The sequence below is a fragment of the Speluncibacter jeojiensis genome (genome assembly GCF_029589495.1).
Classification (GTDB): Bacteria; Actinomycetota; Actinomycetes; order Mycobacteriales; family Mycobacteriaceae; genus Speluncibacter; species Speluncibacter jeojiensis.
Genome location: NZ_JAAIVF010000002.1, coordinates 283,635 through 339,766, shown reverse-complemented (window position 1 = coordinate 339,766; position 56,132 = coordinate 283,635). Strand labels below are relative to the sequence as shown.

53 protein-coding genes and 1 tRNA gene (2 of these 54 cut by a window edge) are annotated in these 56,132 nt (G+C 70.6%); 26 read left to right on the top strand and 28 right to left on the bottom strand.

Annotation, left to right across the window (positions count from 1 at the left end):
- On the bottom strand, positions 1–164 hold the start of the coding sequence (locus G4X40_RS08815; protein ID WP_277831796.1) for an NAD(P)H-dependent amine dehydrogenase family protein. 901 nt of this gene lie to the left of the window's left edge; the window shows 164 of its 1,065 coding nt (coding positions 1–164); its start codon is at positions 162–164; its stop codon lies beyond the left edge, outside the window.
- Positions 165–330: 166 nt separating this feature from the next.
- On the opposite strand from G4X40_RS08815, the gene G4X40_RS08810 reads away from it, so the two are divergent.
- A complete protein-coding gene (locus G4X40_RS08810) occupies positions 331–1,344 on the top strand; it encodes a GAF domain-containing protein (protein ID WP_277831795.1) in 1,014 nt (337 codons plus the stop codon).
- A 25-nt stretch (positions 1,345–1,369) separates the two neighbouring features.
- Here G4X40_RS08810 and G4X40_RS08805 read toward each other — a convergent pair whose 3' ends face one another.
- The 3 genes from G4X40_RS08805 to G4X40_RS08795 all read right to left on the bottom strand — a co-directional run bounded on the left by G4X40_RS08805 (position 1,370) and on the right by G4X40_RS08795 (position 5,278).
- The gene (locus G4X40_RS08805) at positions 1,370–2,686 is read right to left on the bottom strand and encodes a class I SAM-dependent methyltransferase (RefSeq protein ID WP_277831794.1); all 1,317 of its coding nucleotides are present in this window, start codon (positions 2,684–2,686) and stop codon (positions 1,370–1,372) included.
- 93 nt (positions 2,687–2,779) lie between these two features.
- Positions 2,780–4,342 carry a glycosyl hydrolase family 79 C-terminal domain-containing protein gene (locus tag G4X40_RS08800; RefSeq protein WP_277831792.1) on the bottom strand — a complete coding sequence of 521 codons (1,563 nt, stop codon included), beginning with the start codon at positions 4,340–4,342 and terminating at the stop codon, positions 2,780–2,782.
- Between the two features lie 174 nt (positions 4,343–4,516).
- Entirely contained in the window at positions 4,517–5,278 is a 762-nt protein-coding gene (locus tag G4X40_RS08795) for an MBL fold metallo-hydrolase (RefSeq protein WP_277831790.1), read from the bottom strand.
- A gap of 84 nt (positions 5,279–5,362) precedes the next feature.
- Between G4X40_RS08795 and G4X40_RS08790 the strand changes: the two genes are divergently transcribed.
- The 3 genes from G4X40_RS08790 to G4X40_RS08780 all read left to right on the top strand — a co-directional run bounded on the left by G4X40_RS08790 (position 5,363) and on the right by G4X40_RS08780 (position 6,903).
- Complete coding sequence (locus tag G4X40_RS08790) at positions 5,363–5,719, top strand: ArsR/SmtB family transcription factor (protein ID WP_277831789.1); 357 nt, start codon at positions 5,363–5,365, stop codon at positions 5,717–5,719.
- 3 nt (positions 5,720–5,722) lie between these two features.
- Positions 5,723–6,208: an SRPBCC family protein gene (locus G4X40_RS08785; RefSeq protein ID WP_277831784.1), complete on the top strand. Its 486-nt coding sequence runs from the start codon at positions 5,723–5,725 to the stop codon at positions 6,206–6,208.
- A gap of 71 nt (positions 6,209–6,279) precedes the next feature.
- Positions 6,280–6,903 carry an IMPACT family protein gene (locus G4X40_RS08780; RefSeq protein ID WP_277831782.1) on the top strand — a complete coding sequence of 208 codons (624 nt, stop codon included), beginning with the start codon at positions 6,280–6,282 and terminating at the stop codon, positions 6,901–6,903.
- Positions 6,904–6,963: 60 nt separating this feature from the next.
- Here the strand turns inward: G4X40_RS08780 and G4X40_RS08775 are convergent, their stop codons facing one another.
- From G4X40_RS08775 to G4X40_RS08765, 3 genes are all read right to left on the bottom strand, one after another.
- A complete protein-coding gene (locus tag G4X40_RS08775; RefSeq protein WP_277831780.1) occupies positions 6,964–7,425 on the bottom strand; it encodes a MarR family winged helix-turn-helix transcriptional regulator in 462 nt (153 codons plus the stop codon).
- A 100-nt stretch (positions 7,426–7,525) separates the two neighbouring features.
- A complete protein-coding gene (locus G4X40_RS08770) occupies positions 7,526–7,687 on the bottom strand; it encodes a hypothetical protein (RefSeq protein ID WP_277831777.1) in 162 nt (53 codons plus the stop codon).
- A gap of 420 nt (positions 7,688–8,107) precedes the next feature.
- Positions 8,108–8,178, bottom strand: a tRNA-Gly gene (locus G4X40_RS08765).
- 295 nt (positions 8,179–8,473) lie between these two features.
- On the opposite strand from G4X40_RS08765, the gene dcd reads away from it, so the two are divergent.
- Positions 8,474–9,052, top strand: coding sequence for a dCTP deaminase (gene dcd, locus G4X40_RS08760; RefSeq protein ID WP_277831776.1), 579 nt, complete (start codon positions 8,474–8,476; stop codon positions 9,050–9,052).
- A gap of 12 nt (positions 9,053–9,064) precedes the next feature.
- Here the strand turns inward: dcd and G4X40_RS08755 are convergent, their stop codons facing one another.
- Positions 9,065–9,601 (bottom strand): YdcF family protein, encoded by a 537-nt coding sequence (locus G4X40_RS08755; RefSeq protein WP_277831775.1) that lies wholly within the window; start codon positions 9,599–9,601, stop codon positions 9,065–9,067.
- Positions 9,602–9,755: 154 nt separating this feature from the next.
- On the opposite strand from G4X40_RS08755, the gene G4X40_RS08750 reads away from it, so the two are divergent.
- The 3 genes from G4X40_RS08750 (at position 9,756) to G4X40_RS08740 (ending at position 13,705) form a co-directional block, all read left to right on the top strand.
- Positions 9,756–11,060 (top strand): hypothetical protein, encoded by a 1,305-nt coding sequence (locus tag G4X40_RS08750; RefSeq protein ID WP_277831773.1) that lies wholly within the window; start codon positions 9,756–9,758, stop codon positions 11,058–11,060.
- A 157-nt stretch (positions 11,061–11,217) separates the two neighbouring features.
- Positions 11,218–12,360 carry a hypothetical protein gene (locus G4X40_RS08745; RefSeq protein WP_277831771.1) on the top strand — a complete coding sequence of 381 codons (1,143 nt, stop codon included), beginning with the start codon at positions 11,218–11,220 and terminating at the stop codon, positions 12,358–12,360.
- A gap of 184 nt (positions 12,361–12,544) precedes the next feature.
- Positions 12,545–13,705, top strand: a complete 1,161-nt coding sequence (locus tag G4X40_RS08740) for a L,D-transpeptidase (RefSeq protein WP_277831769.1) — start codon at positions 12,545–12,547, stop codon at positions 13,703–13,705.
- Between the two features lie 37 nt (positions 13,706–13,742).
- Here G4X40_RS08740 and G4X40_RS08735 read toward each other — a convergent pair whose 3' ends face one another.
- A complete protein-coding gene (locus G4X40_RS08735; RefSeq protein ID WP_277831767.1) occupies positions 13,743–15,029 on the bottom strand; it encodes a pyridoxal phosphate-dependent aminotransferase in 1,287 nt (428 codons plus the stop codon).
- A gap of 257 nt (positions 15,030–15,286) precedes the next feature.
- Here G4X40_RS08735 and G4X40_RS08730 point away from each other — a divergent pair, with 257 nt between their 5' ends.
- Positions 15,287–16,528, top strand: coding sequence for an alkane 1-monooxygenase (locus G4X40_RS08730; protein ID WP_277831765.1), 1,242 nt, complete (start codon positions 15,287–15,289; stop codon positions 16,526–16,528).
- On the opposite strand, the gene G4X40_RS08725 is transcribed toward G4X40_RS08730, so the two are convergent.
- The 4 genes from G4X40_RS08725 to G4X40_RS08710 form a co-directional block, all read right to left on the bottom strand.
- Complete coding sequence (locus G4X40_RS08725) at positions 16,458–17,240, bottom strand: enoyl-CoA hydratase (RefSeq protein ID WP_277831763.1); 783 nt, start codon at positions 17,238–17,240, stop codon at positions 16,458–16,460. The genes G4X40_RS08730 and G4X40_RS08725 overlap by 71 nt on opposite strands.
- Positions 17,237–18,847 (bottom strand): AMP-binding protein, encoded by a 1,611-nt coding sequence (locus G4X40_RS08720; protein ID WP_277831760.1) that lies wholly within the window; start codon positions 18,845–18,847, stop codon positions 17,237–17,239. The genes G4X40_RS08725 and G4X40_RS08720 overlap by 4 nt, the downstream gene beginning before the upstream one ends.
- Before the next feature lie 89 nt (positions 18,848–18,936).
- Complete coding sequence (locus tag G4X40_RS08715) at positions 18,937–20,286, bottom strand: PepSY-associated TM helix domain-containing protein (protein WP_277831758.1); 1,350 nt, start codon at positions 20,284–20,286, stop codon at positions 18,937–18,939.
- Positions 20,287–20,570: 284 nt separating this feature from the next.
- Entirely contained in the window at positions 20,571–21,341 is a 771-nt protein-coding gene (locus tag G4X40_RS08710) for a zf-HC2 domain-containing protein (protein WP_277831757.1), read from the bottom strand.
- A 138-nt stretch (positions 21,342–21,479) separates the two neighbouring features.
- On the opposite strand from G4X40_RS08710, the gene G4X40_RS08705 reads away from it, so the two are divergent.
- From G4X40_RS08705 to G4X40_RS08690, 4 genes are all read left to right on the top strand, one after another.
- Positions 21,480–22,040 carry a sigma-70 family RNA polymerase sigma factor gene (locus G4X40_RS08705; protein ID WP_277831755.1) on the top strand — a complete coding sequence of 187 codons (561 nt, stop codon included), beginning with the start codon at positions 21,480–21,482 and terminating at the stop codon, positions 22,038–22,040.
- A 72-nt stretch (positions 22,041–22,112) separates the two neighbouring features.
- Entirely contained in the window at positions 22,113–22,397 is a 285-nt protein-coding gene (locus G4X40_RS08700; RefSeq protein WP_277831753.1) for a DUF1490 family protein, read from the top strand.
- Positions 22,381–24,561, top strand: a complete 2,181-nt coding sequence (locus G4X40_RS08695; protein WP_277831752.1) for a heavy metal translocating P-type ATPase — start codon at positions 22,381–22,383, stop codon at positions 24,559–24,561. The genes G4X40_RS08700 and G4X40_RS08695 overlap by 17 nt, the downstream gene beginning before the upstream one ends.
- Positions 24,562–24,712: 151 nt before the next feature.
- Positions 24,713–25,969, top strand: coding sequence for a YibE/F family protein (locus tag G4X40_RS08690; RefSeq protein WP_277831751.1), 1,257 nt, complete (start codon positions 24,713–24,715; stop codon positions 25,967–25,969).
- A 42-nt stretch (positions 25,970–26,011) separates the two neighbouring features.
- Here the strand turns inward: G4X40_RS08690 and rpsR are convergent, their stop codons facing one another.
- From rpsR to rpmB, 4 genes are read right to left on the bottom strand one after another with little or no spacing between them, the layout of a single operon-like run.
- Positions 26,012–26,248, bottom strand: a complete 237-nt coding sequence (gene rpsR / locus G4X40_RS08685; RefSeq protein WP_277831749.1) for a 30S ribosomal protein S18 — start codon at positions 26,246–26,248, stop codon at positions 26,012–26,014.
- 15 nt (positions 26,249–26,263) lie between these two features.
- The gene (gene rpsN, locus G4X40_RS08680; protein WP_277831747.1) at positions 26,264–26,569 is read right to left on the bottom strand and encodes a 30S ribosomal protein S14; all 306 of its coding nucleotides are present in this window, start codon (positions 26,567–26,569) and stop codon (positions 26,264–26,266) included.
- A gap of 2 nt (positions 26,570–26,571) precedes the next feature.
- Positions 26,572–26,736, bottom strand: coding sequence for a 50S ribosomal protein L33 (gene rpmG, locus G4X40_RS08675; protein WP_277831745.1), 165 nt, complete (start codon positions 26,734–26,736; stop codon positions 26,572–26,574).
- Positions 26,736–26,972 (bottom strand): 50S ribosomal protein L28, encoded by a 237-nt coding sequence (gene rpmB, locus G4X40_RS08670; protein ID WP_277831742.1) that lies wholly within the window; start codon positions 26,970–26,972, stop codon positions 26,736–26,738. The genes rpmG and rpmB overlap by 1 nt, the downstream gene beginning before the upstream one ends.
- Positions 26,973–27,066: 94 nt before the next feature.
- On the opposite strand from rpmB, the gene mrf reads away from it, so the two are divergent.
- Genes mrf through G4X40_RS08655 form a run of 3 tightly spaced genes read left to right on the top strand, consistent with a single transcriptional unit; the run spans position 27,067 to position 29,646 of the window.
- A complete protein-coding gene (gene mrf / locus G4X40_RS08665) occupies positions 27,067–28,302 on the top strand; it encodes a ribosome hibernation factor-recruiting GTPase MRF (RefSeq protein ID WP_408642155.1) in 1,236 nt (411 codons plus the stop codon).
- A gap of 37 nt (positions 28,303–28,339) precedes the next feature.
- The gene (gene rpmF, locus G4X40_RS08660; RefSeq protein WP_277831738.1) at positions 28,340–28,513 is read left to right on the top strand and encodes a 50S ribosomal protein L32; all 174 of its coding nucleotides are present in this window, start codon (positions 28,340–28,342) and stop codon (positions 28,511–28,513) included.
- Positions 28,510–29,646 (top strand): GTP-binding protein, encoded by a 1,137-nt coding sequence (locus G4X40_RS08655; RefSeq protein ID WP_277831736.1) that lies wholly within the window; start codon positions 28,510–28,512, stop codon positions 29,644–29,646. The genes rpmF and G4X40_RS08655 overlap by 4 nt, the downstream gene beginning before the upstream one ends.
- Before the next feature lie 16 nt (positions 29,647–29,662).
- On the opposite strand, the gene G4X40_RS08650 is transcribed toward G4X40_RS08655, so the two are convergent.
- Genes G4X40_RS08650 through G4X40_RS08640 form a run of 3 tightly spaced genes read right to left on the bottom strand, consistent with a single transcriptional unit; the run spans position 29,663 to position 31,499 of the window.
- Complete coding sequence (locus G4X40_RS08650; protein ID WP_277831734.1) at positions 29,663–30,409, bottom strand: hemerythrin domain-containing protein; 747 nt, start codon at positions 30,407–30,409, stop codon at positions 29,663–29,665.
- A complete protein-coding gene (locus G4X40_RS08645) occupies positions 30,406–31,020 on the bottom strand; it encodes a COG4315 family predicted lipoprotein (protein ID WP_277831732.1) in 615 nt (204 codons plus the stop codon). Before G4X40_RS08645 ends, G4X40_RS08650 begins: the two co-directional genes overlap by 4 nt.
- Positions 31,011–31,499, bottom strand: coding sequence for a MarR family winged helix-turn-helix transcriptional regulator (locus G4X40_RS08640; RefSeq protein WP_277831731.1), 489 nt, complete (start codon positions 31,497–31,499; stop codon positions 31,011–31,013). Before G4X40_RS08640 ends, G4X40_RS08645 begins: the two co-directional genes overlap by 10 nt.
- Before the next feature lie 116 nt (positions 31,500–31,615).
- Here G4X40_RS08640 and G4X40_RS08635 point away from each other — a divergent pair, with 116 nt between their 5' ends.
- Entirely contained in the window at positions 31,616–32,626 is a 1,011-nt protein-coding gene (locus tag G4X40_RS08635; RefSeq protein WP_277831729.1) for a cytochrome c oxidase assembly protein, read from the top strand.
- A 97-nt stretch (positions 32,627–32,723) separates the two neighbouring features.
- Positions 32,724–33,752: a sulfate ABC transporter substrate-binding protein gene (locus tag G4X40_RS08630; RefSeq protein WP_277831727.1), complete on the top strand. Its 1,029-nt coding sequence runs from the start codon at positions 32,724–32,726 to the stop codon at positions 33,750–33,752.
- 90 nt (positions 33,753–33,842) lie between these two features.
- On the opposite strand, the gene G4X40_RS08625 is transcribed toward G4X40_RS08630, so the two are convergent.
- Positions 33,843–34,814 (bottom strand): hypothetical protein, encoded by a 972-nt coding sequence (locus G4X40_RS08625; protein ID WP_277831724.1) that lies wholly within the window; start codon positions 34,812–34,814, stop codon positions 33,843–33,845.
- A 243-nt stretch (positions 34,815–35,057) separates the two neighbouring features.
- Entirely contained in the window at positions 35,058–36,014 is a 957-nt protein-coding gene (locus tag G4X40_RS08620; protein ID WP_277831722.1) for a helix-turn-helix transcriptional regulator, read from the bottom strand.
- 96 nt (positions 36,015–36,110) lie between these two features.
- Between G4X40_RS08620 and G4X40_RS08615 the strand changes: the two genes are divergently transcribed.
- Both G4X40_RS08615 and G4X40_RS08610 read left to right on the top strand, forming a co-directional pair.
- Entirely contained in the window at positions 36,111–36,620 is a 510-nt protein-coding gene (locus G4X40_RS08615) for a DinB family protein (protein WP_277831720.1), read from the top strand.
- A 50-nt stretch (positions 36,621–36,670) separates the two neighbouring features.
- Positions 36,671–37,057 (top strand): MmcQ/YjbR family DNA-binding protein, encoded by a 387-nt coding sequence (locus G4X40_RS08610; protein ID WP_277831718.1) that lies wholly within the window; start codon positions 36,671–36,673, stop codon positions 37,055–37,057.
- Between the two features lie 105 nt (positions 37,058–37,162).
- On the opposite strand, the gene G4X40_RS08605 is transcribed toward G4X40_RS08610, so the two are convergent.
- From G4X40_RS08605 to G4X40_RS08595, 3 genes are all read right to left on the bottom strand, one after another.
- Positions 37,163–37,294, bottom strand: coding sequence for a hypothetical protein (locus G4X40_RS08605; RefSeq protein WP_277831716.1), 132 nt, complete (start codon positions 37,292–37,294; stop codon positions 37,163–37,165).
- 257 nt (positions 37,295–37,551) lie between these two features.
- Positions 37,552–37,674, bottom strand: a complete 123-nt coding sequence (locus G4X40_RS08600) for a hypothetical protein (RefSeq protein WP_277831714.1) — start codon at positions 37,672–37,674, stop codon at positions 37,552–37,554.
- Between the two features lie 595 nt (positions 37,675–38,269).
- The gene (locus G4X40_RS08595; RefSeq protein ID WP_277831712.1) at positions 38,270–41,293 is read right to left on the bottom strand and encodes a (Fe-S)-binding protein; all 3,024 of its coding nucleotides are present in this window, start codon (positions 41,291–41,293) and stop codon (positions 38,270–38,272) included.
- 521 nt (positions 41,294–41,814) lie between these two features.
- Here G4X40_RS08595 and G4X40_RS08590 point away from each other — a divergent pair.
- From G4X40_RS08590 to G4X40_RS08580, 3 genes are all read left to right on the top strand, one after another.
- A complete protein-coding gene (locus tag G4X40_RS08590; RefSeq protein WP_277831710.1) occupies positions 41,815–42,468 on the top strand; it encodes a hypothetical protein in 654 nt (217 codons plus the stop codon).
- Positions 42,469–42,843: 375 nt separating this feature from the next.
- Positions 42,844–43,542, top strand: a complete 699-nt coding sequence (locus G4X40_RS08585) for a hypothetical protein (RefSeq protein ID WP_277831708.1) — start codon at positions 42,844–42,846, stop codon at positions 43,540–43,542.
- A gap of 218 nt (positions 43,543–43,760) precedes the next feature.
- Entirely contained in the window at positions 43,761–44,228 is a 468-nt protein-coding gene (locus G4X40_RS08580) for a hypothetical protein (protein ID WP_277831707.1), read from the top strand.
- Between the two features lie 77 nt (positions 44,229–44,305).
- Here the strand turns inward: G4X40_RS08580 and G4X40_RS08575 are convergent, their stop codons facing one another.
- The 3 genes from G4X40_RS08575 to G4X40_RS08565 all read right to left on the bottom strand — a co-directional run bounded on the left by G4X40_RS08575 (position 44,306) and on the right by G4X40_RS08565 (position 50,377).
- The gene (locus tag G4X40_RS08575) at positions 44,306–45,646 is read right to left on the bottom strand and encodes a S1 family peptidase (RefSeq protein WP_277831705.1); all 1,341 of its coding nucleotides are present in this window, start codon (positions 45,644–45,646) and stop codon (positions 44,306–44,308) included.
- A gap of 186 nt (positions 45,647–45,832) precedes the next feature.
- Positions 45,833–48,373 carry a LuxR C-terminal-related transcriptional regulator gene (locus tag G4X40_RS08570; protein ID WP_277831703.1) on the bottom strand — a complete coding sequence of 847 codons (2,541 nt, stop codon included), beginning with the start codon at positions 48,371–48,373 and terminating at the stop codon, positions 45,833–45,835.
- A 9-nt stretch (positions 48,374–48,382) separates the two neighbouring features.
- The gene (locus G4X40_RS08565; RefSeq protein WP_277831702.1) at positions 48,383–50,377 is read right to left on the bottom strand and encodes an Hsp70 family protein; all 1,995 of its coding nucleotides are present in this window, start codon (positions 50,375–50,377) and stop codon (positions 48,383–48,385) included.
- A gap of 280 nt (positions 50,378–50,657) precedes the next feature.
- Here G4X40_RS08565 and G4X40_RS08560 point away from each other — a divergent pair, with 280 nt between their 5' ends.
- The 3 genes from G4X40_RS08560 to G4X40_RS08550 form a co-directional block, all read left to right on the top strand.
- The gene (locus tag G4X40_RS08560) at positions 50,658–53,768 is read left to right on the top strand and encodes an IniB N-terminal domain-containing protein (protein WP_277831700.1); all 3,111 of its coding nucleotides are present in this window, start codon (positions 50,658–50,660) and stop codon (positions 53,766–53,768) included.
- Between the two features lie 147 nt (positions 53,769–53,915).
- Positions 53,916–55,769, top strand: a complete 1,854-nt coding sequence (locus G4X40_RS08555; RefSeq protein WP_277831699.1) for a dynamin family protein — start codon at positions 53,916–53,918, stop codon at positions 55,767–55,769.
- A protein-coding gene (locus G4X40_RS08550; protein WP_277831697.1) for a dynamin family protein crosses the window boundary here: on the top strand, positions 55,766–56,132 show its start. Its footprint extends 1,103 nt past the window's final position; only the first 367 of its 1,470 coding nucleotides appear in the window; the start codon lies at positions 55,766–55,768; its stop codon lies off the right edge, out of view. The genes G4X40_RS08555 and G4X40_RS08550 overlap by 4 nt, the downstream gene beginning before the upstream one ends.

Below are 56,132 nucleotides of genomic sequence, written 5' to 3'. Positions count from 1 at the left end.
CGCGGGAAGACGGCCAGGTCGGCGGCGTCGACGCCGACCTTGTCCGCGCCGTGCGCGTAGACGCCTACCAACTCCATGTCGTCGCGGCCGAGGATGGCGTGCAGCGAACGGCGGCCGATGTTGCCGGTGGTCCACTGGATGACGCGGAGCGGTCGGTCGGTCATGTGACTCCCGGTGAGCGTGCGGCCTGCGGATTTTCCACATCGAACCACGGGGCAATCGCAAGACAAGAACGTGTTCTCGTGCGCGTTCCGTTGGGCGAACGTGGGTGAATCGCTGCTCACGGGTTCCGTTATTCTTTCCGGGTCGCCGGAGGCCAGGGAGGACGCGTTGCCAGGGTCGAAGTGGTTGCTGGTCGAGACGCTGGGCGGCGAGCCGTCGATCGTCGGCTGGGGCAACGCTCCACAGGAGTTCGAATCGCTCACGGCGTTCCGGCGCACGGTCGGGTCGACCCCGATGGTGATCGCGGCGCGCGTCATCGTCGAGATGCTCAGCGACGAGAATCCCCGCGAGATCGACAGCATCGATAACGGGCACCGGGTGATCGCACGCCCGCTGCCGGGTACCGACGGGCAGGTCCAGGGCCTGCAGCTGTGGATCGGGCTGCCCGACGAGCCGGTGCCGCCGCGGCCGCCGGCGGGGGCGTGGGTCTTCGACGTCACTGCGGGGACCGCCTCCGGATCCGACGACCTGTTCGACCTCTACGGGACGGCGCCCGAACGGCGTCGCGGCGAGACCGCGCTGGCGGGGGCATTCACTCGGCTGCTCGTGAACTCCGACCACGGCGAGGCGCTGGCGAAGATCGTCGCGGCCGGCCCGGGCGCCGAGCATCAGGCGGTGTGGACGGTCTCCCGCGACGACGGACAGCGCCGGGCGGCACACTTCTCGTGCCGCATCTTCGAGGAGGAGACCGAGGCCGGCGGCCACGAGCACCACCTGCTGCGCGGCATCACCCACGACATCGGGCCTGCGGAGGACGTTCCGCCCGAGCCGGTCCCCGTCGTCCTCGAATGCCGGGTGCTGGAGGCCACCGCCGGACCCGGTGAATTCCGCGCGGTGCTCAATCCCCGCACGCTGCGGATGATCCGGTGGATCGACGACCCGATGCCCGGGGTCGCCTGGGAGAACAACGACGGCGAGCCCGAGGCGGCGATCCATCCCGACGACCTGCCGACGGCCCGCCGCATGCTCCGGTCGCTGATCCAGGTGCACGGCGACAGCACCGGTTCGGTCCGGGTGCGACGGCTGGACGGCGGCTGGCAGCCGCTGGCGGTGCGGCTGGGCCTGATGCCGTTGACCACGCACACGATGGCGACGCTGGTGACCATGCGGGCGCTGGACTGAGCTGCTCGGGACCCGGCGGTGACTCCTAGCGTCGCCACCACTGGCCGAGCGGCAGCCCGGTGCTGCCGTCGTCGTGCGGCCTGACCGCCAGCACTTGGTGCAACTGGACGTGATTGCGGTCGAAGCCGAGCCGGCCACCGGCGAGCATGAGGCTCCACACCCGCGCGGTACCCTCGCCGACCTCGTCGACCGCGGCATCCCAGTTGCCGGCGAGATTCTCGGCCCAGTCGCGCAGCGTCATCGCGTAGTGCGGGCGCAGGTTCTCCTCGTGCAGCACCTCGAGGCCGGCGTTCTGCACCTCGGTGATGATCCGGCCCGAGCCGGTCAGTTCGCCGTCGGGGAACAGGTAGCGGTCCATCAGAGCCTGCCCGCGGCGGCGGGCGTTGTTGACCGGGCGCGTCACACAGTGGTTGAGCATGCGCCCGCCCGGGCGCAGCTTGTCGTGGAAGAACCCGAAATAGGTGGGGTACTGGCCGATTCCGATGTGCTCGGTCATGCCCATCGAGGAGATCGCGTCGAATCCGGATTCGGGGACGTCGCGGTAGTCGGAGAACCGGACCTGCGCCAGATCGCCGAGCCCCTCGTCCTCGATGGCGCGCTGCGCCCACGTGGCCTGCTCGGCGGCCAGCGTCACCCCCAGCACCCGGACGCCGCGGCGGGCCGCATAGCGGACCATGGTGCCCCAGCCGCACCCGATGTCGAGCAGGCGGTCGCCGGGCTGCAGGCCCAGTTTGTCGAACACCAGCCGGTGCTTCTCTTCCTGCGCCTCCTCGAGCGAGGCGTCGGCGGTGGGGTAGACCGCGCACGTGTACGTCATCGACGGGCCCAGCATCAGCCGGTAGAAGTCGCCGGACACGTCGTAGTGGTGGTGGATCGCGTTGGCGTCGCGCAGTTTCGAGTGGCGCAGTCCCGCCGCGATGCGGCGCCACGTAGGCCGTGCCTCCTGCGGCGGCGGCGCGACCGGGCGCAGCACGCCGGGGCCCAGCGAGCGGACCACGCCGGCCAGCACACCGATCGGCGGACGGCGGAAGTTGCGCTTCTCGATCATCGCCTTGAGCAGCGGATACGGATCTCCCGGGCGCACCCCCGTGGCCTCGATGTCACCGGAGATGTAGGCGCGGGCCAGGCCGAGCTCGCCGGGCGCGGTCGCCAGGTAGCTGACGGCGCGTGGGGTCCCCAGGTGCAGGCCCACCGGGGCATCGGCCGGACCGGTGGCGCTGCCGTCGTAGGCGGTGAAGCGCACCGGCAGGTGCCCGTCGGAGAAGGCCTCGATGACCTGCGCCAACGTCAGCTTGGTGCCGGCGCCGGCGTTGTTCGCCGTGCGTGGCGCGTTGAGGGTCATCGCGGTGGGCCCCTTCGGTCGTTCGGCTTGACAACAAAAAACTAGCCGAAGGGTGTGACAGGGGCGACACCGGCGGAGTGCAGCGCGCCGGGCTCAGTGGGTCGAGAGCAGGACCGCGCTGGGTGCGCCGACGTTCAGCCGGTAGTGCCCGTCCGTGGCGGTGGCCTGCTCGGACGACCGCGGCGTGAACGATCCGTCCGCGCCGACCGTGGCGCCGGCGAACTCGGTGCCGGTGGTCGCCTCGGGCGCGGCCGCCGTCAGTCGTTCGACCGACGCGGACCTGCCGTTGCCGCCGACGATCTCGACGTCGACAGTGCCGTGGAACGCGCGGTCCTTGTCGTCGACCGCGACCTTCACCGTGCCGTCGGGCATCCGCACCGCGAAGGCCGTGACGTTCGCCTTGCCGGACTGCACCGTGACCGGCAGGATCGCGCCCCCGGCCAGTCGGCTGACCAGCAGTGCGCCGTAGTAGTTGGGGTTCGCCTGCAGAGCGCCGGTGCGCTGGGCGGCGGTGTCGGGGAAGCAGATCAGCGAGTAACTCCCGCAGTCGTCGATCTGGGTGTGCAGATCGGCGCCGGCAATGCCCTCCCGGGCCGCGGTCAGCAGGTAGTCGACGGTCCACAGCGCTCCGCCGAATGAGTTGGTGACGCCGGGAAGCCCCTCGGCGGCAATCGAATTGGTTTCCGACAGCCGCGGCTGCATGCCGGCCCGGTCGGCCGTCGCGACGAGGGAGCGGATGAAGGTGGTCTGCTTGTCGGCGGTCGCCCGCGACAGCAGCCCGCTGATCGTCGGCATACCGCCGACGAGATCGGCGCTGCCCGAGGACGATCCGACCCGCTGCGCGAGCCGTTCGGTGTTGACGTAGGGGTAGTAGTGCTGGTTGAGGAATCCGCCCTTCGATCCGAACGCGGCGGTGTAGGCGTCGAGCCAGGGGGTGACGGCGTTCTGCAGCACGGAGTCGATCTGCGGATTGCCGACCGCGCCGCCGGCGGTGTCGGGACCGGCGACCGGAACGGTCGGGTCCGCCGCGTGGATCGCCTGCCGGTAGGCGCGGGCGTCGGAGACGTAGGCCTGCGGGGTGTAGGGGCGGGGCAGGCCGGTCTTCGGGTCGTTCGACACCAGGTAGACGTTGGGTTCGTTGCCGATCTGGATCGAACGCAGCGAGTTGCCGATGCGCTGCTGGGCGGCGGCGACCTGATTGGCAGCGGATGCGGGATCGAAGTGCTTGAGGTTCACGCCCAGGTCGATGCTCCACCCGGTGGACTTGGCGAGGTCGCCGACGCGGGTGAGGTCGTCGGGGGTGATGATCTGCCCCTTGGCCCACGCCGGTGCGGGCTTGGCGGGGTCGGGCATCCAGGCGCTGTTGTCGACCTGGTTCGCGCTGAATCGCAGGTTGCCGTCACCCAGGTTGTGCAGCAGCGCCGAGACGTTGCCCTTGGACGGATCGGTCCACGGGCTGTGCAGCTGGTTGGCCTCGAACGACAGGCCGAGGAAGTTGCGGGGGATGACCCGGCCGGGTGCATTCGCGTCGACTCTGACGGTGACGGTGTCCGGCGCGTCGGCCGCGGCCGAGGTGGTCGCCAGAGCCATCGAGACCGGCAGTGCCGCACACAGTCCCAGGATGGTCGTGCGACAGATTCGCGTCGAACGCTTCACGTGATGCCTCCTCGATGACGACGAACTCGTTCAGCAACTTACTCGCGCCAAACGTTGTCCGACGTGCGCAATGCCGGAGAACGGGCGCGTGTCGGTTCATCCCGGACCACTGGTTGTTCCGCGGCGCTGTCGCTGATCTGGGGACTGGGGTGGGGAGGTCGGCGCGCAGACCGCTCAGTGTCCATGCCTGTGGTCGCGCGTCTGCGTCTGTGCCTTCTCCACGGCGTCGGCGATCGGCAGGAACGCGGTGGGGCCGTGGCCGGGCACGATGGTGCCGGCGTCGAGCACCGCCAGGTTCTCGAGCGCCCCGAGGGTGTCGCCGTGGCCGTGGTCGAACACCTCCGGAAGCAGTTGCGGCCCTCGGATTTTCGACAGCGGATGCGCGGTGATCAGCGCGTCGCCGGTGACGAGGACACCGTGCTGGGGCAGGTGGAAGGCGCTGTGCCCGGACGTGTGCCCGTGTGTCGGCACCGGGACCGGTGCCCCCGGCACGTCGAGTGGGACCCCGTCGGTGAACGCGACCGCGTCGTCGACGGACACCGACTTCGTCGCGCCCACTCGGGCGATGCGCAGCAGCCAGGGCAGCACCCCGCGACGGTGCAGCATCGGCAGGAAATCCTTGGGCGTGGCCTGCTCGAGGTAGTCGCGGCGGGCGTGCGCGACCTCGACCGGATCGGTCAGCACCGGGATGCCGAAGCGGCGGTGGAAGTCGACGAGCGCGCCCATGTGGTCGACGTGCGCATGGGTGAGCAACATCGCGCGCACGTCCTCGGGGCGCCGGCCGAGCGAACGGATGGCGTTCTCGACGGCCGCGACGTCGCCGGGGTAGCCGCCGTCGATCAGCGTCAGGTCGCCGCCGTCGCGCAGGATCACCACGTTCACGTCGGTTCCGGACGCGCGGAACACGTTGGGCGCCACTTCCTCGACGGTCGTCATGGAAGCCATTGTGCGGTACCGCTGCGCGGGATTCACCACATCGGGTCTTGACAACGCACAACCAATTGGTTGTACATTTAGGGCGTGTACGGAGACGATGAGGACCGGGCGGACGCCCTGTTCCATGCGCTCGCCGACCGGACCCGGCGCGACATCATGCGGCGGGTTCTGGCCGGGGAGCGCTCGGTCTCCACGCTCGCGGCGAAGTACGACATGAGCTTCGCCGCGGTGCAGAAGCACGTTGCCGTGCTGGAGAAGGCAGGTCTGCTCACCAAACGTCGCAGTGGGCGCGAGCAGTTGGCCAGCGGGGACGTGGCAGCGGTGCGGTCGGTGGCGTCCATGCTCACCGAACTCGAACAGGTCTGGCGTGGCCGCATCGCACGCATCGACGAACTCATCGCAACCGACCCGAGCCGATCGGGATCGAACCAGGAGGACTGAACCATGCCTGTGACCGACGTTCAGCACGACCTCGACAATCTGACCCTGACCATCACCGCCGACTTCGCCGCTCCGGTGGAACGCATCTGGCAGATCTACGCCGACCCGCGCCAACTCGAGAAGATCTGGGGCCCGCCGATGGTCCCGGCGACCTTCGTCGACCACGCACTGACGCCGGGCGGCCGCATGAACTACTTCATGACCGGGCCGGAGGGCGAGAAGTACTGCGGGTACTGGCAGATCACCGAGGTCGACGAGCCGAGGAGCTTCTCCTTCGTCGACGGCTTCGCCGACGAGGATTTCACGCCGAATCCCGCGATGCCGGTGTCGACGAGCGTCTACACGTTCACCGAACACGACGGCGGCACCCGGGCGGTCTACGTCAGCACCTACGAGTCGGCAGAGGCGCTGCAGCAGGTGCTCGACATGGGCGTGGTCGAGGGAGCGTCGTCGGCGATCAACCAGATCGACGATCTGATCGCCGCCTGATCGGCTCTTGGATGGGCGATCCCGACGGCGGGCAGGTTCCTCCGGGTCCGCCGTCGGGAGAGGATCGGGTCATGTTCTTCACGCTGCCTGCGGGTCCCGACTTCGTGGTCGAGACCGAGGTCAAACACTCACGGTTCATCGCCGCGCTGCGACGTGTCGACGGACCGGTCGCCGCGCAGACCTTCCTCGACGAGCAGCGACGCCGGTATCCCGATGCGCGACATCACTGTTGGGCGTACATCACCGGCGACGAGCCATCGGAGCGGGCCGAACGGTCGGGTGACGACGGCGAACCCGGTGGCACCGCGGGTATCCCGATGCTGCAGGTGCTGCGCGCCCGTGACCTGGTCGGTGTCGCGGTGGTCGTGACGCGGTACTTCGGCGGCATCAAACTCGGCGCCGGCGGGCTGGTGCGCGCGTACTCGGGTGCGGTCGCGGCGGTGGTCGATGAGGCAGGAATGGTCCGTCGCGAACGCCTCGAACTGCTGACGCTCGAGGTCGGCCACGACAGCGCCGGCCGGGTGGAGGCCGACCTGCGCGGTCGCGGGGTGCCCGTCGTCGGCACCTCCTACGACGCGGTCGTCACGCTGACCCTCGCCACGCGGGATCCGGTTGAGCTGGGGGCGCTCGTCGCCGAGGTCACCGCGGGTGCGGGGGAGTTGGTCGCAGCGGGGGTGCGGTGGGTTGATGTGTGATCAGCGGTGTGCGGCGTCGACCGCGGTGGCCATGTCGGTACTCCTGGTGTGGGCGCCTGGTCAGGGGAGGTCCGTGCGGCCGTCCAGGTTGGCGACCATGCGCCGCAGCACGTTGACGGTCGCGACGTAGTCCTCCGTCGGCACGCCCTCTCGTATCGTCTGGTGCGCGGTGGCATTGCGCTCGTGCGCGCGCAGTCGCCCGGCCTCGCCCTCGTCCGTCAGGGTCAGGGTGCCTGCGGTCTCGTCGACGCGCAGCCATCCGCGGCCGACCAGATCGTCGACGACTGCACCGAGATCGGTTCCCGCCTCGGCGAATTCGTCGAGCCGCCGGGCGAGCGTCGTGTAGGTCCAGACTCCGGGTGAGCCGCTCACGTGGTTGAGGATCCACCAGTGCGGCTGGGTCAACTGCTCGACCGCGAGCTGCGCGCGAATGGCTCCGATGATCGTGCGGCCGGCCAGGTCGGTCCAGTACCCCATGGGCTGGGCGGCGATCACGTGATCGGGGTAGTCGATCATGGTCATGTCGTTGTCCTTTCGTGGTGGGGCGGGTGCGGGTCAGTAGATGTCTGGACCAACCGGAAGCGGCCGGTTCGTGTTCCCGGTTCCCGTGATGCGGGCGGGCTCAGGCGGTACGGGCAGCGCTTGCGCGTTCGGCGACCCACACCGCGAAGGTCGTGAGCGCCAACGCGCTGCCGAGGGCGCTCACGCCCGCCCGCCCACCGCGTATCCGGGCGGCGGCTGTCAGTGCCGAACCCGCTGCGCCGCCGAGGAAGAAGGCCGTCATGAATGCGGAGTTCAGCCGGTTGCGGATCTCGGGGGCCAAGGCATAGTTGACGTTCTGTTCAGGACGGACTGCTGTGCGGCGGCGAGCCGGCCGGTCACCGGGGTTGCGATCGTCCCTGCGATCCCGACCGGGACGATGAGAACGATCGCTCCCGCCTACCACTGGTAGTGGTCCCCGACCAGCAGGAAGGTGACGGACGTCCGGGACACCGTTGAACGAGGCGAGCGAGAGCGCCACCGCAACACCGCCACCGCGGTCAGCAGCGCAGGAAAGCGCTCATGCCCAAGATCGTTTCGCGGCGGGCAGGGCTCCACCTGTCATTCGACCAACAGACACGCTCGCCGAAACGCCGAAGGTGTCTATGGTTCCATCGACGCAGAAAGCCCCGGCCAGAACTGCTCTGACCAGGGCTTTCGACTGAGCCGATGACGGGAATCGAACCCGCGTACCTAGCTTGGGAAGCTAGTGTTCTGCCATTGAACTACATCGGCGTGCGCCCGGCGTACCGAGCGCGGACCCGACTGTAGCAGACCGTCGGTGCGCGTCGGTGCACCTGCTCAAGCCGCCGCGCCTGCTCGCGGCGGGTCTAAACGGCCGATCCCGCGCACTTCGCATGCCGCGCATGCACTTCGCATGCCGCTGGGGTCGTGTGAGGTGCACTGGCGGCATGCGAGGTCGGGGGAGGGGCGTGGCGCTGTGTGAGGCCGCGGGGGACAAGCCGGCGGCACGCGAGCGCGCACCCACCCGACCGCCCCCGGGCCGGCACCAGGGCGATAGCCTCACCACGTGCTGCTCTCCGATCGCGACATCCGCTCATCGCTGGCCTCCGGGCGCCTGGGCATCGAGCCGTTCGACGACGCGATGGTGCAGCCGTCCAGCGTCGACGTGCGGCTCGACGGGCTGTTCCGCGTCTTCAACAACACCCGCTACACGCACATCGACCCGGCGCAGCAGCAGGACGAGCTGACCACCCTGGTCGAGCCGGACCCGGGTGAGCCGTTCGTGCTGCACCCCGGCGAGTTCGTGCTCGGCTCGACGCTGGAGATCTGCACGCTGCCCGACGACCTGGCGGGCCGTCTCGAGGGCAAGTCGAGCCTGGGCCGGTTGGGCCTGCTCACGCACTCGACGGCAGGTTTCATCGACCCGGGCTTCTCGGGGCACATCACCCTCGAGCTGTCGAATGTCGCGAACCTGCCGATCACGCTGTGGCCGGGCATGAAGATCGGCCAGCTGTGCCTGCTGCGGCTGACCAGTGCCGCCGAGCACCCGTACGGAAGCGCCGAGGTCGGCTCCAAGTACCAGGGCCAGCGCGGACCCACCCCGTCGAAGGCGTACCTGAACTTCAAGCGCGCCGACATCCGATAACACCGACGTCCGCTAACAGCCGGTCTGCAGCACGGCCTTGACGTACCCGACCGTCTGATACAGATACATATACGTCCAGTAGAAGGCATTGTGCCGGGTCGGGTTCTCGACCATCATCAGCTCGCCCGGAAAGCAGCGCTCGATGATGTACCGCGCCCGCGAGATGTGCGGCGCGAAAGTTACCACGATCACCCGGTTCCAGCCGTGCGCGCGGGCCTGCGCCTCGAGATACCGCGCCTCGCCCCGCGTGGTGCGCGGCGACGGGTCGAAGCACGTCACCTCGAACGAATACTGCGCATTGCACAGCCTGTTCATCAGCTTCGAGTGCGGACCGTACGGATTCGACAGCAGCACCCGCGGCGCATAGCCCTGCCGCGCGAGGTCCAGGCCGAACTCCTCGCGGCCGTCGTGTGCGCCGCCGAGCACCAGGATCGCGTCGGCCGGCCGGGGCCGGTCGTGCTGCGGGGCCACGTACACCGGCCAGCCGGCCGCAGTCACCGCCGCGACCAGCAGCACGACCACGACCAGCACGCGCACGACCCGGGCCACCGCACGATCATAGGTATCGACCGGGTTGCGGTTGCTTGCACAAACGCTGCCGTGTCGGCGCAACGACGTTAAACTTCAGCCCACGCTGAGGGGCACGTCCCGCACGGCGGATGTGCCCGACCCTGTTGATCATTCATGTCTGTGGGGCGGTCGGATGAGCGCGACGTTAGGTGTCTCGATCAGTGGCGACACGGTGCGGATGGCACTGTCGGGTGCGCGGCACCCGGTGGTGACCGGAACCGCCGCGTCCATCCTGCAAACCGGGCCGAACGGTGCGCCGGTGCGGCTCGACATCGACGACGAGATCGAAGAGGTCCCGGGCGGCACCATCGAGGAGGCGGCGGCGGCGACCATCCGGAACGTGCTCGACCGCGAGCTCGCCGACGGGACCGCCATCGGGGTGGTGATGGTCGCCTATCACGACGAGGCGCAGGCCCGGCAGCTCGACTTCGCGCTGCACGCGCAGGGCATCATCGGCTATCACCTCATCCCCAGCACGGTCGCGGCACTGCGCGCGCTCACGGCCTCCCACCAGGTCGGCGACGCGCGGTCGCTGGTGATCTGCCACGTGGACCCGTGGTGGTTCCGCGCCGACGCGGTCTCGGTGGTCGACGGCGCGCCCCTGTCGACCACCCACACGGTGGCGACGGACGTCCTCGCCGTCGACGACACGGACGCGCTGACCGGCATCGGCTATGTCGTCGGAGAGGCGATCGCCGAGGCCGGGCACGACCCGGACCTGGTGGTGCTGATGGGCGAGGGCACCGGCGAGCCCCTCGCCGCGGAGGACATCGAGCGGGAGGTGGCGCTGCCGGTCGTGATCCCGTCCGAACCCGAGATGCTCACCGCGCGCGGCGCCGCACTGCTGGCGCCGCCGACCGTGCTGCACGGGGTCGCCGAGGACCCGATCGCCTCCGCCGAGTTCAGCCCGACCTACAGCGGTCGCAAGCTGCCGCCGTGGGCGAGCCCGGCCGCCGCGGTCGCCGGGATACTGGCGCTGTGCATCGTCGGCGGCGCGCTGGTCGTCGCGCTGGGCTCGTCGGGCGTGTTCAAGTCGAGCAAGTCGGAGGCCGCGGGGGCGACGACCACCGCGTCGGCACCCGCCCCGGCCGGGTCGGAGGCGCCGCCCCCGCCGCCGGTCGCGCCCGCGCCTCCGCCGCCGCCCGCCCCTGGCCCCGCAGTCGCCCCGCAGGCGCCGGTCGACACGTATCAGGCCCCGGTGCAACAGCAGCCCGTCCAGCAGCAGCCCGTCGCGCCGCCGGTCCAGCAGGCCCCGGTTCCCGCCCCAGCCCCGGCCCCGGTGCCCGACACCCCGGACCAGCAGGAGCCTGCCCCCGCGCCCGAACCGGCGCCCGAACAGGCCCCGGCGCCCGAGCAGGCGCCCGCCCCGGCGTTGCCCCCGGCCATCGTCATCCCGGGCCTCCCGCCGATCCAGCTGCCGCGGGTGCCCGGGCTGTAGCAGCACCACCCTCACCGGTCACCGCCGCAGCCCCCCGAATCAAGATCGGCTGCTGCGGTAGCATCCCGCGTGATCAGTTCGCGCAAGGGTGAAAGGTGACCGTCGTCCTCGGCGCCGTCGTGTCCGGCGCACGTGATCGTGACGAAGAGGGAGCTGCATGAGCGCGATCCTGGGGGCGTCGGCGGACATCGGCGCGGTGCGGATGACGCTGGGCTGGGACACCCCCGACGCGCGCGAATGGTTGCCCAGCGCGCTGGAAACCCAATACATCGTGCCCGGCGTCAACACGCCCGCCGGCATGGAGGCGGCCGCCGTCGGCGCGCTGCAGTCGGTGCTCGCCGCGACCCCCGAGGTCGGCACCGTCGTGCTGGCCTGCCAGAGCGAGCTGCAGCGCCGCGGGCTCGAGGACGCGCTGGCCGCGCGGGAGATGGTCGGCGTCCGCATCGTCGGTGTGGTCGAGGCGGTCACCGAGTATCTGCGGGTGACCGGGTGGCTCGAGTCCGTCGACAGCTTCGCGCTGCTGCACGCCGGCTACTCGTCGTCGTCGGTCAGCGCGGTCGACGCGCACACCGGCGCGGTCCTCGCCGCCGCACAGCTCCAGGGCGGGCAGCTGCGGCGGATGAACCGGGACGGCGGGCAGACGGTCGGCGCGGTGATCGCGGACGTTCTCGCCCGCGCCGAGTGGCGCCCGCAGGCGCTGGTGGTGCTCGGTGAGGGGGCGAGCTGGTCGGGGCTGCGCGAGGGGCTCGAGTCGGTCCTGCCGCTGCCCGTGATGACCCCGCCCGCACCCGAACTGGTGCTCGCCCGTGGTGCCGCGCTGCTCGGGATCCCCGAGTCCCCGCCGGTCGAGCAGGACCCGTGGTTCGAGGAGGTTCACGCCCCGGTCCTGGCGCCGGAGCGCCGCAAGGGCCGCCGGCAGTCGTCGGGATTCGGTGTCGTCGCGCTCATGGCCGCCGGCTTCCTGGCCGCGGGCACCGTGTCGGCGATCCTGATGTTCAGCGGCATCATCGGCCAGCGGGAGGTCGGGCACACGTCGCCGATCTCGGCGGAACCGCCGCAGACCCTGGCCACCATCGCCCCGACCGTGAAGCCGGCGCCGACGACCACGAAGAAGCCGCGGCCCACGCCGACCACCACCACGACTGCGCCGCCGACGACGACCACCCCGGACCAGCCCACCTCGACGACACCGCCCCCGCCGCCCCCGCGGCCGGGCCTGCAACTGCCGGCGCTGCCGCGCATCGAACTGCCGCCGCTGCCGACGTTGCCGCCGCTCCAGCTGCCGAAACTGCCGCGCTGACCGCCGGACCGGCACCCCAACCCGCCCTGTGGGTTGTCTGTGAGGTCATGGGGAACGGCCGGTCTGGGCGTAACCCCACCCGTTTTCGGGACGACACTTGCCGGGGAGGGATTCGACGGATCGGAAGGCTGCGTCACAGGTGAGTTCCGGAATCAGGCATCGCGTCAGGGTCAGGGCGTTCGGGGTGGTCACGGCATGGCTGGCGGTCGCGCTGTGCGTGCTGACCGGTTGCACGGTCGGCGGCAGCCCGTCCGGGGGAGGCGAAGCCGGCGCCGCGCCGCCGCAGTCGGCGATCGCGGTGAGCCCGGCCGGTGGGAACGTGGTCAGCCCGACGACACCGATCGTGGTGACCGCGACGTCGGCGACGCTCGGCACCGTCACGGTCACCAACCCGGCCGACGGCAAAACGGTCACCGGGGCGCTGTCACCGGACAAGCGCACCTGGACCTCGAACGAGCCGCTCGGCTACGGCGCCGACTACGCTGTCGTCGCCGACGCGGTGGACGGTTCGGGCAAAACCATCGACACCAACGCCACCGTGCGCACGGTGGCGCCCGACGTGACCACGTATCCGTCGTTCATCCCCGACCCGACCGCCACCGATTCGTGGGGCGTGGGCCAGATCATCGGCGTCTCGTTCGACCACGACGTGACCGACCGCGCGGCCGCGGTCAAGGCGCTGTCTGTGCAGTCGGTGCCGCCGCAGCCGGGCGCCTGGTACTGGATCGACGCGAAGACCGTGCACTACCGGCCGCAGAACTACTGGCAGCCGGGCACGACGATCACCCTCAGCGCGAACATCTACGGCGTGGACCTCGGCGGCGGGGTGTACGGCCGGACCGACCGCACCGCCACGTACAAGATCCACGACTCCTGGATCGCGAAGGCCGACGGCAACACCGATCAGCTGACCATCTTCCACAACGGGGTGCAGGTCAACCAGATGCCGATGAGCCTCGGCTCGCCGGGGCACCCGTCGCACGAGGGACCGCACGTCATCTCCGACAAGCAGAACAGCGTCGTGATGGACTCGTGCAGCTACGGCGTCTGTGCCGGAGCGCCTGGCTACTACAAGGAGACGGTGTACCTCGACGAGCAGATCTCCGCGGACGGCGAATATGTGCACTCGGCGCCGTGGTCGGTCGGCGAACAGGGTGAGAGCAACGTCTCGCACGGCTGCGTGAACCTGTCGCCGGAGAACGCGCAGTGGTTCTTCGACCACTTCAACCTGGGCGACGTCGTCGAGGTCACGAACTCGGGCGGGCCGAAGCTGCCGGTGTGGGACACCTACGGCGACTGGGAGGTGCCGTGGAACGTGTGGCAGCAGGGCGGCCTGGACAACTAGTCGGGCCGCCCCGCTGGGGTCACCGATTCCTGGCCGGCTACTGCTTGTAGCCGGCCAGGAAGTTGCCGAACCGCTCGATGGCCACCGCGAGGTCCCGCGCCCACGGCAGCGTGACGATCCGCAGGTGGTCGTGGTGCGGCCAGTTGAACCCGGTGCCCTGCGTCATCAGGATCTTCTCCTGCAGCAGCAGGTCGAGCACCAGCTTCTCGTCGTCGCGGATCTCGTAGACCTCGGGGTCGAGCCGCGGGAACGCGTACAGCGCGCCGCGCGGCTTGACGCAGGACACACCCGGGATCGCGTTGAGCCGCTCCCATGCCATGTCGCGCTGCTCGAGCAGCCGCCCGCCGGGCAGGATCAGGTCCTCGATGCTCTGGTAGCCGCCGAGCGCCACCTGGATGGCGTGCTGCGCGGGCACGTTGGGGCACAGTCGGGTCGACGCGAGCAGGTTGATGCCCTCGAGCAGCCCGGACGCGTGTTCCTTGGGCCCGGTCACGGCCATCCAGCCGGCGCGGTATCCGGCGACCCGGTAGGTCTTGGACAGGCCGTTGAACGTGAAGCACAGCAGGTCCGGGGCCAGGGTGGCCAGCGAGATGTGCTTGGCGTCGTCGTAGAGGATCCGGTCGTAGATCTCGTCGGCGAGCAGCAGCAGCTGATGTTTGCGGGCCAGGTCGACGATCTGACTGAGCACGTGCTCGGAGTAGACGGCGCCGGTCGGGTTGTTCGGGTTGATCACCAGCAGCGCCTTGGTTCGCGGGGTGATCTTCGACTCGATGTCCTCGATCGACGGGTTCCAGCCGTCGCTCTCGTCGCACATGTAGTGGACGGGGGTGCCCCCGGCGAGACTGGTCATCGCCGTCCACAGCGGGTAGTCGGGGGCGGGGATGAGCACCTCGTCGCCGTCGTCGAGCAGCGCCTGCATGGTCATGGTGATCAGCTCGGAGACGCCGTTGCCGAGGTAGACGTCCTCGACGTCGAGCTCGGGGAACCCGGGCACCAGCTCGTAGCGGGTGACGATGGCCCGGCGCGCGGACAGGATGCCCTTCGACTCCGAATAGCCCTGCGCATACGGCAACGCCGCGATCATGTCGCGCATGATCACGTCCGGCGCCTCGAAGCCGAACGGGGCCGGGTTGCCGATGTTGAGCTTGAGGATGCGGTGGCCCTCGGACTCCAGGCGTGCGGCGTGAGCGTGTACCGGTCCGCGGATCTCGTAGAGGACGTTCTGCAGCTTCTTGGACTGCTGCAGGACGCGAGGGCTCTGGTGGTGATACTGCGCGGGGAAGGGTCCCGTCGGCACCGATTCGAGTTTGCTCACGGCGTCCATGGTGCCATCCGTGTCCAGCGGTTATCCGCGGATCGTCGACCCCCTGACGGAGTTGGACAACAGTTCAGCAGCAAACGTGATCTAGGTCCCAAACGTTAAACTTGTCTCTGTCGGGGAACCCTAGGGGTGCTATCTGTAGTAGCGGGCAGCGCCGCAGCTGGAGATGGCACGATGCACGAGCGGTGATGCGGGCTGCCGATTCGCCGATATAGAGGGCAAGTCGGGGCCCGATCGAAGCCAGGGGTTGGAGCACCGTCATGTCGTCAGATGCGCCTGCGCGCCCGCAGGCTCTCGCGCCGGTCCGCTGGCGCGACCCGAAGCGCCACTGGTGGTGGTTTGCCCTGGTCGTGCCCTTGAGCCCGTTCATCGCCTGGGGGCTGGTCAAGACACTTCACCTCGGGCTGTTCTGGGCGGCGGGGGTTTTGGTGATCGCGGTGCTGGTGCCGCTGATCGACCTGGTGACCCGGGCGGACAAGTCCAACCCGCCCGAAGAACTGACGAAGGCGCTGGAGAACGACCGCTTCTACCGGTACTGCGTCTACGCCTACCTGCCGTTGCAGTACCTCGGGCTGGTGTTCGCCTGCTATCTGTGGGTGCACGCGCCGATGGGCATCCCCGAGCGCATCGCGCTGGCCTCGACCGTCGGCGTGGTCGGCGGCGTCGCGATCAACACCGCGCACGAGCTGGGGCACAAGCGCACCAAGCTGGAGCGCCGGCTGTCCAAGATCGCGTTGGCGCAGAGTTTCTACGGCCACTTCTATGTCGAGCACAACCACGGTCACCACATCCGCGTCGCGACGCCCGTCGATCCGGCCAGCGCGCGCTTCGGCGAGGCCTACTGGTTCTTCCTGCCGCGCAGCGTGGTCGGGTCGCTGCGGCATGCCTGGCACATCGAATCGGGGCGACTGCGCCGCCGCGGCCAGCGGGTCTTCGGCCCGCACAACAACATCCTCAATGCCTGGGCGCTCAGTGTCGTGCTGTTCGCCACGCTCATCGCGGTCTTCGGCTGGTCGATTGCGCCATACCTGGCCTTTCAGGCCGTGCTCGGGTTCGTGTTGCTCGAGGCCGTCAACTACCTCGAGCACTACGGACTGCTGCGCTCACGCCGCGCCGACGGCTCCTTCATGAAGACGTCGTTCCGGGACAGCTGGAACAGTGACCACCTGTGCAGCAACCTGTTCCTGTACCAGTTGCAGCGGCACAGCGACCACCACGCGAACCCGCTGCGCCGCTACCAGACGCTGCGTACATCCGAGGTCTCGCCGCAACTGCCGGCCGGATACGCGGTGATGATCTGGTGCGCCTTCGTCCCGCCGCTGTGGCGTCGGGTGATGGACCGCCGGCTGCTGGCCTACTACGACGACGACCTCACGAAGATCAACATGAAGCCGCGGCTGGCGCGGAAGCTGGGCCTGACCCCGCCCGGACTCATCGGCCCTGCCACGTCGGCGGCCGTTTCTCGACGAACGCCGTCATCCCCTCCTGCGCGTCGCAGGTGACCGCGTTGGTCGCCATCGTCTCGGCCATCTCCCGGTAGGCGAGGCCCTGCGGCAGATCGACCTGCCGATAGAAGGCCTGCTTGCCGATACGCAGTGTCAGCGGGCTGGCCTCCACGATCCTCGCGGCCAGCGCGCGGGTGCGGTCCTCGAGTTCGTCCGGCGGGACGACCAGGTTGACCAGGCCCCAATCGGCGGCGGTCGCCGCGTCGATCGTCTCGCCGGTCAGCAGCATCTGCAGCGCGCGTTTGCGCCCGACCGCGCGGCTGACCGCGACCATCGGCGTCGAGCAGAACAGCCCGATCCGCACGCCGGGGGTGCCGAACACGGCGGTCGACGCCGCCACCGCCAGGTCGCAGGCGGCGACCAGCTGGCAGCCCGCCGCGACGGCCGCGCCCTGCACCGAGGCGATCACCGGCTGCGGGATCTGCTGCACCGCCTCCATCATCTCCACGCACGCGTCGAAGATCTCGCGCTCGTCCTCGAGTGTGCGGCCGATCATCTCCCGCAGGTCGTGCCCGGCGGAGAACACCGGTCCCGCGGCGCCGATCACGACCACCCGGACGCGCTCGTCCGCGCCGAGTGCCCGCAGTGCCGCGGTGACCTCGCGCATGGTGGCCGAGGACAGCGGGTTGCGCTGCTCGGGCCGGTCCAGTCGGATCCGGCCGAGCCCGGTGTTGTCGTCGACCGTGCTGCTCACCGCGGGCGCGGTCATCGTGCACCCGCCCGCTCGGCGCGCAGCACGAACCGCTGTACCTTGCCGCTCGGTGTCTTCGGCAGCGCATCGACGAAGTGCAGGGAACGGGGGAACGCGTGCGCGGCGAACTTGTCCTTGACCCAGCGCTGCAACTCCGCGACGAGCTCGTCGTCGCCGGCGACGCCGTCGCGGAGCACGACGAACGCCTCGAGCACCTCGCCGCGGATCTGGTCCGGTACGCCGATCACCGCGGATTCGACGACGTCCGGATGGGTGGCCAGCACCGATTCGACGTCGAACGGGCCGATCCGGTAGCCGGCCATGATGATCACGTCGTCGTCGCGGGACGAGAAGTAATAGTGCCCGTCCGCGTCGATGGACCCGGCGTCGCCGGTGAGGTACCAGCGCCGATCCGGAGAGAACCGTTCGGCGGTCTTCTCGGGGGCGTCGTGGTAGCCGCGGAACCACATCAGCGGGCTGGCCGCCGCGTCGATCGCGACCCGGCCCATGGTGCCCGCGGGCGCGGGCTCGAAGCCGTCGTCGGCGAGCACCGCCGCGGACCAGCCGGGCAGCGGGTGGCCCATCGATCCGCGGCGCAGCGGTCGGCGGACATCGCCGTGCCATGCGTTGACGACGACCATGCCGTGCTCGGTCTGGCCGTAGTGGTCGCGCACCTCGGTGCCGAGCACCTCCCGCGCCCAGTCGATCACCTCGGGGGTCAGGGGTTCACCCGCCGACGACGCGCGGCGCAGCCGCAGCCCGGCCGGCGCGGACTCGGGTTTGGCGCGCATGGCCCGGTAGACGGTGGGGGCGGCGGCGAAGTTGGTGACGCCGAACGTCTGCAGCACCGCGAAGCTGACCTCGGGGGAGAATCCGGCGTGCAGGATCAGGCTGCGGCGTCCGGCCGCGAGCGGGCCGAGGATCGCGTAGTACAGCCCGTACGCCCAGCCCGGGTCGGCCGCGTTCCAGAACACGTCGTCGGCGGTGACGTCCAGGCCCAGTTCGACGTATGCGCGGAACGACGCCAGCGCCCGCACCGGCACCGGCACCCCCTTCGGGGTCCCGGTGGTGCCGGAGGTGAAGATCATCACCAGCGGGGCGTCGCCGCCGACCACAGCCGCAGGGTGGCCGGTCTGCTGCGCGTCGAGCAGGGCGGTCAGCGCGAGATCTGCTGCGACCGAGGGTGAGCCACCCGCGACCACTACGGTCGCGTCGGTGGCCTCGAGCTTGGCGCGCTGGTTCGCATCGGTGACGACGACCTTCGCCGCGCTCGCCGTCAGCCGCAATTCGATGGCGGGCCAGGCGAAAGCGGTGAACAACGGCACGTGCACTGCGCCGAGCCGCCAGATCGACAGCAGGGTGACCACCAGGTCCGCGGACTTGCCCATCAGCGTCGCGACCGCGTCGCCGGCGCCGACGCCGAGCCCGGCCAACGCGGCCGCGCCCTGTTCGGAGCGACGCCGCAGCTCGCCGTAGGTCAGGTCCACCGACGTCAGGTCGGGGTCGATCACCGTGAACGCGACCGCGGCCGGATCGTGCCGGTCGCAGAGCAGTTCGGCCGCGCAGGCCTGCGGGGAGCCGTACAGGGCCAGCAGTTCGTCGACGTACCCGGTGGTCTCGGACATGCGCTCTCCTCATCGCTGATGTGTGCTGTGTCACGCCGACGTTAGGCTGTCGCGCATACCCCGACCACCCCCGAACGGGGGTGGCGGCCTCAGCCTGGGCCTGCGACCGTCGGCAGGGCGCTCCGCCGCCGCAGGTGGGGTAGCGCGGCGTCGATCACGAGGAAGGCGGCGAGGGTGATGCCGAAGATCGGCATCAGCCAGGCGAGCGCGACCACGATCGGCAGCCCGACCGCCAGGGTGCGGGTGGGCAGGCGCCGCCAGGCCCCACGCGGCGGCGCGGCAGGGAGCCGCCGCCCCTTCGTCGGGCGGCGCAGCCACCACATGCGGTAGCCGCCGCCGAGCAGCACCAGCGTGCCGACCGCCAGTGCGGCCAAGGCGATCTGGTTGACCAGACCGAACAGCAGGCCCTCGTGCAGCCGGATCCCGATGGTGGACAGCTTGGCGAGTGGCGGATAGTCGTCGAAGGTCAGCTTGCCGGTGACCGCGCCTGTCCGCGCGTCGACGGTGATGCCGGTCCGCTCGACCGGCCAGTGGTCGCGGGTCTCACCGACGACGAAGGGCTGTCCGGGGGCGCTCGGGTAGTCGATCGTGGTGGGGCGCAGGCCCTGTGCCTCGGCGATGTGTCGAACGCGGTCGACGGACAACGACGGTCCGCCTGGGGCAGAGGCAGTCTGTGCCGGGGTGAGTGTCGGGGTGTGGCCGTGCAGGGCGTCGAGCACCGTCTCGAAGCGTGCGCCCGCGTAGTGCGACCAGGTCAGTCCGGTGACGGTCAGACCGGCGAGGCCGACGCACAGGGCCAGCCCCAGGGCGACGTGTACGGCGCGGGTGCGCGGCCGGCCCGGCCGCACACGCATCGACGGCAGCGGGGTGCGGCGTCCCGGCTTGGCGAACCACAGTGCGAGCCCGCCGAGCAGCAGCACCGGAAGCCAACTTGCCGCCGCCTCCGAATACCACCGCCCGACCGTTCCGCCGTGCAGGGTGCCGTGCAGATCCCAGAGCCATTGCTGCAGTGGCGGACGGCCGTTGGTCATCGTCAGCGCACCGCGGACCTCGCCGGTGAACGGGTCGACGAAGACCGTCCGGACAGCGCCCGTCGGCAGGCCGGGAACCGACAGGTCCACCCCGGTGGTGCGTCCCGTCTCGGCGGGCGGTGCCACCGACACGAGTGTGCCCTCGGGGTGTGCCGCCCGGGCCGCCCGGACCTGCGCGCTCAGCGGTAACGCGGGTCCGGACGCCGGGTGCCCGACCGAGAACTCGTGCCGGTACACGACCTTGTCCAGCTGCGGGGTGGCCGCGTATGCCAGGCCGGTCAGACAGAGCACCGCGAGCAGCGGCGCGACGAAGATGCCGGCGTAGAAGTGCATGCGCCGGATCAGCGGCAGCGCACTGCGCGCGGGCCGCGGAAGTCGTGGGGGAGAAGGGCGTGTCGCCACGGTCATCGTTCGGCCCCCTGCTGCTCGCGGTGCCGTCCTACTTGCCGTCGCTCGACATCGCCGCCGAGCCGCTCATCGCGTCGCCGATCCCGCTGAAGAGCTTGCCGAAGTCGCCGAGTGCGCTGAGGAGCTTGGCGATCTGATCGATGTTCATTGTCGTCCTTGGTGTTTCGCCGGAATATTGGTGGATCACTCCAGTGGTCGGACGGCGAGCCAGAACGGTTCCCGTGGGTGTCGAAATGTGATGCGGATGACCGAAGATGTTGGGCCGTGGACTGTTTCGGTGCGGCTCACGCGGCATGACGGCCGGTCGGCGGCAGCGGCCAGACGCTGCGGCGCGCTTCGCGGTCGCCCGAAGGGTCGACAGCGCCTGCGGTGACAGACGATTCGCGGCCGACCGGTAGTCGGTGACCAGGCGCCGGAAGCTGCGGCCGTCCATGGCGGCGGTGCGTGACGGCGAGCAGGCCGAGGCCCGCGACCAGCAGCAGATGTGACGCGGCGCGGGCCACCGTCATCTCGCCGGCCGCGAGGTCGTGCGCGACGAACACGCTGAGCACCGCGACGAACACACTCAGCACCGGGAGCATCCCGCCCGCGCTGCGGGGCCGTACCGCCACCCACATCAGGCCCGCGCCGACGGCAAGCGCCCACGAGGTGCTCTCGTTGAACAGGTGCCCGCTCATGCCCGGCCCCGAGTCCATCCCGCGCCCGCCCGCCATCCCGTGCGCGAGCATGCCGAAGCGGAGCCCGAAGACCTGCGCGAGGCCGAGCAGCAGTTGTGCGCCCGCGACCACGGCGAGCGCGTGACGCGACCACTGTGTGCGCAGCGACGTCCGCCGTCGTTGCCGGAGTGTCGGGACCGCCGGGGCGTGGGCCAGGACCGCGGGGACGAGGTCCGGTTGCTGGGCGGCGGCGCGCATCCGCAGCGCCCGGTTGAGGGCGACGGCCTCCTCCTGCCACCGGTGGCAGGACGCGCACCGCTCCAGGTGCGCGTCGACCGCCTCAGCCGGCGCCGGCCCGGGCTCGCCGTCGAGCCGAGCGGACACCGCTTCACGACACACAGAACACTCCACGTGACAGTGGTCGTTCGCGGGGCAGGAAAAGTTCCCGGCGATCCGCCGAACCCGCGTCCTCGGCGCCGAGGACGGCGTGCGGTGCTCACTACGACGACGCGTCGTAGTGCATTACGCTTCTCGGCCGTGGAGGGTCGAGAGATCGCAGACGCGCAGGTCACCGCGCTGGCACTGGCTGCCGGCCGCGGCGACCGAGGCGCGCTCGAGGACTTCATCCGGCTCACCCAACGCGATGTGTGGCGCTTCCTCGCGCACCTTGCGGGACCCGCACACGCAGACGACCTCGCGCAGGAGACCTACATACGGGCGATCTCGAGCCTGCCCGGGTTCGCCGGTCGGTCCAGTGCACGCACCTGGCTGCTGGCGATCGCCCGGCGGGCCAGCGTCGACCTGATCCGACGGGAGATGTCCCGCCCGCGGATCTCCACCGACGCCGACTGGCTCGAGGCGGCCGACCGCACCGGTTCGCGCACCCTCGGCGACGAGGGGCTCGTCGAGGTTAACCTGCTCCTCGACGCCCTGGCCCCGGAGCGCCGCGAGGCCCTGGTGCTGACTCAGGTGCTCGGCTACTCCTACGCCGAGGCCGCCGAGGTGCTCCAGTGCCGGGTCGGCACGATCCGCTCGCGCGTCGCGCGGGCACGGGAGGACCTCGTCGCCGCCAGGGACGCCGGCCGCGACGTGAGCTGACCACGCGGATACGCATCGGTCGGGTGCGTGCTCGTGGGATGATCGGGGCGCACCGAGTCGAGGGAGCACCTCATGCTGCACACCTCATTGCTGTCGAAGGCCGCGGCCACACTGGCGACCGGGATGGTGGGAGCCGCGGCGTACGACGCCGTCAGGAAACTCGCCGCCACCGCGCCGGCACACGCTGCCGCGGTGACCGTCACCGAGTGGGGCCTGCGTGGGATGCGCAAGGCCGAGGTGGGCGCGGAATCTGCGCGCCTGAAGGCCGCGGACATCGTCGCCGAAGCGCGGGACCGACTGGGTGAACAAGTCCAGCCCCCGGCGACCTCCGCCGACGGACATGACCACGAGCACTGACCGCTCGGTCGCCGAACCCCCTGGTGTGCACCTCGTTTCGGACGCCGCGGGCCGGATGCGGCTGACCGTTCCGGCGTTGGCGCGTTCGGCGAGCCGCGCAGTGGCGGTCGAGGACGCGATCGACATCGTTCCCGGAGTCAAGGCGGTGCACGCCTACCCGCGGACCGCCTCGGTGGTCATCTGGTATTCGCCCGGCCGGACCGACCGTCGCCACCTGCTGCGGGCCGTCCGTGACGGGGCCGCGGCACCGCACGACGCGCTGCCCGCCCGCAATCCGCGGTCCTCGGACGAGAACGTGCTCGAACTGCTGCGCATCGTCGTGGGCGGCGCCGCACTGCTGCTGCTCGGCGGACGCCGCTACCTGCTGGGCCGCCCGCCGATGCTCGGCCCGACCGGTCGCACGCTCGCCACCGGCGTGACCGTCTTCGCCGGCTATCCGTTCCTGCGCGGGGCGCTGCGCACGCTGACGGGCAGCCGCGCGGCCGGCACCGACGCGCTGGTGTCGGCGGCGACGCTGGCGAGCCTGGTGCTGCGGGAGAACGTGGTCGCGTTGACGGTGCTGTGGCTGCTCAACATCGGCGAGTACCTGCAGGATCTCACGCTGCGCCGCACCCGGCGGGCCATCGCCGACCTGCTCGGCGGTGCGCAGGACGCCGCGTGGGTCCGGGTCGCGGTCGACGGCGAACCCACCGAGGTGTCGGTGGGCATCGACTCGCTGCGGATCGGCGACGAGGTGATCGTGCACGAGCACGTGGTGGCGCCCGTCGACGGCGTGATCGTGGACGGTTCCGGCGTGGTCGACGAGTCCGCGATCACCGGCGAGAACCTGCCGGTGAGCATGGCGTCCGGGGACCGCGTGCACGCCGGCAGCGTGGTGCTGCGCGGCCGGGTCGTGGTACGGGCCACCGCTGTCGGCAAGGAAACATCGTTGGGCCGCATCATCTCCCGGGTCGAGCAGGCCCAATCCGATCGGGCGCCGATCCAGACCATCGGTGAGACGTTCTCGCGCCGGTTCGTGCCGGCCTCCTTCCTGCTGGCGGGGGTCACGCTCGCGGCGACCCGGGACGTGCGGCGGGCGATGACGATGCTGCTGGTCGCCTGCCCGTGCGCGGTCGGACTGTCCACGCCGACCGCGATCAGCGCGGCGATCGGCAACGGCGCCCGACGCGGCATCCTGATCAAGGGCGGCTCGCATCTGGAAGCGGCCGGCCGGATCGACGCGGTCGTGTTCGACAAGACCGGCACGCTCACGGTGGGCCGGCCGGTGGTGACGAACGTGCTCGCCTTCGCCGAGGGCTGGTCGCCGGAGCAGGTGCTCGCCTACACCGCGAGCTCCGAGATCCATTCCCGGCATCCGTTGGCGGAGGCCGTGATCCGGTCCACCGAGGAACGGCACATCGTCATCCCGCCGCACGAGGAGTGCGAGGTGCTGGTGGGCCTGGGCATGCGCACCCGCGCAGACGGCCGGACCTTGCTGCTGGGCAGCCCCGGGCTGCTGGCCGCCGAGGGTGTGGCGGTCGGCGAGGAGGCCCGCGCGTGGGTGCTCCGACTGCAGCGGTCGGCGGAGACGCCGGTGCTGCTGGCGGTGGACGGCGAGCTGATCGGGTTGGTGAGCCTGCGCGACGAGGTGCGGCCGGGTGCCGCGCGGATCCTGCGCGATCTGCGCGTGGCCGGCGTGCGCCGGATCCTGATGCTCACCGGGGACAACGCGGAGACCGCCGCCGCGGTCGCCGCCGAACTGGGCGTCGACGAATGGCGTGCCGAGGTGCTGCCCGACGACAAGCTGGCGGTGGTCCGCGAGTTGCAGGCGCAGGGCCGCATCGTTGCGGTGGTCGGCGACGGGACCAACGACGCGCCGGCGCTGGCTGCGTCGGACGTCGGGGTGGCGATGGGCATGGCCGGCACCGACGTGGCCGTCGAGACCGCGGACGTGGCGCTCGCCGGTGACGACCTGACCCGGCTGCTGGACCTGCGCGAACTCGGCGGCCGGACGATCGGGCTGATCCGACAGAACTACGCGATGTCGATTGCCGTGAACTCGCTCGGGCTGCTGGTGGGCGCGGGCGGTGCGCTGTCGCCGGTGCTCGCCGCCATCCTGCACAATGCATCCTCGGTTGCGGTGGTGGGCAACAGTTCCCGACTGATCCGCTACCGCCTGGACTGACGGCGGTCCGGTCCCCAGGCGCACGCCCTCCGGAAGCCGGTCGCGGCCAGTACGCTGACGCTCCGTGCATCGACATCCCAGTGAACAGCCGCCGGTCCCGAATCGGGCACTGCGTCGACGGCAAGGCGGATGGCGACGCGCCGTCGCGAGCGTGGGTGGCCTGCATCCGCGGCATCTGTCGCCGTTCGCGCGCTGGGTGATCGGCATCCTGGCGGCGGTCTTCCTGGCCACGGTTGCCGCGATGATCGCCCTGTGGCCCAGCGGCGCCGCGCCGTCGGTGTCCGGCAACCTGGCGATCGTCACCGGCCGCGGCGTGCAGTTCGACAGCGGCACGGTCAGATCGGTCGGGACCGGACCGTGCGGGAGTCCGTCCGCGCACCGGGCGTTCGTGGGTGTTCCCGAGAGCCCGCCGGTGTCCCAGGGGCAGTGCCGGCAGGCCGTCGTCGACATCACCTCCGGCCCGGACGCGGGATCGCAGACGCTGCTGCCGATGACCGGCGGCCCCGGGGAACCGGATCTCGAGGCGGGGGACCACCTCCGGCTCTCCCGGACGCAGGGCGGCGGCGATCCGGGCGCCTACGGCGGCGGGGGCACGCTGTACGACTTCGAGGACTTCGCCCGCGGCCTGCCGCTCGGGATGTGGGCGCTGGCGGCGGCGGTCGTGGTGTGCGCGGTGGCGGCCTGGCGCGGGTTCCGCGCGCTGATCGGGGTGGGTGTCGCGCTCGCGGTTATCGTCGGCTTCACGCTGCCGAGCCTGCTCGACGGCAACTCCCCGGTGCTGCTGGCGCTGGTGACCGGGTCGATGATCTTGTTCGTCGTCGTCTACCTGGCGCACGGGGTGAACCTGCGCGCGTCGGCCGCGCTGCTGGGCACGCTGGCGTCGCTGGCGCTCGCCGCGGGACTGTCGTGGCTGGCGATCGACACGGCGACGTTGACCGGGCTCGCGGAGGAGAGCAACACGACCATCCAGGCCTACCTGGGGTCGGTGTCGGTCACCGGACTGCTGCTCGCCGGGTTCATCATCGGTTCGCTCGGCGTGCTCAACGACGTGACGATCAGCCAGGCCGCGACCGTGTTCGAACTCGCGGGGGCCGACCGGAGCATGGGGGTCCGGTCGCTGTTCGCCTCGGCCATGCGCGTCGGGCGCGATCACATCGCGTCGATGATCTACACGCTCGTGCTCGCCTATGTGGGGTCGACGCTGCCGCTGCTGCTCATCTTCGCGGTGTCCCAGCGTTCGCTCGCCGACATCATCACCAGCGACGTCGTCGCCGTCGAGGTGGTCCGGTCGCTGGTCGGGGCGATGGCGGTGGTGCTGTCGGTGCCGCTGACCACTGTGGTGGCGGCCATGCTGACCCGCGGCACCGACGCCCGCACGCTCGCCGCGGGGCCGGGACACCACCACTGAGACAGGCGCGTCCGGGCGGGTGGCCCGCCCGGACGCGACCGGTCAGCCGGAGTAGGGCAGCGCCATCTCGCGCGCGGTCTTGACCGCGGTGGCGACCCGGCGTTGCTGCTGCGGGGTCAGTCCGGTGACGCGGCGGCTGCGGATCTTTCCCCGGTCGGAGACGAAGGTACGCAGCAGCGTGACGTCCTTGTAGTCGATGCTTTCCGCACGCGCGGCGTGCAGGGGGTTGGGTTTGGCCCGCCGCGGCGCTGCCGGGCTGTGGTTTCGACGCCAGTTCATGTTCGGGTTCTCCTGTCACCAGCTGGATTTGGTCACGCCGGGCAGTTCACCGCGGTGCGCCAGCTCCCGCACCCGCACCCGCGAGAGCCCGAACTTGCGCAGGTGCCCGCGCGGCCGGCCGTCGACCGCGTCGCGATTGCGCACCCGCACCGGGCTGGCGTCGCGCGGCAGCCGTTGCAGGGCCGACCGGGCGCGGTCCTTGTCCTGCTCGGACGCCGCCGGTGAACGGAGGATCTCCTTGAGCGCGGCGCGCTTGTCCCGGTAGCGCTCGACGGTCTGCCGGCGCTGCTCGTTCCTGGCGATCTTCGATTTCTTGGCCACCGCTAGCGCTCCTCGCGGAAGTCGACATGACGTCGGACGATCGGGTCGTACTTGCGCAGCACCAGCCGGTCCGGATCGTTGCGGCGGTTCTTGCGGGTCACGTAGGTGTAGCCGGTTCCGGCGGTGGACTTCAGCTTGACGATCGGGCGGATCTCGTTGCGGGCCATCAGATTCGCTCTCCTCGGGAGATCAGGCGGGCCGCCACGGCGTCGATGCCGTCGCGGTCGATGACCTTGATGCCCTTGGTGGACACGGTCAACGTCACCCGACGGCGCAGGCTGGGCACGAAGTAGGTCTTGCGCTGGATGTTGGGGTTCCAGCGGCGGCTGGTGCGCCGGTGCGAGTGCGACACCGACTTTCCGAATCCGGGACGCGTCCCGGTGACTTGGCAGTGGGCGGACACCCGAGCTCCTTAATGACATTCATTTTCGACAAGGACGGTTCCGGACTGTACGCTCGGTCGGGTCTTATTGAAAATCGTTGTCGAAAGGATGCTGGTGGATTCGAGAACACCGCTGATCGTGGTTGCGGGCGGCGCGGGCGGGGTCGCCGCGATAGGCAATACGCTGCGAGGGCCGGAAACGGTACTGGTCCGCCACGATCTCGCGCTGCTGGGCGAGGGTGTGATCACCCGGACGGTGACCAGGGGCGACGACCAGTGGCTGGAGGCGCTCGAACTGGCGCACGGCTGCGTGTCGTGCACCCTGCGCAAGGATGTGCTGCCGCTGCTGCGCCGGCTCTCCGCGCGCGACGGCGTGTCGCGGATCGTGCTGCTCCTGGATCCGGCGTTCGAGCCGGAGGCGGTGTGCCGGGCGATCGACGAGATCTCGGTGACGGGGATCGTCGGCCGTGTCGACGCGCCCGCCGGCCGGGATGTCCGGGTCGAGGCGGTGATCACCGCGATCGACGCCGCGTCGTGGCTTGCCGACGCGGGCGGCGACGAGACGGTCGCGGAGCGGCTCGTCATCGCCGACGACGAGAGAACCGTGGCGCAGGTGACGATCGGGCAGGCCGAACACGCCGATGCGATGGTGGTGTTCGGCAGCACCGATCCGCTCGAGACCGCCCGGCTGGCAGCGGTTCTGGCGAGGCTGTCGCCCACCGCGGCGATCCAGTGGACCGGTGATGTAGGCCCCGACGTCGAGTCGTTGCTCGAGTCGGTCTCGGGGGCGGGCCGCCGGCGCCAGTTCGACCCGCACGCCTCGTTGCTGCGCGGGTGCCCGCCGCTGGAGGCGGATGCCGGTGTGGTCGTGGTCGAGTTCGACGCCGAACGGCCCTTCCATCCGCAACGGCTGCACGAGGCCATCGACACGCTGCTCGACGGCGTCATCACCGCCCGCGGACGCATCTGGCTAGCCACCGAGCCAGACCACGTGCTCTGGCTCGAATCGGCGGGCGAGGGCCTGGGAATCGGGCTGTCCGACAAGTGGATCGCCGCGATGACCGAGCATGAGCGCGCCGACGTCGATCCCGACCGTCTGGCCTTTGCGTCGCTGCGGTGGGATCCCGACTTCGGCGACCGGCACTGCGCGATGGTGGTCCTCGTCCATGCCGCGGACCCCGACGAGATCAGCCGCGCACTGCGGTGGGCACTGGTCACCGACGAGGAGTGGGCCGCGCCCGAATCGTGGCAGTCGTGGTCGGACCCGTTCGGCAACTGGCACACCGACCCCTGCGAGAACCCCGCAACACCCCATGCCCCGCAGCGGGGAGAAGGAGAACAACACGCATGACGACCGCAATCCGACGCCGCCCGAACGGAGCCTGACGATGGCAGTTCCCAAGCGCCGCAAGTCCCGCGCCCGCACCCGGCACCGCCGAGCTCAGTGGAAAGCCGAGGTACCCCAGTTGGTGCGCGTCGTCGTCGACGGAGAGGTGCACCACGTGCCGCCGTATCTGGTCCCCGCCGTGCGACGCGGGCTGGTCCAGGTGGGCCGTCGATGACCGCCGCCGACCTGCTGCCGGTGACGGTGCTGTCCGGGTTCCTCGGCGCCGGCAAGACGACCCTGCTCAACCACATCCTGGCCAATCGGGATGGGCTGCGGGTGGCCGTGATCGTCAACGACATGAGCGAGGTCAACATCGATGCGGCGCTGGTGGCGGGCCAGGGCCACCTCGACCGCACCGAGGAGCGGCTGGTCGAACTGACCAACGGTTGCATCTGCTGCACGCTGCGTGAGGATCTGATCGAATCGGTCGCAAAGCTCGCCGCTGCAGGACGATTCGACCTGCTCGTCATCGAATCGACCGGCATCTCCGAGCCGATGCCGGTGGCGGCGACCTTCGACTGGGAGTTCGACGACGGGTTCAGCCTGAGCCAGGTTGCGCGGCTCGACACAACGGTCACCGTCGTCGACGCCTCGACGTTCCTGCGGGAACTCGTCGCCGGGCAGTCCCTCGCCGAGCGGCGACTCGAGGCCGGCGCCGGCGACCACCGCACGATCTCCGATCTGATCGTCGACCAGGTCGAGTTCGCCGACGTGATTCTGGTGAGCAAGACCGATCTGGTCAGTTCCTCGGCCGCCGGTGCGGTCGAAACGACACTGCGACGGCTCAATCCGAGCGCCCGACTGCTGCGCGTCGCCCAGGGTGCGGTCGACCTGGGGGAGGTGCTCGACACCGGCCGCTACGATCCGCTCACCGCCTCGTCCAGCCCAGGCTGGGACCAGGAGCTCGCCGGTGGCCACACCCCCGAGACCGAGGAGTACGGCATCGCGAGTTTCACCTACCGCGCCGACCGGCCCTTCCATCCCGATCGGCTCGAAGACGCCCTGGACTCGCTTCGGAGCTTGTTGCGCAGCAAGGGCTTCTGCTGGATCGCGAGCCGTCCTGAGCAGCCGGTCATCTGGTCACAGGCCGGCCCGACCCTCACCTTCGAACCCGCCCCGCCACTGCCGGACGGCGTCACGCCGGGCCAGGAGGTTGTGTTCATCGGCGTCAGGCTCGACGCCGACGCACTGCGGTCCGAGCTCGATGCCGCGCTGGTCACCGACGACGAGTACGCCGCCGGCCCGGAGCTCTGGCGCACCTGGCCTCACCCCTTCCCCGAGGGCAACGCCGCGCACGACCACCTCTGAGCAGGGGACGGGGACGTCAGGGACGGGGATCGGGGTCCGGCGGGGTGAACTTGGCGAGGTCGTGGATTCCGAGTTGTGTTTCGATGCCGCCGATCTCGCCGAGGAACGCCGACAACGGGTCGCTGCCGTAACGTCGGCGCTCGTCGTCGGCGACCGCGCGGGAGATCGCGGCGAACTCGCCCGGTGAGGTGACGCGGCGCAGTGCGGGGAAGATCTCGGTGTCCTCGCGGGCCTCGTGCGGCTCGTACATGTCGATGAACCGGGTCAACGTGGTCGCGAGCGCAGTACGCGCCTGGGCGGTGGCGAAGCCCGGCGCCGCGGGCATGCCGTTCATCTTCATCAGCGTCGAGGCGTCGATGATCTGGATCGTCAGCTTTCGTCCTCGATCATGCTGGGTCAGAAGCGTTTCCACTGTGCTGGTGAGCGTGTGCGCACGCAGCAGGCGCGGGAACACGTAGCCCTCCTCGACGCCCTCGTGGAAGCCCTCGATGTAGTCGTGCACCACCTGGGCGGAGTGGAACAGCGGCGCCGGGTCGAGGTCCTCACCGCTGCCGAGTCGGCGCACGCATTCGCGGTAGACCAGCAGGATCCGCTTGAGCATCCCGTGGTCGGTCATCAGGTCCTCGGTGACCGGAATCTGTTCCGGCGCAGGTTCACTTGTCGTCGACCGGTCGATCGCCTCCGCGGTGCCGGCGCCGACGGCCAGGCCGGCGACCCCCATGCCGCCGAGCAGCAGCGCCCGCCGGCTGAACCCCTCGTTCACGGCTTGCCTCCCGTCATCGCCGACATGCCGGGACCGGCCATCGCGTCGCCCTGTGGTCCGGCGTCGCCGGTCGCGGTGTCGTGGCCGACCTGGCCCGGCGGCACGATGACCACGCCGTCCGTGCCGATGACGTACCACTCGTCGCCGTTGAGGTTCAGGCCCTGGCCGTTGAGCTGTCCGGGCTCGACATCGCCGGCATAGGCGTACAGCGGCCAGCCGTTGTAGGTCGCGACCCGGCCGCCGTCGGTGGGGTCGGGCAGTGACCCGAGCAGCGCCGGGTTGACGCCGTGACCCGACTGCGGCGCAACACTTCCGGTCAGCCGGACCGGCGGCCAGCTGCCCTGGCAGGCCCCGGTGCAGCTGACGATCTGCCGGTCGTCGGGCGGGAAGGTGTAGAGCGTGTAGCCGTTGGCGTCGACCAGGATCGGGCCCAGTCCCGGGACGGTGTGGGCGTCGACGGTGACCGGTCCGGCCTTCGGCGGCACCAACGGCATCGGTTGGCCGCCCGTCGCGGATGAGTTGCCCGCGCAACCGGCCACCGCGGTCGCCGCGGCCAGCGCGGCGAACGCCGCACCGGCGGTCCGGCGCCGGCGGGCGATGTTCACGACCACGACTCCTCCTCGCTGCGCGCCGCGGCGGGTTCGCCGCCCGCCGCCGTGAAGGCCGTCAGCGCGCGGATCAGCCCGACGCGTTGCTCGGGCGGCATCTGCGCAACCACCGCGCCGATCTGCACGCGCCTGCGTTCGGTGGCCTCACGGACGACGGCCAGGCCGCGGCGGGTGAGCGCGACCGTCAGTTCGCGCCGGGACCGCTCGCTGCGGGTGCGGTCGACCAGTCCCGCGGCGACCAACCGGTCGACCATGCGGGTGATCGTCGACGGACGCACGTCCAGACGCTGGGCCAGGGTGGCCAGGTTCGTGGGGCCGCGACTGTCCAGCAGCACGAGGGTGCGGAACTGCGCGATGGTCAACGCGTCGTCGACCTCGGTGATGGACCGCGCGGAGATCGACACCAGCAGTCGCGACGCGGTGAGCAGGGCGTCGGCGATCGCGTCGACGGTGTCCTCGGCCTGGGCTTCGGTGGCACTCACTGCGGATCCTTCCGGGCGTGCTGGATAATCAACGCCACGGCAACTATTGCATACTGCCAAGGCGAGGTTCGTCGGCTGCCCGGCCGGCGACGCGGCACCTGGAGGTCAGCGTGAACATGACGGGCATACCGGCTCCGACCTGGTCGTCGGTGCCGACCTCGTGGACGGCGACCCCGATTCCGGGGGTGCTGATGGCCCTCGCGACCATCGGCTATGCGGTGCTGGTGGTGCGGCTGCGGCGGTCGGGCGGGCACTGGTCGATCTGGCGCACGCTGTGCTGGGTCGCCGCGATGGTCGTGCTGGTGCTCGCGCTCAACAGCGCGCTGGCGCGGTATTCGATGGTGCTGTTCTGGGTTCATATGATCGTGCACCTGCTGATGATCATGGTCGCTCCGGCGTTCCTCGTTGCGGCACAGCCGATCCGGCTGCTACGCGACGGCGGCGGCGCGCGCATGCGGTCGGCCGTCGACCGCGTGGTCGGCAGCAAGGTGTGGCGCTACCTGACGTCGCCGGCGCTGACTGTCCCGCTGTACACGGCGGTGATCGTGACGACCCACCTGACCGGGTTCCAGCAGGCGATGCTGCAGAACATGTGGCTGCACGACCTCGAGTTGGTGCTGTACCTGGTCAGCGGCTACCTGCTGTTCCTGCCGCTGATCGGCGACGAGTTGATCGGACGCACGCTCGCGTACCCGCTGCGGATCGGCGTGCTGGGCCTGACCATGGGGCCGGACACACTCGTCGGCGTCACGCTGATGATGACCGACAAGGTACTGGCCCCGGCGTTCGCGGAGGGCCGGATGATGGGCTGGGGGCCGTCGCCGCTGTCCGATCAGAGCGCGGCGGGCGCGATCATGTGGTTTGCGGGCGACGGCCTGATGATGGTGCTGATGGTGGTCGTCGGCTTCCAGATGATCCGCTCCGGAAACGGTATGCACAGCCTCGGACCGTGGCTCGACGGCATCCGGCGGCAGGCGACGCTGGGGGACACGGCAGTCGGGGATGCGGCGGGCGGTGACGCCGACATGGATATCGACGACGAGCAGTCCGCGCTCGACGCCTACAACGCGAGACTGGCCGCCATGCACGGACTCCCACCGAAGCCGAGGGACGCCGAGCGGGACTGAGAATCGTCGCGAGCCAAACCCTGGGCGACCGGCGTTTCGGTGGGCACACTTTCGAGCGACCGACACACGACGTGTGTCCCGCATCGAGGGGAAGACCATGACTGCCGACCGCCCACCCGTTCGCCGACGCCCCGGCCTCCGCCGCGCACTCGCTCTCGGATCGGCCGCGCTCGCCGCGACGCTCACGCTCGGCGCCTGCGGCTCGTCCGGGGGCGGCGCGAACGAGGTGGCGCTGGTCGGTTATTCGGTGCCACAGCAGGGATTCGCCGACGTCATCAAGGCGTTCGGCGGCACCGATGCGGGCCGCGGCGTCGACTTCACCACGTCCTACGGCGCCTCCGGCGACCAGTCCCGCAAGGTCACGCAGGGCCTGGAGGCGGACGTGGTGTCGTTCTCCGTCGAGCCCGACGTGACCCGGCTGGTCAAGGCCGGTCTGGTCGATCCCGCGTGGAACAAGGATGCGCACCAGGGCATCCCGTTCGGCTCGGTGGTGTCGCTGGTGGTCCGCAAGGGCAACCCGAAGAACATCCACGATTGGGACGATCTGCTCAAGCCGGGCGTCGAGGTGATCAGTCCGAACCCGCTCAGCTCCGGATCGGCGAAGTGGAACCTGCTGGCGCCGTATGCCGCCAAGAGCGACGGCGGAGCGGACCCGCAGGCGGGGCTGGACTTCGTGCGCAAGCTGGTCACCGAGCACATCAAGACCCGGCCGACGTCCGGTCGGGACGCGACCGACCTGTTCCTGCAGGGCTCCGGCGACGTGCTGATCAGCTACGAGAACGAGGCGCTGTTCACGGTCCGGGCGGGCAAGGACGTCGACTACGTCGACCCGCCGGTCAACTTCAAGATCGAGAATCCCGTTGCGGTGCTGAAGAAGTCGGCGGTCCTGGCGCAGGCGAGATCGTTCGTCGACTACCTCTACACGCCGGACGCCCAGCGGTTGTGGGCGCAGAACGGGTTCCGGCCCGTCGACCCGGCGGTCGCGGGGGAGTTCACCGACGTCTTCCCGGCGGCGCAGAAGCTCTGGACTGTCGCCGACCTGGGCGGGTGGCAGCGCGTCGACGCCGAACTGTTCGACAAGGCCAACGGCACGATCAGCCGCATCTACTCCGGCGCGACGGGGTAGCGGGTGCGGTGCGGTCGCGTCGGCCGCCCGCGATCGCCCGCGATCGCCCGCGATCGCCCGAATCCGCACTTCGCACAGCGCGCGTGCATCTCACATGACCCCGTTGGTGCGTGAGGTGCACGCGCAATGTGTGAGGTCGGGACGATGGGCGTGCGCGCGAGCCCGAGCGCGCCGGAAGCGCAGCGCCACCGCCGCCATGTCGTCGAGTTCGCGCCAGATCCAGCGCACGACCTCGAAACCCGCGTCGCGCAGGGCGTCCTCGCGCTGCTTCTCCAGGAACACCGCGTCGCCGGGGTCCTGGCCGGGCTTGAGGTACTTGCCGTACTTGACCTTGCCGTCGAACTCGCCGATGACGCCGTGCGTGGGGTCGAAGAAGTCCGTGCGCCCCAGGTAGATGCCATCCGGCGAGAGGAAATTCTGCTGCAGTTCCAGGTCGGTGATGCCGCTGAGGTGCAGTCGGACCCGGCTGCGCGACTCGCCGACACCCTCGCTGCGGTCGTCCAGGAACTCGATTGCACGCGCGGCCCGCACGTTGCCGGGTCGGCGCGGTCGCGCCCGCAGTGCCTGCCGGGCTTCGTCCTTCGTCAGTTTCGTGCGATGCAGTGCGCTGTCCCCTACGACCACCGCCTGTTCGAACGACAGCGTGCGGGACAGGTCGGCGAGGGTGCGGGCCGGCGTCGTCACCCGCAGGCCGCCGACCTCGCAGATCTCGTCGGCATCGATAGGCGCGGAGTGCACGTGGACCAGCGGGTTCGTCCGCGCTCCATGGGTGCGGTCGCGGGTCAGGTGCACGCGGCGTAAGTCTGTGGCCCACAGATCGAATCCGTGCAGTATCGCAGCTGAGGCGTGGCTGATGACGGTGCGGTCGCAGACGCATTCGGCGGTGGCCTGGATCAGATGGCGGTGTCGTGCGCTGCGGTCCTCGGCCGAGTCCTCGCCCAGCAGGTAGACACCCCTGCGAAGCCGGGTCCAGGCTCCCGTGGTGCAGAGGCGGCGGATCTCCTCGTCGGTGTGCCCACGGCGCAGTGCCTCGGCGCGGTGGATGACGCGGTCGGTCGACATGATGCGAGTGTGCAGGGGCGGACCGGTTCGGCCGGTGGCGTAACGGCACTCTGTGGAGAAGCGAAGAGGGTGTGGACAGATGCGGCGGCAGGCCTGTCCGACCCCACGCTGTGCCGCGACTTCGCATGCCGCGGGTGCGCTTCGCACGATGCCGGGGCTGTGCGAGGTGCACGCGGGCTGTGCGAGGTCGGGAGACGGACGGCGCGGGCCGCGGGAAGTGGGGACAGCGCCGCAGCGGCAGCTTCAGGCATCACCCGCGGCGTCGGCGAAGCGCGCGGACCAGTCGCGCAGCAGGGCGACGAACTCGGGTGGCCCCTCGACGCGGAAGGGCGCGCCGACGGTGCCGAGCGCCAGGGCTGCCCAGTCGAACGAGTCGGCGTCGATGCGCACGCGGCACCGCCGCTCGCCGTCGTCGACGGTCGCCCAACGGCCGAGCTTCGCGCGCACCTGCTCGGCGGGTGCCTCCACCCAGGCCGTCACCAGGTGCGCGCGGGGCATCGTCGCGAACCGCGAACGGACGAACGCGGCGGCATCGGCGGCGGGCAGGCGGCGCGGGGCGAACCGGGCACCGGTCGGTGAGGGTGCAGTCAGCCTGTCCAGACGGAAAGTGCGCCAATCGTTTCGAATCAGGTCGTAGCCGACCAGATACCAGCGCCGGCCCAGCGAGACCAGGCGCAGCGGCTCGACCTTCCGGCGCAGCGCGGTCCCGTCCGCTGCGGTGTAGTCGAACTCGACCCGCTCGGTGTCGCGGCAGGCCTGGGCGACGGTGGTCAGCACGCCGGGATCGACGGTCGGGCCGGGTCCGCTCCACGTGGATTCGGTCGACGACCGCAGCGCGTCGACCCGTCGCCGCAGGCGTTTCGGCATCACCGCAACGACTTTCGCGAGCGCGCGCACCGACGACTCGGCGGTGCCGGCGACCGGACTCTGCGCGGCGGTGAGCAGTCCGACGGCCAGCGCGACCGCCTCGTCGTCGTCGAGCACCAGCGGCGGCAGCGCGGCGCCGGGCGCCAACTGGTATCCGCCGTCGACGCCGGGCTGGGCCTGCACCGGGTAGCCGAGCTCGCGCAGCCGGTCGACGTCGCGGCGCAGCGTGCGCACCGACACCTCGAGGCGCTCGGCCAGCTCCGCTCCCGGCCAGTACCGGTGGGTCTGTAGCAGCGACAGCAGCCGGAGCGTGCGCGAGCTCGTGTTCGCCATGATTTCGAGTTTGCCGCACATTGAGGACAGAAACTGACACCATTGCCTTCTAGCGTGGTTCTCGACAGTGATTCCCGGTCCGAGAAGGAGCCCAGCATGACCACGACGACGATCGACGAGCGCACCGACCTCCTCGCGAGCATCGCCGGCAGCCGCCGGTTCCTGCGGTACACCGCCCAAGGCCTCACCGACGAGCAGGCGACCACGCGCAGCACCACCAGCGAACTGACCATCGGCGGACTGATCAAGCACGTCACCGCGGTCGAACGGAGCTGGGCGCGGTTCATCGTGGAGGGGCCCTCGGCGATGCCGTTCGACGAGGAATCCATGAATCAGCACATGGCCGACTTCCACATGGGCGACGGCGAGACGCTGGCCGACCTGCTCGACGACTACGCGGCGGCGGCCCGCGAGACCGAGGAGCTGGTGCACGGGCTCCCGAGCCTCGATGTGGTGCAACCGCTTCCCGAGGCGCCGTGGTTCGAGAAGGGCGTCGAATGGTCCGCGCGGAAGGTGTTGCTGCACATTCTGGCCGAGACCGCGCAGCACGCCGGGCACGCCGACATCATCCGCGAGGCCATCGACGGCCAGAAGACGATGGGGTGAACCGCCCCGAGTGGGCAGCGCCGACGGCCGACTCACGTTAGGTTCGGGCGATGGCGACCTGGGACGACGTGCGACGCATCGCGCTGGCGCTGCCGGAGGCGCAGGAGGGCACCGCGTGGGGGAACACCGCCTGGCGGGTCCGCAAGGCGATGTTCGTATGGGAGCGGCCGCTGCACCGGCCCGACCTCGAGGCGCTGGGCGACGCCGCGCCGGACGGACCGATCCTCGGGGTGCGGGTGCCCGATGTCGGGGCGAAAGAGGCGCTGATCGCCGACTCGCCGCGGGTGTACTTCACGGTCCCGCACTTCGACGGCTATCCGGCGGTGCTGGTGCTGCTGGACGAGATCGAGGTCGACGAGCTCGAGGAGGTCATCGTCGAGGCGTGGCTGTGCCGGGCGCCGAAGCGGCTGGCCCGGGAGTACCTCGCGGCGCATTGAGCTAGTGCCCGTTCGGCAAAGGGCAGTACGGGGTGAGCCTATGGCAGAGATGGCAGTGGCCCACGACGGACAGAACCGTCGTGGGCCACGCGGGGAACCCGGGCGTCAGCCCTGGGTGGCGGTGAAGTTCGGGCCGGTGGTGGCGCCGGCCGAGGCCGAGGAGATCATCTTCACGAGCTGATCCAGCGGCGACGAGTCGGTCGTGGTGGTCGTGGTGGTGTCAACGAGGTGCAACACGGGCTTCCCCAAATCGTGTCGAGTGCGATATCCGGACGGCGAGTGCCGCGCGGGCGCGCCCCGTTCGAGCGCACGGTCGTGTATAGCAGCGCACCGACTTGTTGCAACAGGCAAAGGCCTGTCAATTGTGAGGATACGGAATCGATTTCGTCAGTCCGCACAATGTGGGGGCCGGGTGCCGGTGGGTAGAGAGTCCGGATACGACGACGGCCCGCGACGGAGATTCCGTCGCGGGCCGCGCTGGCCTGTCGTGGCTGCTAGGCCGACGCGCTCGAACCGGCGGTCGAACCGGAGGTGAGCATCCCGAGCAGGATCGCAAGGTCGGCCTGCGCGGCCTGGGCGTCGTTGGTGGGGAGGGCGGCGGCGAAGAGTTGGAACACGTGAGTCCCTTTCTGGGGGTGAGGAGTGCATACCTCGCTGTGATGGCTGCGAGGATGTCCGTGCGGTCGTTAGATATCTAACAGACGCCTCGGTCCGTGCGCCAGTCCACAGTGTCAGGTGTCCGCTGATCGGCCGACATGTCCGGTATCTCGAAACCGACCCGAGGGATCAGATTAGACGGGACGGACTGTCGGCGCTGGTGCCGGCCTGTAGGAACGACTATGGCTCGCGACGGACGTGCCGTCGCGAGCCATAAGAGATCGCTTGCTCAGCCCTTGGTGGTGCTGCTGCCGTTCTGGCTCGAGCCAGCGGCGAGCGCAGCCAGCAGTGCGGGCCAGGTGGCGTACGGGTCGGTGGCGTCAACGAGGTGCAGCACAGGAATCCCCTTTTCACTCAGTGTGCAAGTGCCGCGCGGCGAATGCCGCGACGGCGCGTCCAACGGACACACGTTGTATATCAGGTCTGCCCGACGGACCGTTAGCCCTCCCCGTGTACTGTCCTTTGCTCGACTGACAGGAAATCGGGGCAAAACGGACCGATGGCCCGTGCCGACCATCTGGTCGGCACGGGCCATCGGACTCACTACCTTCGGCGTCAGCGCTTGCCCGGGGGCTTCGCCCCACCGCGCATGCCCAACCCCTTCGGCTTGACACTCAGCGCCGGCTTGTCGTCGGCCTGCGGTGTCGCGGTCGTCGGGGCTTCCGGAGCCTCGGCCGCCGGCGTCTCGGCTGCAGGAGCCTCCGGTGCCGGCTCCGACTTCGGCGCGGCCGGAGCCGAGCGCCGGGCGCCCGGCGCCTTGGCGCCGCCGGCCATGCCGAGGCCCTTGGCCTTGACGCTCAATCCGGCGGGCTTGGCCGGAGCTTCGGCAGCGGGTGCCTCGGTTGCCGGAGTTGCCTCCGGGGCGGGCTCAGCAGCCGGAGCCGCGGTCTTCGGCGCACCGGGCTTCTTCGCGCCGGGTGCCTTGGCGCCGCCGGCCATGCCCAGGCCCTTGGCCTTGACGCTCAGGCCCGCGGGCTTGGCCGGGGTCTCGGCTGCCGGCGCTTCCGTCGCGGGAGCCTCGGCGGGGGCCTGCGCTGCGGGTGCCGCCTTCTTGGCGCCGGGTGCCTTGGCGCCGCCCGCAAGCCCGAGACCCTTGGCGCCGGGTGCCTTGGCGCCGCCGGCCATACCGAGGCCCTTACCGGGCGCCTTCGCGCCGCCGGGTGCCTTGGCGGCCCCGGCCATGCCCAGGCCCTTGACGGCGGGCTTGGGGGCCGCCGCCTTCGGTGCCTCCTCGGCGGGCGTCGCGGCGGGCGCAGTCTCGACGACCGCGGTCGCCGCTGCGGCGGCGGGCTCGGCGGCCGGTTTGGCGGGCTGCTTCTTGAGTTCCTTGGTCGGAACAGCGCCGCCGCGGCGCACTCCGTCGAGGATCAGCTGGGCGACGTCGACGACCTCGACACCCTCGCCCTGACCGGATTCCTGGCGTGCGGTCACACCGTCGGTGAGCATGACGCGGCAGAACGGGCAACCGGTGGCGATCTTCTGCGTCGTGGCGCCCGAGCCGAGCGTGTCGAGGGCCTCGTCGACCCGCTCGATGTTGATGCGCTTGCCGATGTTCTCTTCCATCCACATGCGTGCGCCACCGGCACCACAGCACAGGGAGCGTTCGCCGTGCCGGGGCATCTCGGTCAGCGTCGCCGCCGAGGCGCCGATCAGCTCACGCGGTGCGTCGTAGACCTGGTTGTGCCGGCCCAGGAAGCACGGGTCGTGGTAGGTGATCTGTTCGCTGCCCTCGACCGGGGCGACGGGGATCAGCCGCTTGTCGCGCACCAGCTTGTTGAGCAGCTGGGTGTGGTGCACGACCTCGTAGTGGCCGCCGACCTGCGGATACTCGTTCGACAGGGCGTTGAAGCAGTGCGCACAGGTCACCACGATCTTGCGGCGTTCCTGCGGGACACCGTCGAACAGATCGTTGAACGTCTCGATGTTCTGCATCGCGAGCTGCTGGAACAGGAACTCGTTGCCCGCGCGGCGGGCCGAGTCGCCGGTGCAGGTCTCGCCCTCGCCGAGCACGAGGTAGTCCACCGCGGCCACGTTGAGCAGTTCGGCGACCGCCTTGGTGGTCTTCTTGGCGCGGTCCTCGTAGGCGCCGGCGCAGCCGACCCAGAACAGGTACTCGTAGCCGTCGAACGAGTCGGCGTCACGGCCGTAGACGGGGACCTCGAACTCGACCTCGTTGACCCAGTTGATGCGGTCCTTGGAGTTCTGGCCCCACGGGTTGCCCTTGTTCTCGAGGTTCTTGAACAGTCCGGCGAGCTCGGACGGGAACTCCGACTCGATGAGCACCTGGTAGCGGCGCATGTCGATGATGTGGTCAACGTGTTCGATGTCGACGGGGCACTGCTCGACGCATGCGCCGCAGGAGGTGCAGCTCCACAGGGTCTCGTAGTCGATGACCGGGGCCAGCTCGCCGCCGTCGACCATCTCGGTGGACTCGCCGACCATCTTGCGACCGGCCTCGGCGCGGGCGGCGGCGGGGATCTTCGCCAGAGCGGCTTCGTCGGGTTTGCCGTCGGCGCCGACCAATCCGACCTCGTCGCCGGCCATGTCGGTCTTGCCCCCGGCGAGCAGGTAGGGGGCCTTGGCGAAGCCGTGGTCGCGCAGCGACATGATCAGCAGCTTCGGCGACAGTGGCTTGCCGGTGTTCCAGGCGGGGCACTGGGACTGGCAGCGGCCGCACTCGGTGCAGGTGGTGAAGTCCAGCCAGCCCTTCCAGGAGAAGTCCTCGATCTTGCCGGCGCCGAACGCGTCGACGTCGGGGTCGGCGTCCTCCATCTCCAGTACCTTGCCGCCGGACATCATCGGCTTGGCGGCACCCAGCGCACGCTTGGAGCCCAGCTCACGCTTGAAGTAGATGTTGAAGAACGCGGACAGACGGTGCCACGCGACACCCCAGGTGACCTTGCGGCCCACCATGAACAGCCAGATCATGCCGGAGAGCAGCTTGATCAGCGCGAAGATCGAGACCATCAGCAGGCTCGCCGGCAGTGCCTTGGCGACGAAGTGGGTGCCGAACGAGGTCCAGATCGGCGGCTCCTCGACGCCCGAGGAGATCTTGCCGGCCTTGACCATGATCATGCCGAGGCCCTCGATCAGCACGACCCACTCGACGAAGTAGGCGGCGCTGAAGACGGATCCGCTGAACCGCGACATCCGGCCCGGGACCCGCGGGTGGTTCAGCTGCCGGATCACCATCAGCACGAGGATGCCGATGACGGTGCCCCAGCCGAGCAGTTCGGCGATGAACAGCCAGACATGGGTGGCGCCGAACAGCGGCCAGTGGAAGTGCGGGTCGAACGTCTCGCCGTAGGCCTCGAACCACAGCAGTGAGCCGAGGATGAAGCCGATCATGACCAGCCAGTGCGCCCAGCCGACCGTGCGGAACTTGACCATCTTGGTGTGGCCGAGGAACTCGACGATCATCTGGCTCAGCCGCGGGACGAACGGCCCGTTGCGGGTTCCGTCGCGTTGGCCGAGGCGGATCGACGCGATGATCCGCCAGACCCCGCTGAAGAACACGGCCCAACACACCAAGCTGATGAGTACGCCGATCGTGCCCAACGTGATCGTTGTGGCATTCATGTCGGTCCCCTTCCTGGGGGCTGCTGTCGGGTCGCGAGCGGTCGCGACGGTCGTACCATGTTACTCGCTGGTAACAAGCGATTGGTTACTGACGGGTAACTTCCTCGTCTGTCCAGGTTGGGGCTCATCTTGCCACTTGTATGGCGACATGCGGGTCCCCACCCTCCGGCACACCTTATTGGCCGCCCTACGCGAATGCAGGCATAGGCAAACCTAAGTCGACTCGGGACCTGTCCTTCGTTCGTCGGACAAGGGCGGTGAGCGCCGTTGCCGCACCCGGGGCTGCACTTCGTCCGATATTCCCAGCGCATCCGCGTTGATCGCGTTCATCGGCTGCCGACGGGCGGGCCGCGCTTATACCGGCAGGCTTCTCACAGAGTTCACCGGGACGTAACCCACGTCAGATGGCTGCGTTATCATCTTCACCGCGACAACCGGTGGTCGGAGTCACAGTCGGGTAGCCGGGGGGGCGCATGCACTGTTCGATCGACACACTCGCTCAGGAACGGGACGTACTACCGATGAAGCTGAAGAAGTTCGCCGCGACTGCGGTCCTGACCATCGCCTCGCTCGGGGTCGCCGCCGGTACCGCGAATGCCGCGCCGGTCCACACCGATGCCCCGGGCCACACTCCGCCTGCGACGCAGGTGCTGCCGGGCATCTACTACACCGCGAACATCGAGAACGGCTCGGTGGTGCTGCGCACCAGCTCCGGCTCGCTGGCAGTCAAGGACGGGCAGCTGCAGATCCTCGATGCGCAGAAGCGTGTCACCGAATCCGTGCCGCTGTCGATTCGCAAGGGTGACCTGGCGTACCCCATCTCCGCGAAGGTTGACGGTCTCAAGGCGACGTTGACGCCGAACCTCAACAAGGCGGCGGCAACGCCGATCAAGCCGGTGGCACTGCCGCTTCACCAGGTCGACGCGCAGCTGACTCAGCAGCAGCAACAGCAGCAGAAGCAGAACAGTGCGCTGTCCACGCTGACGACTCAGATCGGCGCGGCGAGCGCGGTCGGCGGGTTGCTCGGCACCATCGTCGGCGGTCTGATCGGCCTTGCCCTCGGACCGGCCGGCATGGTCACGCTCGCCGGCATCGGCGGCGTCGCGGGCACCATCATCGTCGGTGGCCCCGCCCTCATCGCGAGCGCGGTTCAGTACTTCCAGACGATGGGCTAGTCCCACACGTTCTCGGCTGTGGCCCGTCTTCCGACAGGGAGGCGGGCCACAGCCGTGTCTGGAGTCAGACGGGCCGGTACCGATCGACAGCTGTGTCCCGCAAGCGGTTTCATGTGATGTGAGCCACCCGGCCCGGCGGCTCGGTTAGCGCGGCGTCACTCGTACATTGCCGTCACATTAACAATTCCGCGCACGCCGTTTCGAAGTCATTAAGACGTGCGCTGGGGCGGTTTCGGCCCCGATCTTGCGGTTAATGTTCCTTCTCGCCGGCCCGGTTCCACCGGGCTTTGCGCAGTTCAGAACCCATGGCGGCCCTCGACGCGAGTCGGCGTGCCGGGGCGTGGGTCTGCAGACACGAGAATCGGGAGACCGCCCATGAAGTTCAGCAAGATCGCCGCGACCTCCGCACTGGTCATCGCCGCCATGAGCATCACCTACGGCACCGCGAATGCGGCGCCGGCAGCGCAGGCGCCGGACAACAGCACCGTCAGCACCCAGGTGTTGCCGGGCATCCACTACAAGGCCAGCGTCGTGGACCACTCGGTGGTGCTGACCACCGACGCCGGCTCGCTCACCACCCGCGGCAACCAGTTCCAGGTACTGGACGCCTCGGGCAAGCTGGTCGCCGGAGTCCCACTGACCTACAACATGGACGGTAAGAGCTGGCCGATCGCCGCCAAGATCCAGGGCAACACCGCGACCCTGACCCCCGGCGGACCTGTCCGGGCGGCCGGGCTGCCCCTGCACCAGGTGGACGCCACCGCCAACCCGAACTTCAACCAGGCGCTGAGCAACCTGAACAGCGAACTGACGCTCGGTGTGGCCACGGGCACCCTGATCGGCACCATCGTCGGGGCCGGCGGCGGATGCCTGCTCGGTGGGGCGATTCCCGCGTTCACCATCGTCGCACTGCCGGCCGCAGTCGGAACCTGCATCGGCGGCGCCGTCATCGGTGCTCCCATCGGCGCACTCGCCGGCACCATCCTCATCGGTGGTCCGGTCGCTGTCGCCTCGGGCATCCAGTTCATGAACGACATCAACACCCCGCCGGCCCCGGTGAAGGCAGGCGCCTGAGCCGGTACGGCGCCCGATCCACGACGGCGCGGCGGCCCGACCCCCCGATGATGTGGGGCCGGGCCGCTTTCGTGCGCGCGGAAACCGGCCCTGACGTGGGCTGGGTCACGTTGCAGGTCTAAGATCGCCGAGGGGATTGCCGCAGGTAACGCGTGGGTTGGGGTAGGCGACACTCCCTGTAGTTCGGATGTGTCTCCTACGAGAAAGACTGGCCAGGAATGCGAATCTGGAAGACTTCTGCCGCCGCGGTCGCCGTCGGCGGCATGCTCGTGCTCGGGGCGGGCACCGCAGTCGCGGCCCCCGTTGCCGCCCAGCCGGTCCCGGCCGCCGCACACGTGCATCTGGCCGCCGCGCCGGCGCCGGCGAACCAGCAGGATTCCGAGGCCAAGCAGGAACGCGACAAGTTGGCGCAGGAATACCTGTCCAACCAGATCAGCGCCGCCGTGACCGTCGGCAGCTTGGTCGGAACGATCGTCGGCGCGCCGGTGGGGTGCGTCGTCGGTGCCGCGATGGGCGCGGGTGTGGGGTGTGTCCCCGGCTTCATCACCGGCGGCCTCCTCGGCGGAGTGGCCGGCGCGGCCATTGCCGGTGGCCCGACGTTCATCGGCGCGACCATGAACTACATGAACACGATCAATTCTCCGATGCCCGCGTCCGCCCCGGCGCCCGCGTCGCCGAAGGCCTGATCGCAGCAGAGCAAAACGGGCGCCCCGGCCGTCGGAATCCGACCGGCCGGGGCGCCCGTTCTGCTGCGAGTGGTGCGCTACTGCGCGGTGCGGATCCGCAGACCGGACCCGACCGAGCCCTGCGGGGCCTTGGCGCCGACCTCGTTCACGATGCTCTGCACCGACATTCCGAAGCCGACGGTGCCGCCGTCCGCGGCCAACGAGAGGTTGGCGGTGCGGCAGTCTGGCGCGCTGTCGCTGTTGGACCCGCTGGTGATGCCCATGGCCAGGGTGCCGGAGACGATCGCGCCGCCGCTGTCGCCGCTGAGAGTGCAGGCGCTGTCGGCGAATCCGTGCACGGTCCGGCTCGAGCCGTCCGAGGCGTACAGCTTGGTCGACACGTTGGCGGCCAGCACGACCCCGCAGGTGTAGCCGGATGTCTGCCCGGACTTGCACACCGGTGCGCCGACGACCGGGGCCGCGGTGCCGGTGATCGTGATGGTGGTCCCGCGGGCGCCTCGGACGACGGGCTGATCCAGTCCCTTTGTGGCAGCGGAAGAGTCGAGCTTGATCACCGAGTAGTCGAGGCCGTCGGCCTTGTTGCCCAGGCCTGAACGCGCGAAGCTGCCGACCTGGGTGCTCGCGTAGATGTCCGACACGTTCGGCAGGTAGACCCGCGCCGCGCCAGAGGTGCCGGCCGCAGACGGGTTCGGGTCGCAGTGGCCCGCGCTGATCGCCAGCGGGTTGCCCGCGGCGTCGGTGGCACTGAAACCGAAGGAGCACACGGTGATCTGGTTCGCCGAGATCGATCGGTTCAGCGGCTTCGCCGTCGTCACATAGGTGTCGCCGCCGATCGGTGCGGACTCGATGCGCCCGGGACCGCCCGGGGCCAGGTCGACCTTCAGCTTCGCGGCCAGGTCCGGCAGGCTGATCGCCCGGCCGAGGTCGCTGTTGATGACGGTGAGCACGATCTGGTTGTTCAGCATGTCGACCGCGGCGGACTTGATCTGCCGCGAGATGCTGTCCGGCAGCGCCGCGACCCACTGGTTCAGCTGTCCGAGCGACTCGTTGAGCGTGTCGGCGGAGAACTGCGCCCGCTTGGGCTGGAACCCGGCGGCGACGACCTTCCGCGCGGCCGCGTCGGTGGTGACCGCGACGATCGGGGTGCCGTTGGTGTCGAGCCAGGCGCCCGCGTAGGCGTGCGGATCGGACTTGTGTAACTGGTCGGCGTACCGGCCGAGCTTCTGCGCCAACGCCGCTCGGTCGAGATACTGCGGGACCGACATGTGCAGATCTCGTTCGACCGCGGTGCTCAGCGCCGCCGGCAACGACGGCTGTGCCGGCGTCGGGGCCGCCTGCGCCGTGCCTGACAGTGGGATCAGGGCCGTGATCACGGCGGCACCGATGATCGCTGCGCGCCGCGCAGGCGAGATACGCATGTCGTCCCTTCGGTAGGTGCTGTCGGTTCAGACCGCGCCCACTTGAAGGTTCTCCGAACATCGCGAGCGGCGCGCCTACCATACGACATCCGCCTGAGGAACACCTGAGCAGGTAGGCGGCCCGAAGATGCCTGTGCCCGACCCCAATTGCGCCATCGAAAAGTGTGGCATCCAACAATGGCGAGGTCAGGTCGCGGCAGGCTGAGCGCCGTATCCCATCGTCCGGAGCATCGAGAGCATCTCGCTGCGCGACTGCGCCCCGAGTCGGTTGCGGATGCGCGCCACATGATGCTCGACGGTCTTCGCGGAGATGAACAACCGCGACCCGATCTCCCGGTACGGCATGCCCAGCACCAGCAGGTTCGCCACGTCGCCCTCGCGGTCCGTCAGCGGGCCGCTGAGCGCCGGTTTGGCCGCGGCGTCTGGGGAGGGTTCGGCGGTGCGCGCGAGCGTGAGCGAGCGCGCGGTCTGCAAGAGTGCGGTCGCGTCCTGCGTCGACCCGGCGTGCAGCGCGGCCTCGCCGGCGAGCCGCGCGCCGTCCCACGACAGCCCGACCCGGTCGAGTCCGGTCGCGGCGGCACTGACCTCGGCCAGGTCGACCTGATCGGTGAGCACCTTCATCCAGGCCCGGCCCGCGTCGGCCAGACACGCCGCATAGGGGTCGGACTCCGCGGCCGCGGACAGCGAGTTGGCGTGCGGGACCAGGTCCTCGGGGCGCTCGGAAAGGATGGCTGCCTGCACGCCGTACCAGTGCACGGCCGCGGACCATAGTGGCGGCTCGCCCAGGCGGCGCAACAGATCTCGGGCCTCGTCGATCAGCAACAGGATGCGGGGCAACGCCCGCAGCCGGGCCGCGGCCACCCACAGCTCGCCCAACGGCAGCAGGTTGAACAGGTCGGCCCGTGCCTCGGCTACCGCGTCCTGGGCCTGCTCCCAGGCCTGGGTGACCGCGCCGAGATCACCGCGCCGGCGGGCCAGCCCGAGCCGCAGCCCGTGCGCGAACAGCAGATCCCGCTGGACCAGGGCCGAGCCGACGGCATCGAGCTGCGACTGCGCGGCGTCGAGGTCGCCGCGGAGCATCGCTATCCACGCCAGCAGCAGCGCGTGGCGTGGGCCGGCGATCGGATCGGCGTCGCCGAGAGCCCGGCGCAGCAGCGACTCGGCGCGGTCCAGTTCGCCGGCGTGCACCGCAGCGGTGGCGGCGACCGCGGTGACGGTGTCCGGCAGCATGCGGTCGCTGCGGCCGGTGCTCAGCATCGACACAGCGCGCATCATCGCGCCCAGAGACTGGGCGGTCGGTGACGAAAGCGATTGCAGCAGAGCATTCGCCAGCAGCGACCAGGCGGCGGACAGGGAGGTCTGCGGGCGGTCGGCGCGGGCGTCGAGCATGGCCTGGGCCTGCTCGATCCGTCCCTCCGCGATGAGGACCGCCGCGCCGATCGGCGCGTCCAGGCCGGCGCGGTCGGGACCGAGCCAGCCGTACAGTTCGGCGCTGCGCGCGGTCAGCCCGCGGTAGGCCGCCACGCTGGCGGAGATCCGTGTGGCCGACCGCAGGTCCTCGTCGGGGATCGCCCCCGCCGACGAACCCTCCCAGGTCGAGTCGATGATCTGCAGTGCGCGGTCGAAACTTCCGCTGCGCCCGGCGGATTCGGCATGGCGAATGCTGGCGGCGGCGTCGACATTCCCGGTGCGCAGCGCCGCCTCGTAGAGATCGGCGGCCTGTGCGGGGTCGGCGTCCGCGACCGCGGCGGCGGCGGCGGTCAGGTGGTCGGCCAGGCGCTGGTCGCGCACGGGCACGGCGGCCAACGCGCGCGCGGTCGCCAGGGACAGCGTGCCCAGCTCGAGCCGGGCGGAGAGCACACGTTGCTGGATGGCGCCGATGGCCGACTCGCCGACGACCGCGGTGAGCGCCGGCGCGGAGGCGGGGAGCAGGCCATCCGTATCCGTCAGCAGCCCAGTGCATCTCGCGCGATCGATCAGCATCAATGCGGCGTCCTCGTCGACGCCGAGGGTGTGGGCCAGCTCGGGTGCGTTGAGGTGCACACCCAGCCCCGCGACCACGAGTGCGGCGCGCACGTCAGCGGGCGTCGCCCGCAGCGTCTGGATGATCCGCGACCGGACCGCCTCGGCGAGGGTGGCCTCGACCTGTGCGCGGCTGCGCAGTTCGGTGCCGGTGAGGTCCTCGAGCGCGGCGAGTGCGGCGTCGAAAGTGCCGACCACGCCGCCGCTGTACCGGCCGATCAGCTCGACCAACGCCGGCGACAGGGCGTCGGCGCCGAGTCGCACCCGGGCGCGCTCGGTCGCGTGGGTGCGGGAGAGCTTGGTCAGCACCAGATGCGGATGGCCGTCGGCGAAGGCACGCCCGAGGGCGGAGAGCCGCGCATCGGAGGAGCGTGGACGGACGGCCACCAGGACCGTGAGGTCGACGCGCCGGGCCAACTGCGCGAGTGCGGTCAGCCGTTCGGTCGAGAGCTCCTGGGCGTCGTCGACGATGACCGCCGAGCCTGCCGGGACCAGCTCGGCGAAGGGGTCGGCGAGCGGCACGTCGGCAGCGCGGAGAATCTCGCGAATCAGCGTGAGCAGCATCGATTTTCCACTGCCGGCGACGCCGACGACCAGGCGGCGCGCCGGGCGAGTCGGCTCGGCGCTGATCCGGTTGTACAGGTCCGCCGCGGCCGGGAGTCCGGCGAGGGCATAGCGGGGCAGCAGGTCGTGAGGTCCTGGCATCGGCGCGGCCTAGTTGTTGGCGCCGGTGAGGCCGCCGACCACGCCGCCCACCAGCCCGCCGACCGCGTTGCCGACACCGCCGACGACCTGGCCGGTGCCGTCGAGCACCTTGCCGGTTGCGTTGCCGGCACCGTTCAGGACCTGGCCCGTGGCGTCGCCCGCTCCGCCGACGACCTGACCGGCCCCGGTGCCGACACCGTTCGCGGCCTGGCCCACGCCGCTGCCGACCCCGTTGGCGACCTGCCCGGCGCCGCTGCCGATGCCGTTCGCGGCCTGACCCGCGCCGCTGCCGACGCCGTTGATGGCCTGTCCGGCCCCGTTGCCGACCCCGTTGGCGGCGTTTCCGACCGCATTGCCGACCCCGTTGGCGGCCTGCCCGGCCCCGGTGCCGATGCCGTTCGCGGCCTGGCCCACGCCCGCACCCGGCGCACCCGGTGCGGCCGGTGCCGTCAGCTGGCCCGGGACGGCCGGTGTCGCCGCGGTGCCGGCGGCGCCGGGGGAGCCGGACTGGGTGACCTGGCCGGTCTGGCCGGGTTGTGTCGCCTGCCCGGGCTGGGTCGCCGCGGTCGTGCCGTTCGCGGCGGGTGCGGTGCCGCCCTGGTGGGTGGTGCCGGCGACCGTGTCGGTCCCGGTGGTCGAGCCCGCGTGGCCGGTCGTGCCGGTGGTCGACCCGGCGGGGGTGACCTGGGTGGTGTCGGACGCCGGCTTGAACACCGACGGGTACAGGCCGGTGCCGAACGACAACCCGCCCGCCGACAGGACCACGACGGCGGCCGCGGCGGCGGCGATCAGCACCGCGCGGCGCTTCCACCACACGGCGGGAGGCAGTCGTCGCACCTTCGGCGCCACCGGCACCAGCGGGACCGACGCTGCCGTGGCCTCGGCCGCCGCGACCGACCCGACGGCCCCGGCGCCGGAGGCGGCCAGCAGTGCGGCGCGCTCGGCGGCCGCGCGGGCGGCGCCCAACGATGCGGCGCCCTGGGCGGCGATCGTCCCGGACATCGGCCCGACGATCACCGGAAGCTGCAGGTTGTCCGCGATCACCTCGGTGAGCAGCGGGATGGCCGCGCTGCCGCCGACCAGCAACACGCCGCTGAGGTCGCCGACCGTGACCCCGGCGGTGCGCAAGCACTCGTGCACCAGATCCAGCGAGGCGATCAGCGGGCCGTGGACCAGGTCCTCGAACTCGGCGCGGACGATGCGGCCCTCGGTGCGGACGCCGGGAAGGTCGATCGGGATGACGGCCTCGGTCTGCGCCGACAGCGTCTCCTTGGCGACCCTGCAGCGGTCGCGCAGCGCGGTCAGCGCCGCGACCGACTCGGGACCGGTCAGGTCGAGGTCGCCGAACTGGCCGGCCAGCCCGGACATCACATATCCGAGGATCAGCTGGTCGAACTGGGTGCCGCCGACCTCCTCGGAGCGCAGCGGCGTCCCCACGATCGGATCGGCCGCGGCGGCGGCACCGGTGCGGACCACCGCCACGTCCAGCGTCGAACCGCCGAGGTCGTAGACCAGCACGCTGGTGTCGTCGAGGGGGCCGCGATCGGCCTCGAGCCAGGCCGCGGCGGCCGCCGGCTCGGAGATCAACCCGACCGTGCCCAGGCCGATGTCGTCGAGCGCGCCGCGCAGCGCGTCCACCGCGAAGTCCGAGTACACGGCCGGGTAGGTCGCGACCGTGGCCGGGACCGCGTCCTCGTGCGCGTAGGCGGTGGCCTCGGCGACCAGGCAGTGCATCGAGGTCGCGACGAGGTCCTCACCCGAATACTGGGTGCCGTCGTCGGCGATCAGCGGTACCGGGTCGCCGACGCGGGTGGCGAAGTCGGTGATGACGGTGCCGTCGCCGGGCGTCGCACCCAGTTCCGGTCGCTCGTCGCCGTTGATCTTGAGGGTGCTGGCGTGGCTCACCCCGAAGTCGTCCGCCGGTGCGGTCGGGTCGGTGTGATCGGTGTGCATCACCGCTGTCGAATTGACCGTGCCGATGCTCAGTCCGAGGCCTGTCGCCATCGTCTGCTCCCGTCGTTTGTGGGCGGTAGCCGCCGTCTACACCAGCTATTGTCGCTGGCAGAGGCTTTGCCGTTACCCAGATGACCCTGTGGGGTTGCTGGTTGGGGAGGTATCCCCCAGGGGGAGTCGATCCCCTAATCCGGCGCTCCGGCGGGGAGGGGGATTGACCCCGTTGGCGGCCGCGCCGAGGATGCCTAGCTTGGAGTACATCGGCCTGATCAGGCCAGCGTCGGGACCGTCCGGTCGCACCGCGTGTGACTGCAGTCTTAAGGAGAATGCAATGGCCACCAACGCAGTACTCGAGTTCATCCTCAACCTTCTGCGTGACGGGGCGGCCCGCGAGGCCTTCCTCGCCGACCCGCAGCAGTGCCTGGCGAACGCCGGCCTCGGCGACGTCGGCCCGGACGCGATCTCGGCGGTCGCCCCGCTGGTCTGCGAGTCCGGCCTGTTCGCGGGCAGCCCCACCGAGCTCACCAGCTTCCTGACCGGCCTCGGTCCCGCCGGCCCCGGCGTCGACGGGGGGACTCCAGGCGTCGACGCGGGCGCGCCCGGGCTCGGCGGCACGGTCGGTGCCGGTGGCGGCGCGGGCGGAGGTGCCGACCTCGGTGGTGCCGGGCTCGGCGGACTGGGCCTGGGTGGACTGGGCCTGGGCGGGCTGGGACTCGGCGCCGGCCTCGGTCTCGGCGCGGGACTGGCCGGCGGCGGTTCGCTGCCCGGCGGACTCATCGGCGGCACCACCGGACTGGACCTGTCCGCGGACATCGGCCCGATGCTCGGCGCGGCCCTCAGCACAGCGCTCGGTGCGGGCGGCGCGCTCGGTGCCGACCTCGGTGCCGCGCTCGGCGGACTGTTGGGCGGCGGGCTCAACGGTGGTGCCAACGGCGGGGTCAACCTGGACCTGGGCGGTGACCTCGGCTCGCAGATCGCCGGTGCCCTCGGCGGCGCGCTGGGCGTCGGCGGAAACCTGGCCGGCGACTTCGGTACGGCGCTGAACGCCGCGCTGTCCGGCTCGGGCGTGCTGAACGGACTGGTCGACACGGCCGGATCGGCAGGCGCAAACCTGACCGGACTGCTCAGCAGCGCGCTCGGTGTGGGCGGCGACCTCGGTGCCAACCTGGGGGCGAGCCTCGGCGGCCTGCTCGGCGGTGCCTTCGGCGCGGGCGGCGCACTGAACGGCGATCTCGCGGGACTGCTGAACGGTCAGCTCGGCGGGGACCTCGTCTCCAATGTCGCGACCGCGCTGTCGGGGTCGCTGGGAGCCGGGCTCGGACTCGGCGCGACGACCGGGATCGTCGGTGACCTCGGCGGCGCACTGGGCACCGCACTGGGTGCGGGCGGCGACCTCGGCGCGAACCTCGGTGCCATCGCCGACACCGCCGGCGACCTCGGCGGTGCGCTGGGTGGCGTGGTCGACACCGCGGCCGGATTGGGAGCGGATCTCGGGGGTGCTCTCGGTGCTGTCTCTGATCTTGGTGGTGCTCTGGGCGGTTCGCTGAACGGGTTGGTCGACGCGGGCGGCACGCTCGGCGGCGCCCTGAACGCGGCGACGAACCTCGGCGCGGATTTGGGCGGTGCTCTCGGTGGTGCCGCGAACCTGGGTGGCGATCTCGGTGGCGCGCTGGGTGGTCTGGCGAATGTGGGCGGCAACCTGGGTGCGGATCTGGGTGGTGCGCTGGGAGGTTTGGCCAACGCGGCCGGTGCTCTCGGTGGTGCCGCGAATGTCGGCGCGAACCTCGGTGCAGACCTCGGTGGCGCAGCGAACCTGGGTGGTGCGCTCAGTGGTCTGGCCAATGTGGGCGGCGACCTGGGTGCCGGGCTTGGCGGCGCGCTCAGTGGTTTGGCGAACGCGGGCGGTGACCTCGGCGCGAATCTGGGTGGAGCGCTTGGTGGTGCGGCGGATGCGGGTGCCGGGCTTGGCGGCGCACTGAGCGGCTTGGCGAACGCGGCCGGCGATCTCGGCGGTGCCGCGAATGTCGGCGCGAACCTGGGTGCGGACCTCGGGGGAGCGGCGGACCTGGGTGCCGGGCTTGGCGGCGCGCTCAGTGGTTTGGCGAACGCGGGCGGTGACCTCGGCGCGAATCTGGGTGGTGCGCTGAGTGGCCTGGCGAACGCCGGAGGCAACCTCGGTGCGAACCTCGGCGGTGCTGCGCACGGCGGCGCGGATCTCGGTGGTGCGCTCAGTGGTTTGGCCAACGCTGCCGGCGACCTCGGAGGGGCTGCGGACGCCGGAGCCGACCTCGGCGGTGCCGCGAATGCGGGTGCCGGACTCGGCGGCGCGTTGAGTGGTTTGGCCAACGCGGGCGGTGACCTCGGTGCGAACCTGGGCGGTGCACTGAGCGGTCTGGCGAACGCCGGCGGTGACCTCGGGGCAGGACTGAACGGAGCCACGAACGCGGCGACCGGGCTCGGCGCGCACGCGGGTGGCGCGCTCGGCGGGCTCGCGAACACCGCCGCAGGGCTGGGTGGAACCGTTGCAGGAGCAGCGAACTCGGGCGTGAACCTCGGACTGAACGCGGGTGTCGACTCGCACGCCGCCGGTACCGCGGCGGCGGGTGCGACCACCGGACTGGGCGGGCTGATCAGCAGCGCCTTCGGTGGCGGCGCGGGCGCTGCCGGGAACCTCAGCAGCGTGCTCGGCAGCGCCGCGACCGGTGGCGCGAACCTGGGCGGAGCACTGACCGGCGTCGCGAATGACGCCGCACACCTCGGCGCGGACACTGCCGGCACGCTCGGCGGCGGATTGTCCGGTGGCGCGGGACTCTCGGGCGGTGCAACTGCCGGTGCAGGCGCAGGTGCAAGTGCGGGCGGTTCTGCGGACGTGCACACCGGCGCAACGGCTTCCGGCGATGCATCCGGTTCGCTGGGCGGACACGTCGCCAACGCACTGACCGGAGCGGCCAACGCGGCGAGCAATTTCGTCGCGGCGGGCAGCGGCGATGCGTCCACGGCGGCGTCGGGCGCGGGCTCGGCGGCCGCGGACGCGAGCGGCGCGAGCCACTTGAGCAGCACCATCTCCGACGCGAGCCACATGGGCGCCGGACTGACCAGCACCGGCGACGCCGCCGGGCACGCGGCGACCTCCGGCACGATCGGCGGCGGGGCGAGCACCGCCGGGACCGCGGATGCCGGCCACAACATCTGGAGCTCGGTGCAGGGCGCGTTCGACAGTGGCTCGCACCTGGCCGGGGCCGTCGCCGGCGACAGCGGAGCCGCCGTGGGCACGACCGACTCGGCCGCGCTGCACACCGGTGCGACCGATTCGACCGCCCTGCACGACGGCGGTCTGGCCGGCGACGCCGGCACGCTGTTCCACAGCGACGCCGCCACGCCGCTGGACACACACACCACCGATGCGGGCACCATCGACACCCACCACCTGCCGCTGCAGTGACGGGTGCCGCGACCCCACGGTGACGGGACTGCCTCCGAACGCGCGCTGCGGACGGAGGCAGTCCCGGCTGTATACGGTGACAGACACAGTTCGGACCAGATGGCCGGCTCGGAGACGAGGTAGGGATTCGATGACAGGCAGTGATCGATGACGGGCCCCACCGACCCGAAGGCCCAGCAACTGCAGGCGATGGTGCAGTTGCTGGACCAGACCGGCCAGGTGGCCAGGGTCGCCGACCGATCCGACCTGGTCGACCGGCTGGAGGCGGCCAAGACGCGGGTGACCGATCCGCGGCTGCGGGTGGTGATCGTCGGCGCGCTCAAGCAGGGCAAGAGCCAGCTGGTCAACTCGCTGCTCGGCGTGCAGGTCTGCTCGGTCGGCGACGACGAGACGACCGCGGTCATCACCGTCATCCAGTACGGTCCGCAGGCCTCCGCAGAACTCGTGCTCGAGGCAGGGCCGGAGGCCGAGCCGCTGCGGGTGCCGTTGCCGCTCGACGAGGTCGTCGGCATCACCCCGGACACGCCGCGCGCCGAGGGCCGGCGGGTGCTGCGCGTGGAGGTCTCGGTGCCCAGCCCGGTGCTCGCCGAGGGGCTCGTGCTCGTCGACACCCCGGGTGTCGGCGGCAAGGGCAACCCCTACGCGGCGAGCACGCTGAACCTGCTGCCGACGGCCGACGCGGTGCTGTGGGTTTGCGACGCCAGCCAGGAGTACACCGAGCCCGAGGTGCGGTTCGTCCGCCAGGTGCTCGGCATCTGCCCATCGGTCGCTTGTGTGGTGACCAAGACCGACCTGTATCCGGACTGGCGCGCGGTGGTGGGCGCCGACCACGAGCACCTGCAACGCGGACGGCTGGCGGTGCCGCTGCTGCCGGTGTCGTCGCTGCTGCGTGAGCACGCGGTGCGGCTCGGCGACGAGAGCCTCAACGCGGAGTCCGGCTTCCTCGACCTGTTCGCCTTCCTGCGCGCGAGCGTCGCGAACTCCGATGTGAACACCCGCAAGTCGGTCGCGCTGGACGTGGAGGCCGTCGCCGACCACGTGGCGCTCGGGCTCACCACCGAGCTGGCCACCCTGCGCGACCCCGACCGTGCGGCCCAGCGGATCGGCGACCTCGAACGCACCCGCGTCGTCGCCGAACAGCTGCAACGCAAGTCGTCGCTGTGGCAGCAGACGCTGGCCGACGGCATCGCGGACCTGGCGACGGACATCGACCACGACCTGCGCGACCGGCTGCGGCGGGTGACCCGCGAGGCGGAGGCGGCCGTCGACGAGGGCGACCCGGAGAAGGAGTGGACCGAGCTCGGCGCGTGGCTCGAGGACCAGATCGCCACGGCGGTAGGCGACAACTTCGTGTGGGCGCACGAGCGGTCGGTGTGGTTGGCGCAGAAGGTCGCCGAGCACTTCGCCGACGCCGGTGCGGTGGATCTGCCGCACGTCGACGGCAGCGGCGCCGAGAGCGACTCGGTGCACCTGGCCCACCTCGCCGACCTCGAGGCCGGTCGCGTCGGCATCACCCAGAAGGTCCTCATCGGCATGCGCGGTTCTTACGGCGGCGTGCTGATGTTCGGCCTGGTCACCACGCTGATGGGCATGGCGCTGGTCAACCCGATCTCGCTCGGCGCGGGAGTCCTGTTGGGCACCAAGGCGTATCGCGAGGACAAGGCCAACCGGGTGGAGCGCCGCCGGATCGAGGCGAAGAACGCGATCCGCCGCTACACCGACGAGGTCAGCTTCCAGGTGAACAAGGAGTCCAAGGACCGGTTGCGGCTGGTGCAGCGCGCGCTGCGCGACCACTTCCAGTCGGTCGCCGAGCAGACGCTGCGGTCGTTGAGCGAGTCGGTGCGCGCTGCGCAGGAGGCGGTCGCGCTGGACGCGCAGGACCGTGAAGCGCGCATGTCACAGATCGACCGCCAGCTGCAGGTGCTCGGCGAGATGAAACACTATGCGATGCAGATCGGTTCGGTCGAGCTGCCGGCCGCGCCGACGGCAGTCGCCCGGTGAGGGAGGTCACCGCGCTGGCGCGCGCGAACGATCTGGTCCACACGGCGCAGCGGGCCTACGCCGGCGACCGTGCGGCGACCGAACAGCTGGCGGACTGCCGTCGCCGTATCGACCAGCCACTGCGGGTGGCACTGGCCGGCTCACTCAAGGCGGGCAAGTCCACGCTGCTCAACGCGATCGTGGGACAGGAGATTGCGCCGACCGACGCCACAGAGTGCACCCGGGTGGTCACGTGGTACCGCGGCGGGCCGACGCCGACGGTAACCGCGCGCTACGACGGAGAGCGGTCCGCGAACGTGCTGGTGCAGCGCACCGGTGGACGACTGAGCTTTGACCTCGGCGCGCTCACCGCGGACCGCGTCG

Bases quoted from the DNA above. Each gene is read 5' to 3' on its own strand.
- G4X40_RS08775 (WP_277831780.1), bottom strand. From the start codon at position 7,425: ATGACCATGATCGACTACCCCGATCACGTGATCGCCGCCCAGCCCATG.
- G4X40_RS08750 (WP_277831773.1), top strand. From the start codon at position 9,756: ATGAGCGCGACGTTAGGTGTCTCGATCAGTGGCGACACGGTGCGGATG.
- G4X40_RS08715 (WP_277831758.1), bottom strand. From the start codon at position 20,286: ATGACCGTGGCGACACGCCCTTCTCCCCCACGACTTCCGCGGCCCGCG.
- rpsR (WP_277831749.1), bottom strand. From the start codon at position 26,248: ATGAACTGGCGTCGAAACCACAGCCCGGCAGCGCCGCGGCGGGCCAAA.
- G4X40_RS08620 (WP_277831722.1), bottom strand. From the start codon at position 36,014: ATGGCGAACACGAGCTCGCGCACGCTCCGGCTGCTGTCGCTGCTACAG.
- G4X40_RS08595 (WP_277831712.1), bottom strand. From the start codon at position 41,293: ATGAATGCCACAACGATCACGTTGGGCACGATCGGCGTACTCATCAGC.
- G4X40_RS08555 (WP_277831699.1), top strand. From the start codon at position 53,916: ATGACGGGCCCCACCGACCCGAAGGCCCAGCAACTGCAGGCGATGGTG.
- G4X40_RS08625 (WP_277831724.1), bottom strand. From the start codon at position 34,814: ATGTCGACCGACCGCGTCATCCACCGCGCCGAGGCACTGCGCCGTGGG.
- G4X40_RS08735 (WP_277831767.1), bottom strand. From the start codon at position 15,029: ATGGACGCCGTGAGCAAACTCGAATCGGTGCCGACGGGACCCTTCCCC.
- G4X40_RS08695 (WP_277831752.1), top strand. From the start codon at position 22,381: ATGACCACGAGCACTGACCGCTCGGTCGCCGAACCCCCTGGTGTGCAC.
- G4X40_RS08565 (WP_277831702.1), bottom strand. From the start codon at position 50,377: ATGGCGACAGGCCTCGGACTGAGCATCGGCACGGTCAATTCGACAGCG.
- G4X40_RS08630 (WP_277831727.1), top strand. From the start codon at position 32,724: ATGACTGCCGACCGCCCACCCGTTCGCCGACGCCCCGGCCTCCGCCGC.
- G4X40_RS08560 (WP_277831700.1), top strand. From the start codon at position 50,658: ATGGCCACCAACGCAGTACTCGAGTTCATCCTCAACCTTCTGCGTGAC.
- G4X40_RS08570 (WP_277831703.1), bottom strand. From the start codon at position 48,373: ATGCCAGGACCTCACGACCTGCTGCCCCGCTATGCCCTCGCCGGACTC.
- G4X40_RS08580 (WP_277831707.1), top strand. From the start codon at position 43,761: ATGCGAATCTGGAAGACTTCTGCCGCCGCGGTCGCCGTCGGCGGCATG.
- G4X40_RS08780 (WP_277831782.1), top strand. From the start codon at position 6,280: ATGTTCTTCACGCTGCCTGCGGGTCCCGACTTCGTGGTCGAGACCGAG.
- G4X40_RS08575 (WP_277831705.1), bottom strand. From the start codon at position 45,646: ATGCGTATCTCGCCTGCGCGGCGCGCAGCGATCATCGGTGCCGCCGTG.
- G4X40_RS08590 (WP_277831710.1), top strand. From the start codon at position 41,815: ATGAAGCTGAAGAAGTTCGCCGCGACTGCGGTCCTGACCATCGCCTCG.
- G4X40_RS08795 (WP_277831790.1), bottom strand. From the start codon at position 5,278: ATGACGACCGTCGAGGAAGTGGCGCCCAACGTGTTCCGCGCGTCCGGA.
- rpmG (WP_277831745.1), bottom strand. From the start codon at position 26,736: ATGGCCCGCAACGAGATCCGCCCGATCGTCAAGCTGAAGTCCACCGCC.
- G4X40_RS08615 (WP_277831720.1), top strand. From the start codon at position 36,111: ATGACCACGACGACGATCGACGAGCGCACCGACCTCCTCGCGAGCATC.
- G4X40_RS08655 (WP_277831736.1), top strand. From the start codon at position 28,510: ATGACCGCCGCCGACCTGCTGCCGGTGACGGTGCTGTCCGGGTTCCTC.
- G4X40_RS08730 (WP_277831765.1), top strand. From the start codon at position 15,287: ATGTCGTCAGATGCGCCTGCGCGCCCGCAGGCTCTCGCGCCGGTCCGC.
- G4X40_RS08635 (WP_277831729.1), top strand. From the start codon at position 31,616: ATGACGGGCATACCGGCTCCGACCTGGTCGTCGGTGCCGACCTCGTGG.
- rpmF (WP_277831738.1), top strand. From the start codon at position 28,340: ATGGCAGTTCCCAAGCGCCGCAAGTCCCGCGCCCGCACCCGGCACCGC.
- G4X40_RS08720 (WP_277831760.1), bottom strand. From the start codon at position 18,847: ATGTCCGAGACCACCGGGTACGTCGACGAACTGCTGGCCCTGTACGGC.
- G4X40_RS08585 (WP_277831708.1), top strand. From the start codon at position 42,844: ATGAAGTTCAGCAAGATCGCCGCGACCTCCGCACTGGTCATCGCCGCC.
- G4X40_RS08700 (WP_277831753.1), top strand. From the start codon at position 22,113: ATGCTGCACACCTCATTGCTGTCGAAGGCCGCGGCCACACTGGCGACC.
- G4X40_RS08770 (WP_277831777.1), bottom strand. From the start codon at position 7,687: ATGACGGCCTTCTTCCTCGGCGGCGCAGCGGGTTCGGCACTGACAGCC.
- G4X40_RS08785 (WP_277831784.1), top strand. From the start codon at position 5,723: ATGCCTGTGACCGACGTTCAGCACGACCTCGACAATCTGACCCTGACC.
- G4X40_RS08725 (WP_277831763.1), bottom strand. From the start codon at position 17,240: ATGACCGCGCCCGCGGTGAGCAGCACGGTCGACGACAACACCGGGCTC.
- G4X40_RS08745 (WP_277831771.1), top strand. From the start codon at position 11,218: ATGAGCGCGATCCTGGGGGCGTCGGCGGACATCGGCGCGGTGCGGATG.
- G4X40_RS08805 (WP_277831794.1), bottom strand. From the start codon at position 2,686: ATGACCCTCAACGCGCCACGCACGGCGAACAACGCCGGCGCCGGCACC.
- G4X40_RS08610 (WP_277831718.1), top strand. From the start codon at position 36,671: ATGGCGACCTGGGACGACGTGCGACGCATCGCGCTGGCGCTGCCGGAG.